This is a genomic window from Paenibacillus sp. FSL H7-0716 (assembly GCF_038002705.1).
Classification (GTDB): Bacteria; Bacillota; Bacilli; order Paenibacillales; family Paenibacillaceae; genus Paenibacillus_AQ; species Paenibacillus_AQ odorifer.
Genome location: NZ_JBBODA010000003.1, coordinates 1 through 57,671, shown reverse-complemented (window position 1 = coordinate 57,671; position 57,671 = coordinate 1). Strand labels below are relative to the sequence as shown.

The 57,671-nt window shown below is 46.3% G+C and carries 35 protein-coding genes (1 of these 35 running past the window's edge); 29 read left to right on the top strand and 6 right to left on the bottom strand.

The window, feature by feature from the left end; genetic code table 11:
* A protein-coding gene (locus MHH60_RS05030; RefSeq protein WP_038569477.1) for a class II aldolase/adducin family protein crosses the window boundary here: on the top strand, positions 1 to 446 show its 3' portion. 205 nt of this gene lie to the left of the window's left edge; the window shows 446 of its 651 coding nt (coding positions 206-651); its start codon lies beyond the left edge, outside the window; the stop codon is at positions 444 to 446.
* 11 nt (positions 447 to 457) lie between these two features.
* Positions 458 to 886 (top strand): L-fucose mutarotase, encoded by a 429-nt coding sequence (gene fucU / locus MHH60_RS05025; protein ID WP_076138304.1) that lies wholly within the window; start codon positions 458 to 460, stop codon positions 884 to 886.
* A 75-nt stretch (positions 887 to 961) separates the two neighbouring features.
* Here the strand turns inward: fucU and MHH60_RS05020 are convergent, their stop codons facing one another.
* Positions 962 to 2,953 (bottom strand): beta-galactosidase, encoded by a 1,992-nt coding sequence (locus tag MHH60_RS05020; RefSeq protein WP_076138303.1) that lies wholly within the window; start codon positions 2,951 to 2,953, stop codon positions 962 to 964.
* 264 nt (positions 2,954 to 3,217) lie between these two features.
* Between MHH60_RS05020 and MHH60_RS05015 the strand changes: the two genes are divergently transcribed.
* From MHH60_RS05015 to MHH60_RS04975, 9 genes are read left to right on the top strand one after another with little or no spacing between them, the layout of a single operon-like run.
* Complete coding sequence (locus tag MHH60_RS05015; RefSeq protein WP_036675672.1) at positions 3,218 to 4,189, top strand: ABC transporter permease; 972 nt, start codon at positions 3,218 to 3,220, stop codon at positions 4,187 to 4,189.
* A 17-nt stretch (positions 4,190 to 4,206) separates the two neighbouring features.
* Complete coding sequence (locus MHH60_RS05010) at positions 4,207 to 5,091, top strand: carbohydrate ABC transporter permease (RefSeq protein ID WP_076130713.1); 885 nt, start codon at positions 4,207 to 4,209, stop codon at positions 5,089 to 5,091.
* Positions 5,092 to 5,125: 34 nt separating this feature from the next.
* Positions 5,126 to 6,712, top strand: coding sequence for an extracellular solute-binding protein (locus MHH60_RS05005; protein ID WP_076138302.1), 1,587 nt, complete (start codon positions 5,126 to 5,128; stop codon positions 6,710 to 6,712).
* 51 nt (positions 6,713 to 6,763) lie between these two features.
* Positions 6,764 to 9,178, top strand: a complete 2,415-nt coding sequence (locus tag MHH60_RS05000; RefSeq protein ID WP_081389161.1) for a helix-turn-helix domain-containing protein — start codon at positions 6,764 to 6,766, stop codon at positions 9,176 to 9,178.
* Between the two features lie 29 nt (positions 9,179 to 9,207).
* Positions 9,208 to 11,844: an exo-rhamnogalacturonan lyase family protein gene (locus MHH60_RS04995; RefSeq protein WP_256715234.1), complete on the top strand. Its 2,637-nt coding sequence runs from the start codon at positions 9,208 to 9,210 to the stop codon at positions 11,842 to 11,844.
* Between the two features lie 27 nt (positions 11,845 to 11,871).
* Complete coding sequence (locus MHH60_RS04990) at positions 11,872 to 12,579, top strand: DUF1961 family protein (RefSeq protein ID WP_232061204.1); 708 nt, start codon at positions 11,872 to 11,874, stop codon at positions 12,577 to 12,579.
* 21 nt (positions 12,580 to 12,600) lie between these two features.
* Positions 12,601 to 13,410 (top strand): polysaccharide deacetylase family protein, encoded by an 810-nt coding sequence (locus MHH60_RS04985; protein WP_076138301.1) that lies wholly within the window; start codon positions 12,601 to 12,603, stop codon positions 13,408 to 13,410.
* 27 nt (positions 13,411 to 13,437) lie between these two features.
* Entirely contained in the window at positions 13,438 to 14,709 is a 1,272-nt protein-coding gene (locus tag MHH60_RS04980; RefSeq protein ID WP_076138300.1) for an FG-GAP repeat protein, read from the top strand.
* Between the two features lie 15 nt (positions 14,710 to 14,724).
* Entirely contained in the window at positions 14,725 to 16,944 is a 2,220-nt protein-coding gene (locus MHH60_RS04975) for a glycoside hydrolase family 88/105 protein (RefSeq protein ID WP_179088951.1), read from the top strand.
* A gap of 618 nt (positions 16,945 to 17,562) precedes the next feature.
* On the opposite strand, the gene MHH60_RS04970 is transcribed toward MHH60_RS04975, so the two are convergent.
* Positions 17,563 to 18,390, bottom strand: a complete 828-nt coding sequence (locus tag MHH60_RS04970) for an AraC family transcriptional regulator (protein ID WP_076138298.1) — start codon at positions 18,388 to 18,390, stop codon at positions 17,563 to 17,565.
* A 147-nt stretch (positions 18,391 to 18,537) separates the two neighbouring features.
* On the opposite strand from MHH60_RS04970, the gene MHH60_RS04965 reads away from it, so the two are divergent.
* Positions 18,538 to 19,827 (top strand): Gfo/Idh/MocA family oxidoreductase, encoded by a 1,290-nt coding sequence (locus MHH60_RS04965; protein WP_076138297.1) that lies wholly within the window; start codon positions 18,538 to 18,540, stop codon positions 19,825 to 19,827.
* A gap of 189 nt (positions 19,828 to 20,016) precedes the next feature.
* Here MHH60_RS04965 and MHH60_RS04960 read toward each other — a convergent pair whose 3' ends face one another.
* Entirely contained in the window at positions 20,017 to 21,279 is a 1,263-nt protein-coding gene (locus MHH60_RS04960) for a TraB/GumN family protein (RefSeq protein ID WP_076138295.1), read from the bottom strand.
* 258 nt (positions 21,280 to 21,537) lie between these two features.
* On the opposite strand from MHH60_RS04960, the gene MHH60_RS04955 reads away from it, so the two are divergent.
* From MHH60_RS04955 to MHH60_RS04895, 13 genes are all read left to right on the top strand, one after another.
* The gene (locus MHH60_RS04955; RefSeq protein WP_076138293.1) at positions 21,538 to 22,659 is read left to right on the top strand and encodes a glycoside hydrolase family 88 protein; all 1,122 of its coding nucleotides are present in this window, start codon (positions 21,538 to 21,540) and stop codon (positions 22,657 to 22,659) included.
* The gene (locus tag MHH60_RS04950) at positions 22,649 to 24,811 is read left to right on the top strand and encodes an alginate lyase family protein (RefSeq protein ID WP_076138292.1); all 2,163 of its coding nucleotides are present in this window, start codon (positions 22,649 to 22,651) and stop codon (positions 24,809 to 24,811) included. The genes MHH60_RS04955 and MHH60_RS04950 overlap by 11 nt, the downstream gene beginning before the upstream one ends.
* Before the next feature lie 67 nt (positions 24,812 to 24,878).
* The gene (locus MHH60_RS04945) at positions 24,879 to 26,600 is read left to right on the top strand and encodes a sensor histidine kinase (protein ID WP_076138291.1); all 1,722 of its coding nucleotides are present in this window, start codon (positions 24,879 to 24,881) and stop codon (positions 26,598 to 26,600) included.
* Positions 26,600 to 28,183: a response regulator transcription factor gene (locus MHH60_RS04940; RefSeq protein WP_076138290.1), complete on the top strand. Its 1,584-nt coding sequence runs from the start codon at positions 26,600 to 26,602 to the stop codon at positions 28,181 to 28,183. The genes MHH60_RS04945 and MHH60_RS04940 overlap by 1 nt, the downstream gene beginning before the upstream one ends.
* 169 nt (positions 28,184 to 28,352) lie before the next feature.
* A complete protein-coding gene (locus MHH60_RS04935; protein WP_051490863.1) occupies positions 28,353 to 29,282 on the top strand; it encodes a carbohydrate ABC transporter permease in 930 nt (309 codons plus the stop codon).
* A gap of 15 nt (positions 29,283 to 29,297) precedes the next feature.
* Positions 29,298 to 30,134: a carbohydrate ABC transporter permease gene (locus MHH60_RS04930; protein WP_036675652.1), complete on the top strand. Its 837-nt coding sequence runs from the start codon at positions 29,298 to 29,300 to the stop codon at positions 30,132 to 30,134.
* 141 nt (positions 30,135 to 30,275) lie between these two features.
* Complete coding sequence (locus MHH60_RS04925) at positions 30,276 to 31,673, top strand: ABC transporter substrate-binding protein (RefSeq protein ID WP_076138289.1); 1,398 nt, start codon at positions 30,276 to 30,278, stop codon at positions 31,671 to 31,673.
* 115 nt (positions 31,674 to 31,788) lie between these two features.
* On the top strand, positions 31,789 to 33,063 hold the full coding sequence (locus MHH60_RS04920; RefSeq protein ID WP_076138288.1) for an alpha-L-fucosidase: 1,275 nt from the start codon (positions 31,789 to 31,791) through the stop codon (positions 33,061 to 33,063).
* Positions 33,064 to 33,088: 25 nt separating this feature from the next.
* Entirely contained in the window at positions 33,089 to 34,921 is a 1,833-nt protein-coding gene (locus MHH60_RS04915) for a glycoside hydrolase family 35 protein (protein WP_076138287.1), read from the top strand.
* A gap of 155 nt (positions 34,922 to 35,076) precedes the next feature.
* Positions 35,077 to 42,930, top strand: coding sequence for a polysaccharide lyase family 8 super-sandwich domain-containing protein (locus tag MHH60_RS04910; RefSeq protein WP_341161115.1), 7,854 nt, complete (start codon positions 35,077 to 35,079; stop codon positions 42,928 to 42,930).
* A gap of 162 nt (positions 42,931 to 43,092) precedes the next feature.
* Positions 43,093 to 43,800: a DUF421 domain-containing protein gene (locus MHH60_RS04905; RefSeq protein WP_076138284.1), complete on the top strand. Its 708-nt coding sequence runs from the start codon at positions 43,093 to 43,095 to the stop codon at positions 43,798 to 43,800.
* Positions 43,801 to 43,908: 108 nt separating this feature from the next.
* Entirely contained in the window at positions 43,909 to 45,405 is a 1,497-nt protein-coding gene (locus tag MHH60_RS04900; protein ID WP_076138283.1) for an alpha-N-arabinofuranosidase, read from the top strand.
* A 12-nt stretch (positions 45,406 to 45,417) separates the two neighbouring features.
* The gene (locus MHH60_RS04895; protein WP_076100542.1) at positions 45,418 to 45,699 is read left to right on the top strand and encodes a DUF6171 family protein; all 282 of its coding nucleotides are present in this window, start codon (positions 45,418 to 45,420) and stop codon (positions 45,697 to 45,699) included.
* Between the two features lie 49 nt (positions 45,700 to 45,748).
* Here the strand turns inward: MHH60_RS04895 and MHH60_RS04890 are convergent, their stop codons facing one another.
* The 3 genes from MHH60_RS04890 to MHH60_RS04880 form a co-directional block, all read right to left on the bottom strand.
* Complete coding sequence (locus MHH60_RS04890; protein WP_076100540.1) at positions 45,749 to 46,663, bottom strand: ArsR/SmtB family transcription factor; 915 nt, start codon at positions 46,661 to 46,663, stop codon at positions 45,749 to 45,751.
* Between the two features lie 192 nt (positions 46,664 to 46,855).
* Positions 46,856 to 51,634: a LamG-like jellyroll fold domain-containing protein gene (locus MHH60_RS04885; RefSeq protein WP_076138281.1), complete on the bottom strand. Its 4,779-nt coding sequence runs from the start codon at positions 51,632 to 51,634 to the stop codon at positions 46,856 to 46,858.
* A gap of 473 nt (positions 51,635 to 52,107) precedes the next feature.
* The gene (locus tag MHH60_RS04880; RefSeq protein WP_076126270.1) at positions 52,108 to 53,013 is read right to left on the bottom strand and encodes an ArsR/SmtB family transcription factor; all 906 of its coding nucleotides are present in this window, start codon (positions 53,011 to 53,013) and stop codon (positions 52,108 to 52,110) included.
* Positions 53,014 to 53,289: 276 nt separating this feature from the next.
* Here MHH60_RS04880 and MHH60_RS04875 point away from each other — a divergent pair, with 276 nt between their 5' ends.
* From MHH60_RS04875 to MHH60_RS04860, 4 genes are all read left to right on the top strand, one after another.
* Positions 53,290 to 54,534 (top strand): extracellular solute-binding protein, encoded by a 1,245-nt coding sequence (locus tag MHH60_RS04875; RefSeq protein ID WP_076101554.1) that lies wholly within the window; start codon positions 53,290 to 53,292, stop codon positions 54,532 to 54,534.
* Between the two features lie 79 nt (positions 54,535 to 54,613).
* Positions 54,614 to 55,492 carry a carbohydrate ABC transporter permease gene (locus tag MHH60_RS04870; protein WP_076138280.1) on the top strand — a complete coding sequence of 293 codons (879 nt, stop codon included), beginning with the start codon at positions 54,614 to 54,616 and terminating at the stop codon, positions 55,490 to 55,492.
* A 53-nt stretch (positions 55,493 to 55,545) separates the two neighbouring features.
* Positions 55,546 to 56,442 (top strand): carbohydrate ABC transporter permease, encoded by an 897-nt coding sequence (locus MHH60_RS04865; protein WP_036675639.1) that lies wholly within the window; start codon positions 55,546 to 55,548, stop codon positions 56,440 to 56,442.
* A 104-nt stretch (positions 56,443 to 56,546) separates the two neighbouring features.
* Positions 56,547 to 57,506, top strand: coding sequence for a glycoside hydrolase family 43 protein (locus MHH60_RS04860; protein ID WP_179088950.1), 960 nt, complete (start codon positions 56,547 to 56,549; stop codon positions 57,504 to 57,506).
* The last annotated feature ends 165 nt before the right edge of the window (positions 57,507 to 57,671 follow it).

The window sequence follows — 57,671 nt, the reverse complement described above, 5'->3', positions numbered from 1 at the left end:
AAGCAGCTGAAGGCTACAGACCCTCAACGGAAGCGAAAATGCATCTAAGAATTTATAATGAGCTGCCAGAGATGAAGGGTGTGGTCCATGCACATCCCCCGTATGCTACTGCATTTGCCATAAAAGGTGAGGCGCTCGACAAGATGATGATGCCAGAGTCGGTGATTATGATCGGAGATATTCCGTTGGCGGAATATGGAACACCATCGACGGAAGAAATTCCAGATTCACTGATGCCTTTCTTGGGCAAAAAAACTGCGGTCCTGCTCGAGAATCATGGAGCCCTTACATGGGGAGAAGATGTTATGGAAGCGTACTTGAACATGGAGCGGCTTGAGTATACCGCCAAGCTCACCTTCATTACCCGGATGATTGGCGGGGAGAGAGAATTGCCGCAGCATCGGATTGATGAGCTGGTAGCGTTGCGATCATTTTATGGGAAGTAAAGAGGTGCCTTATGTTAAAAGGAATTCCTAAGCTGCTCTCTCCGGAGCTGGTACGCATTCTGATGGAAATGGGTCATGGGGATGAGCTTGTATTGGCTGATGCGAATTATCCCGGACATTCGTTGAATCCGAGGGTACTGAGATATGATGGCATCGGTATTCCCGAACTGCTGGATGCCATCTTAGAGTTGTTACCTCTGGATCATTACGCAGAGCAACAGGTGGCTTTTATGGCAGTAGTTGCAGGAGATCCAACTGTGCCGGTTATCTGGTCCACATATGAGACAATCATCGCCAAACATGATGCTGAAGCCACGATTAAACATGAGGAACGTTTTGATTTCTATAACCGTTCTAAGCAAAGTTATGCAGTTATAGTTACTGGTGAAGAAGCGTTGTATGGGAACGTTATTCTTAAAAAAGGCGTTATTAAAAGTTAAAATAACGGAAACGAAGCCGCTAACCGCTTGGGTGACCAAGGAGTTAGCGGCTTTTTATGCTGCAAGGATAAGTATTTATAACCGGATTACTCGGTACTCATATGCACCAAGGGAGAGGGGACCGTTGGCCACGGATTTGCCTGAGAGAACATCATGTCCGTCCCGCGGGAGTGTGAGACTTCCCCCGTGTCCATCCATATTTACAAGGGTCCAGACTTCGGCAGCTTGGTCATCGCTTCTAGGGCAGACAAGGGTTCCCTTAGTGACATCACTGCGTAGGGTAACACCAGCACGTTCTGCATAATGATCAATGAGTTTACATAACATTAGGTTGCCTTCTTCACCGGCAGGCATTGAACCCAGCATAACAATAGTGCCTTGTCCGTAAGGCTGCTCCGTCAGGAAGGACAACCCCGGCGTCACCCCCTCCGTAATCATTCCGATACTGGAAACGGACTCTGAAACAGGTTCAAAAACAGAACTCCACAAGGACAAGGGAGCAGATAGACCAAAAGCGTGTCCAATCGTGCCTGTTGATTCCAGCGGATAGGTAAACTTAGTTTTGACGCCTGCTAACCGTTCCAATTCCCCAAGTCCGGCATTCGTGTGAAGGGTATGCTCCTTCGTTCGTCCTCCGGTAAGAGGACCGACAATCCAAATCCCGCCAGCTGCTGTGAAGTCCAGGGCACTTTGCACATACTCGGGGGACAAATAATGTACGAATGGAGTGAATAACAGCTTGTATCCCGTTAAGTCTCCGCCTTCTGGCAGCAGATCCCTGTGAATGCCCATATGAAGAATTCTTTTGTAGAAATCGCCCAGCAGACTACGATAATTTAGCTTCCGATGAGGTTCAGTTGCGAGATAAGCTTTGGTTCTGTCCGAATAGGTAATCGCAACATCTGCCCGAAGGGGCCGGGTGGAGAGCATAATTTGTTCAATTTCTTGCCGTGCTTGATTGGCCTCCAGCACATTAACGTACCCTAGAGCGGGTTCTCCCCAGGCACTAAGGATCGAGCTATGCGTTTGTTCACTTCCGGAAGTATGCTGGCGCCAGAGCCAATAGCAAAATGCACCTGCACCCAGCGCATAGGCGGCAACTGCTTCTGCTTTCAGATATCCGTTCGGATGTGGCACACCAAAACTCACTAGAGATGCGGCAAACGAGGGTCCGGTCTCCATTATCCAGAAATCTTTTCCCGGCTTGAAATTTCGCCACAGATCACAGTTAAGCAGATAAGCATGCATATTTTCCTGTGAGGCATAGGTGTCGTAGGCAGCAAAGTCGAGATTTTGAAATAGCCGCTCATTATCTAGATGAAAAGCGACACTGCTGTTGTGGGTAATTGGCGCAGTGGAGTGGCGGCGGATAATATCAGCCTGCTCATCGGCGAATTCAGCGATCTTTTCCATTGAAAATAAGCGGTACATCGTCCGCAGGGATGAATTGTGGAGGAAAGGTGCGGGCCCTGGCTGTGGCACCTGATCAAAACGTTGATAAGTTTGGCTCCAGACGGCTGTTCCCCATGCCTCATTCAACCTTTCAATGGAGCTATAGCGCTGCTGCAACCAGATATGCCATAAGCCTTTACAGGTTTCACACATACACTCCGCCACATGCGCTTTGAATTCGTTATCGAGCTGCCAGGCGGTTAACCCCGGAAGTGCTCCGGTCTCCTTGGCAATATGCTCCGTAATGATGGCAGCCCGCTTACGAAAATAAGGATTGTTCGTACAGATATGCTGCCGTGCTCCATGTCCCATTACCGTTCCGCTTTCATCCACATAACAGCGCTCAGGATGTCCATGAGTAAGCCAGATGGGGGGTGTAGGTGTCGGCGTACACATTACTGTGTCAATTCCGTTTCTATGTAACCTTTCGATATATTTCGCGACGGGACCAATATCAATCTTATCTTCTTCTGGCTCCAAGGCAGACCAAATGAATTCTCCGATTCGTACGATATTAATCCCCGTTTCTTTCATTAGAAGGATGTCCTGCTCAAGCACCTCTTCACTCCATAGCTCGGGATACCAAGCAGCACCGTAGTATAGCTTGTTCTTCAATTCAGTTCCTCCTTTAAGGCAAACATTTGCTGGAAATCATCACTTGGAATCATAGGTGCTTAATGTCTTACGGACAATAGTAAACTTTTGCGCGGTTTGGACTTTTTAGATAAAATGGGATTTTTAGCTTATATAGAGCGTTCAAAAAAGTCCGATTGCTGGAAAAAATCACTAGCAGCATAATAGGAGTCGCAGTAAGGGTGATTGCAGTAATCCATGGCTACAGTAATCGCGAGCTGTACATGACAAATGGAGGTGAACAGGATGAAGCACGTAACAGTTCCGGGAACTGCAGAACAACAGCCAAAACCGCAGACCTATCGAAATATCCGGGTAAGAAGATGGAAACGTTTTAAACGTGATAAATGGTTATATATTCTGCTGCTCCCTGGAGTCCTTTATTTTCTTGTTTTCAAATATGTTCCGATGTGGGGCGTGCTGTTAGCTTTTAAGAATTACCAGCCGTTTCTTGGTTTTCAGAAAAGTGAATGGGTAGGTTTTGAGCATTTTCGTGTTTTTTTCCAGAATCCCGATTTCTTTATGCTGCTGCGCAATACGTTATTGTTATCGTTTTATAATTTGATTTTCTTTTTTCCGGCGCCGATTATTCTGGCACTGCTTCTAAATGAAATACGGCTTTCCTTCTATAAAAAGACGATACAAACGATGATTTATGTTCCGCACTTTATATCCATGGTCATTGTGGCCAGTATGAGCTATGTATTTCTAACTACGGAAGGCGGGACTGTAAATGAGTTTTTGTATACGTTTACAGGCAGGAAAATTGATTTTCTAGCTAATCCCGATTGGTTCCGTCCATTGATTATTCTCCAGACGATCTGGAAGGAGTGCGGCTGGGGGACGATTATATTCCTGGCAGCGCTGGCCGGTGTAGACGTGGAGCAATATGAGGCTGCGGTAGTAGACGGTGCGAACCGGTGGCGGCAGATTTGGCATATTACGTTGCCTGCTATCCGCAGTACAATTGTTATTTTACTTATTCTTCGGATGGGAACGATTTTGGATAACGGTTTTGAACAAATTTATTTAATGATGAATGCTCTTAATCGTGAAGTAGGTGAGGTGTTCGATACCTATGTATACGCACTGGGGATTACCCAGGGAGCTTTTAGTTACAGCACGGCTGTTGGATTATTCAAATCAATAATCGGTGTGACGCTTGTGCTCGGAACGAATTGGATCGCAAAAAAATTTGGTGAATCTGGACTTTATTGAGAAGGGAGAAGCTTGCCGTGGCCAAACAATACAAGAGTACGGGTGGAACTGCATTTGATATATTCAATTATATATTTTTAGGGATTATCGGAATCGTAGCAATTCTCCCTTTCCTCTTTGTGGTTTCGGGCTCCTTCGCTACAGATGCGGAAATTACTAAACGTGCTGTATTCCTGATCCCGACCACGATTTCATTTGACGCCTACCGATTTATCTTTTCAACAGATACGATTATGCGCAGTATAGGGGTTTCTATTTATGTTACGGTAATCGGAACTGTCGTTAATTTATTCTTCACGGTAACTATGGCTTATCCGATGGCAAAACGATATCTGATGGGCCGTAATTTGGTACTCAACCTAGTTATTTTTACGATGCTGTTCGGTGGAGGAATGATTCCAACCTATCTCGTCATTCGGGAGCTGCATCTGCTGGATACGCTCAATTCTCTTATTTTACCGGGAGCAATTAGCGCCTTTAACCTGATTATTGTCAAAAACTTTTTTCAGGAGCTGCCTATAGAAATGGAAGAAGCGGCGCGTATTGATGGTTGTTCTGAGCTGGGCTTGTTGTGGAAGATTGTCCTTCCTTTATCCAAACCGGTTCTCGCTACATTTACGTTGTTCTATGCTGTGGGACATTGGAACAATTTCTTCTCGGCACTGCTCTACATTACGGATCCGACAAAATGGCCTCTGCAGGTGATGCTGCGACAGATCGTAATGTTATCCCAATCTGCGGCTGGCGATATGAGTTCTATGGATCCGAGCTTCGTGCAGCCACCGGAGCAGTCGATTAAAATGGCGGTTATTGTAGTAGGTACTCTGCCAATTTTATGTGTGTACCCATTTCTGCAAAAACATTTCGCTAAAGGGGTGATGCTGGGTTCTGTTAAAGGATAGCAAACTTAACTTATTCCAATTTGGAGGTATAATAATGGAAGCTAATCGTTCGGTAAAAAAGAAGCGCTGGTTGTTACTTTTACTTGTGGCTATGATGGTTACCACTGTTGTTGCAGGTTGCTCAGGTAATGAATCTGCTGGTTCTAACAGCAAAAGTGAGGGGAGTAGTAATACTGGAGAAGAGAAAAGCGAGTCCCCGCTGGATCTGACCCTCATGCTGCCGATATTCAAAACAAATTATCCGAAGGATGGCAGTCCGGTTGCTGCTGAACTGGAGAAGCAGACCCACACAAAAATCCACTTTGAGTGGGTCCCGAACGCATCTTATGCAGATAAATTTAATATTACGCTAGCTTCTGGGAAGCTGCCGACTATTATCTACGTGGGGGATGTTAAGGCTTCTAGTTTTGTGAACGCTGCCAAATCGGGTGCATTCTGGGAAGTAGGGCCTTATCTTAAGGATTATCCGAATTTAAGCCAAGCGAACCCGGTTATTCTGAAAAACTCGGCTATTGATGGGAAGAATTACGGAATCTATCGGGGGCGTGTACTCGGCCGTAACGGTATGGTTTTCCGTAAGGATTGGTTAGAGAAGGTGGGGCTGCAAACACCGCAGACAGTAGATGATTTCTACAATATGCTGAAAGCGTTCAAGGAAAAAGATCCAGACGGCAATGGTAAAGAGGATACTTATGGCATGGTGCTGGTCAAATGGAGCGGCCAATGGGCCAGCGGTTTTGATACCATTAAGTTATGGTTTGGAACACCGAATAAATGGGGCGTGCAAGATGGCAAGCTGGTGCCTGAGCATGAATATCCGGAATATTTGGAAGCGCTTAAGTTCATGAAGAAGCTGTATGATGAGAAATTGATCAACTCCGACTTCGCTGTGATGGACAGTGCCAAATGGACAGATCCGATCGTGAACAATAAGGCAGGAGTAATCGTCGATGTGGTCGATACAGGCGCCCGGGTGGATGATAAAATTCACGCTGCGCTAGAAAAAGAAGGCAAAGACGAACCGGATAAACATTATGTAGATGTAAGCGGGGGCGTAACAGGTACGGATGGCAAGCTACACACATTGCCGACCTCTGGTTTCTCGGGCATGCTGGCTATTCCAAAATCATCTGTGAAGAGCGAAGAAGAACTGAAACGGGTACTGGCTTTTCTAGATCAAATCAATAATCCGGAATTACAAACGATGTTAGGTTTTGGTTTGGAAGGTACTCACTACACGATGGTGGATGGTTTTATTGAACGCTCCAAAGACACTGTACTTGTGGAGTCAGAAGTGGAAGGCCTAAATCAAATATTGGCCTATATTCCTGAGGATAAGTCCAAGACTGTAGCACAAACACCGCTGCGTCTTAAACAAACTGAAGTTCAAAAGGCAAATGAAGCTTCGATCGTAGTTAATCCGGCAGAGGCCTTTATTTCCACAGTATATTCGCAAAAGGGTGCTCAACTCGACAATGTAATTAATGATGCACGCATAAAGTATATTGTAGGACAAATTGATGAAGCTGAATTGAAATCAGCATTTGACGTATGGAGAAAAACAGGTGGAGATGATTTAGTAAAGGAAATGAACGAATTATACGCTAAGGCTGACCACTAGATCCTTCCTAGTGCTTTTATCCGGCTGGAAAGGATCTGAGGAGCAAAACGAATGTGGTTCGATTGCACTTCAAATTTATCTGATTCGGCTGGTGAGAGCATAGTGATGAGAAATGTGGCGAAATGGAAGCGTTATACAAAAGGCTGGTCAGGCTGTAAAGGCCGGTATTATCGGAAAAACCTGATCATTATGCTGGTGGTGTCATCTATTCCGGGGTTTATTATTGGTGCGCTTGTCTACTGGATGGCAGGGGGACGTCTGGAGAGCGAGCTGCTGCAGATGCATAACAGGCAGATTGAACAGCGGGCGGCTAATATTGATGATCAGCTGTCCAATCTGGAGCTGATGCTGGCACATTGGGCTTTTGATCCCAAGTTTGATTACAGCTTGAATGGCGTTGATTTTATTCAGGATCATGAGCGGGCTTGGGATATTACGAAGACACTCGTAGTGATGCAGGGCTCAAACACGATGACGAGTAACGTTGAACTCTATCTATCAGGAGATCATCCATTACTATTTAATCCCGAATATGGCACGATTGACTCCAACGCGATATCTGGTCAATATGACAGATTAATTGAAACTGAACAAAGCACCTATTGGACGCAGTGGGCATTCGATCCCAATAAACCAAATGTCAAAGAATTAACGCTTGTCCATCATATTCCGGGCGGAAGCTTGAAGCCCTTTGGGGCTCTTTTGCTCCGCATGGATACGGAGAAAGTAGCTGCGATGCTACGAACTATGACACCTTATAATAGCGGCGAGACATTTTTGCTGCAGACGACGGGGGATTTGTACGTATCTGCTGGAGACAGTGCCGAGGATTCTCCCTTACTAACCGCATTGCATAATGAGATTGTGAAACGGGGCGCGAACCAGGAGTCAAATCTTGAGTCCTCTTTTCTCTTCGACTGGGGTAAGGCTACATATGCAGTGACTTATGGTGAGTTTTCCCGACTCTCCGCAGATTGGCTCTATGTGTCCGCTTCACCGATAACCAGCATAACTTCACCTGTCGTCTTCATTTCAAGACTGATATTTTTAGTTAGCTTTAGTGCTTTGCTGCTGGCGGCGATTCTGTCTTGGTTTGCTTCCCGTAAAATCTATTCACCGATAGGACGGTTGCTGCAGACTTTGTTGCCTGACCAAGCAGCGGCTGCGAGTAGGGAGGATGAGTTCATTCTGATTGAACGGCATTGGCAGAACTTGCACGGGGAGAGCCATGCTCTGAAGTACACTCTTTCCGAGCAGCTTCCACATGTGAAGGAAAGCTTCCTGCATCAGCTGTTTCAGGGGTATTTATATTCTTATTCTGAGCAGGATCTGCAAAGCCGGATGCGGCGTTTTAAGTGGGAAGTAGAGGATTGTCATTATATTATTCTTTATATTCAGCTTACAGGCATCTCCAGCCAGGAGGGAAAGTTCCGCAACGGTGATGAAAGTCTTGTATCATTCGCCGCCGTCAATATTATCGGAGAATTGTCTGCCGAGCACTTCAACCAGGCTGATATTATCAATTTCCATGATCTCACGGCAGGATTACTTCTTATCGAACCCGTTGCGAATCCATCGCTGGAAGCGGTGCAAGCCTTTAGCGAAGAACTGACAGGAACGATTAATCGCATGTTAAAAATGAGGGTAACAGTGGCGTTTAGTGCACCGGTTGGAAGGATATCCGGTATTCCGCTAGCGTTCGAGGCTGCGAAGCAAGCCGCTAGTTATCGCCAGTTTGGTGGTGAGAACCAGATTATTAATATGGAGCTACTGGATCGTGAGGGGCAAAGTACGCCTGAACCGCAATATTCGTTCACTTTGGAGCGCGGAATGATTCAGGCCCTGCGCACAGGAGAAGCGGAAGAGGCTTACCGGCTGTTGGAGGAATTTCTGGAGGCACTGTGTGCCAATGGGGCAAAAGTGATTGATGTGCAGCAGGGCATGCTTCATTTGTTAGGCAGTATTCAGCATGCCATTATGGTCTCAGGCATTCATCCAAACCAACTGTTCAAAGGGGCTAATCTGTATGCGGCACTGTCGCAAATTCATGAGCCGAAGCTTATCCTTGCCTGGTTTCAGGAAAAAGTAGTCGCACCGTATCTGACGGAGCTGAGTGAGCGTTCGGATGCCGGAATCAAACGGACGATTGAGCATGCCATGATGTATATCAATGAGCATTATATGGATAATATTTCGCTGGATGGATGTGCGGATTATACAGGGATCAGCCCATTTTTACTGAGTAAATCATTCAAACGGGTCACCGGGAAAAATTTCATCGATTATCTGACCGAATTACGGCTTGATAAAGCCAAGGAGCTGCTGCGTGATACCTCACTGCGAATTAACGATGTAGCTGAACAGGTGGGTTATCAGCATAGCTATTTTAACCGGATTTTTAAGAAACAAGAGGGAATAACTCCAAGCCGCTATAGAGAGCTAAGCCATAATAATGAAGCTCTTTAAAAGTAAAGAGGACGTGCGGCGAAGAACGTATGAAGGAGATGGTTGTTGTGCCTACGGCTCTGCCGATTAGCCTGCTTTGGCTAAACAAGCCTGCTATTGATGTGGGTGTTACCTGGGGGGTTCCTTGGAAAAAAGGAGCGCTTGACAGGGAATCGTTAAAGAATCTCTGCTTAAGTATGCCGAAGAACGAAAAGCATATGCCGCTGCAAAGCTGGCCAGCAGCTTTTTGGCCAGACGGGAGCATCAAATGGTCCACGCACTCAGTAGTAAACAAAAATTCGGATATTCAGCAGGATTCCTTAGCGACAATGACAATAAATCAAGCGACTTCAGCTACGGAAGTGACTGAGCGACTAACTGTGCAGGAAACAGAGGAAGCTTTCATTATAGATACAGGTGTTATTATTTGCACGGTTAACAAGCAGGGGAAGGGTCTTATCCGCAGTATTGTGCGCAGAAATCCGGCGGACACGGAAGGAACCGAAGTATGCAGTAGTGGCGAGCTTGTATGTATACGTGAACAGAGGGATGAGGGTGCTGGCACCCTGAGCATACGTGAGGAGCGATTCGCAGGACGAACGTTAAGTGCCATCCTTGAACAAGACGGACCCGTTCGCGCAGTAGTGAAGCTAGAGGGACTCCACCAAGCTTCGCACAGTGCTCGTGAGTGGCTTCCCTATACGTTACGTTTATATTTTTATGCTGGGCTGGAATCTATTCGATTAGTTCATACGTTTCATTATGACGGTAATCCGCAGCAGGATTTTATTAAAGGATTAGGAATAGAATTCACAGTGCCGCTGCGTGGACCGCTACACAACCGCCATGTTCGTTTTGCCGGAGATAGCGGCTTGTTTAGCGAGTCTCCTAAGACGTTGCATACACGGCGAACCAAAGGTAAGTACCGTGATTTATTCGTCGATCAGGTAGCAGGATGTGCTGTGAAATTTGATCCAGAAGAGGATGCCTATTTTCTTAGTTTATTGGATGACTCCGCGACTTGGGGCAGCTTTCGGCTGGTTCAAGATTCTTCCGAACATTATGGGATCTGGAAGCGGACAGAGGATGGGTGCGCTTGGATCAAGGCAGCAGAAGGCCGCCGGGCAGGTGGGCTTGGTTATGTTGGGGCAGAGGGCGGAGGGCTAGCCGTCGGGATGAAGAATTTCTGGCGTAAGCATCCGGCAGGAATGGAGATTGGTTCCACTGCCACAGACGCGGCAGCTCTTACTGTCTGGTTCTGGTCACCTGATGCGGCAGCTATGGACTTACGGCATTATGATACGAAAACGCATGTGGAATCCTCGTATGAAGGTGCAGAAGAATTACGGGCCACTCCATTTGGTATCGCTAATACTAGCGAGCTAACATTCTGGTGTACGGCACAGACTCCCGGGCCTGAATTGTTGCAGCGGATGCAGGCAGAAGCTGATGAACCTTCATTGCTGGTTTGCGAACCAACTTATTATCATGAAGCGGGTGCTTTTGGTTTCTGGAGTTTGCCTGATCGGAGCACGCCAGCCAAGGCGTATCTGGAAGAGCGGCTGGACGGGATCATCTCCTTTTACAAGGAAGAGATCGAGCAGCGCAAATGGTACGGTTTTTGGGACTACGGAGATTTCATGCACAGCTACGATCCGGTCAGACATGTATGGAACTATGATCTCGGTGGCTGCGCCTGGCAGAATTCCGAGCTGGTGCCAAATATGTGGTTGTGGGTAACGTTTCTCCGGTCCGGGAGAGCGGATGTGTTCCGAATGGCTGAAGCTATGACCAGGCATACGAGTGAGGTAGATGTATATCATTTTGGCGAATACGCCGGACTAGGCTCGCGGCATAATGTCATCCACTGGGGCTGCGGCTGCAAAGAGGCTCGTATCGCCATGGCGGGTCTGCATCGCTACTATTATTATCTGACCGGAGACGAGCGGGTCGGCGATATTATGGACAGTGTAAAGGATGCTGATTATTCAACAGTTACTCTGGACCCGATGCGGGCGTATTTTCCGAAGGATGAATTCCCGACTCATGTTAGGGTGGGTCCGGACTGGGCAGCCTTTAGCTCTAATTGGATGACCCGCTGGGAGCGGTTCGAGGATACCGCTTATCGTGACAAGATTATAACAGGCATGAATTGCATCAAAAGGGCAAATTTACGGCTATTATCTGGTCCCACATATGGTTATGATCCGGCAACTGGCCTATTGTCAGGAATGGGCGACGATAACTGGGGGCGTCATTTAGCGATTAGTATGGGAGGTCCGCAGGTGTGGTTCGAGCTGGCGGCAATGCTGGAGGACCCGGACTGGGAAGATATGCTGGCTGAGTTCGGTGTATTTTATAATTTGCCACAAGAAGAGAAGGACGCATTTACAGGAGGGTTGATTTCAGGAAAACTCCGTTTTGAGCATCCTGTACTCAGCGTAGCCATTGCGGCATATGGAGCATATTACCGCAAGGATCCAGCGACGGCAGAGCGGTGCTGGTCGATTCTGCTGGAGAATCCGTTTGGTTGTGTGAATCTACAGGAGGAAGCTGATCGGGTCACTTATATGACTGAGTTAAATGAGATCGATTGGATGAATACAAATGAAGCCTCGCAGTGGTCTTTAAATACGATTATTGCCTTGGAATTAATCGGTAGTGCTTTACCGGAACGCGCGAATTAAAGGCTTCATTGTGGGGAGGAATGATTTATGGCTAGGCCGATGCAGGACACGGGTATAGGTGGTTTGATCCCTGAAGCATGGAAACCAATCTACCATAATCCCCTCGCTTCAACTAGTGATATCGCTGGATTCCAAATGGAGGGAGAGGGAGCGGTTTCCTTCCCTTTGCAACGAATGAGACTAGAGAGTACTATCCATGCCGAGGCCGGACAACAAGCAAATGTCGTTCTCTGGTGTCCAGAAGAGTTCCCGGCAGATCTCGCCGTATCTTGGAATTTCCGGCCATTGCGTGAGCCGGGGTTGGCGATTTTGTTTGTAGCGGCCAAAGGAGAGGGTGGGAAGGATTTATTTGATTCCACGCTTGCTCGCCGTACGGGTGAATATGATCAATACCATCACGGGCAGATAGACACGTATCATATCTCGTATTTTCGCAGGCGTTGGGTGGAAGAACGTGAATTTCATACCTGTAATTTGCGCAAAAGTTATGGTTTTCATCTGGTTACGCAGGCAGCCGATCCGCTTCCGGACGTCAGCGACATGACTGAGCCCTACCGGATGTTAGTGGTGAAACGTGGCCCTATGCTGTTTTTTGCAATCAATGAACTGCCGATTTTTACATGGATAGATGATGGTGAAACCTATGGGCCGCTACTGACAGGCGGGAAAATTGGGTTCCGACAGATGGCACCCCTGATTGCTGAATACTCGAATCTGACGGTTTTTGGACAGTAATGCGAAGGAGGCTTCAGATGGATGTCTATTATTTATTATTGTTACCCTGAGGGCAGACATAAGGCGCTTACAATGAGCTATGATGACGGCAGACGGGCTGACGAAAGATTGGTAGGACTATTTAACCGCCATGGGATTAGAGGAACATTTCATCTCAATTCTGGTCTGCTGGGTGAAGGTGATCGTATTACGGCAGATGAAATAACTGAGCTGTACCAGGGACATGAGGTATCTGTCCATACGCAACACCATCCGACGCTGGCCCGTTGTCCGCAGGAGCAAATCATCCATGAGATTATGGAGGATCGAAAGTATTTTGAGACGCTGCTCCAGGTGCCGATACGGGGGATGTCTTATCCTAACGGTTCCTTTAACAAGGAGATAAAGAAGCTTTTGCCTCATTTAGGCATGGAATATGCCCGTGTGGTGCAGACCACTGGCGGCGGCTTTGGGCTGCCGGAGGATTGGCTGGAATGGCGGGGGACTTGCCATCATAATGATCATTTGCTGGAGCATGCGGAGCAGTTCGTGAAACTGCATAAACGGCAGTATTTATATCTGATGTATGTGTGGGGTCATAGTTATGAATTTGATAACGATAATAACTGGGAGCTGATGGAAAGCTTCTGTGAAGTAGTGGGAGGACTAGAGGAAATCTGGTACGCGACAAATATTGAACTCGTTCATTATATGAAGGCTTGTGAAGCCCTTATTATCTCCGCTGCTCGGGATTTTGTATATAATCCGGGAGCGGTATCTGTCTGGCTGGAAATCGACGGTATGATTATAGAAGTAGCAGGCGGACAAACCGTCCGTTTCCCTGAGATCTAATCGAAGAGAGAAGACAGGAGGATTCTAATGAAAACGAAGGACACACAATTAGTCTATCAGCTGGCAAAAGTAGATATTTCCGCTGCCGGTCCACGCTGCAAAATGCTTATTGGCGATCTGAATGGGGATGGACGTGCGGAAATGCTGCTGGTTCAGCCGGATAATCGCCAGGATGTTCGTTATATTCCCCATCAGGTGCAATGCCTGACCGCTTTTGATATGGATGGCAAGCTGCTGTGGCAGGTGGGCACACCTGATCCTGACGCTGGCAGCCAAGGCTCGGACTATCCAGCGCAAATTTATGATATAGATGGTGATGGGGCGCTGGAAGTATTATGTGTAATGGATGGACGGTTTCATATTCTTGAAGGTTCAACAGGAACGGTTAAGTCGATATACGACTTACCTGCTGAACATGCACATGATTGTATTATCATCGCCAATCTAACAGGGCAAGAACATGCTTCCGACATCATTCTGAAGGACCGTTATCATCAACTGTGGGCCTTGGATAAGGATTTCAATTTATTATGGACGCATACAGGCAATGTAGGACATTATCCGTGGGTTCACGATCTTCATGGAAATGGACAGGATCAAGTGATGGCAGGTTATGATCTGCTTGATTCTAAAGGTAATTTATTATGGAGCTGCCACGATCTGGATGACCACGCGGACTGTATTTGGGTTGGCGATGTGAATGGAGATGGTTATCCTGAACTGGTTGTCGGCGGAAGCGTAACGGTGATGTATGACCGGGACGGGCAAGAGCTTTGGCGTTATGACGGTTCCATAGAGTCACAGCATCTGGCGTTAGGCCGATTCCGGCCTGAACTGCCTGGCCTTCAGGTTGCCGGTCTGGACCGAATGATCCGCGAAGATGATGGCAAAGGGCTGAAGGGCAAGGATGCGTTGTTTCTTCTAGACTGTAATGGCAAGGAACTGTGGAAAGAAGAACGTACAACCGACGGTTGGCTGACTATAGTGGAAGCCGTGAGCAACTGGCAAGAGGGTTCTCCAGATTATATTCTCGCTTACCGCCGGGGAGGCGGGGTATATCCTGCTTTGTACGATGGACATATGAGGGTTGTAGCTGAATTCAAGGAGGAAGGTTATGCCGTTCACGGCGATCTTCTGGGATGTGGCAGGGAACAGGTTGTAATTTATAATGATGAGTCAGCAACGGTATATTCAAGCGAGAGGATAGATATTAGTACCTGTGCCTCTGAGAAATCGTTACCTCACGCTAAAAGATTGTACAACTCGACGCTGTATCCTGGTGGAGAAATAACGGTGTGAAGGAGGATACGCTTAGTGAGTACTTATATTCCAGAATACTTTCCTGATCCTGATTGTATTGCCAAATCTAATGGGGGCAAAATCGAAAATGTACTGGCCACTGTGGCCAGCCGTTTTATCGGTGCCTATCCCCCGCAGCCTCCGGTTTACCGGGTACATTCACAGAGTGGTTTCAACCGGCTCCGCGACTGCCGTTACGATATGAATCTGGAAGAACGACTGCCGGAGCTAGAGGTGGGACAATTCGTATATGTATGGGGAAAGCTGTGGAGTGACAATGAGGTAGAAGCCCCTTTCTCAGTTAGTTGCTACAGTCCAGTTAAGGTTTACATAAATGGACGTCTGGTGTTTAGCTCCAATCTAAATGATGATGTGTTTCCGGACCGGAGGACGTTTTTTCGGGCGGGCATGGATAAAGGCTGGAACCATCTTGTACTGGAGTATGTTGCAACAGGTACAGGTTGCGGAGGGGTTTTTGGAACGGGCAGTGTCAAAGGTGCACCGGTACACTTTCTTACTCCAACGGCGCAGTTAAGCGGTTGTGAAGGTTGGATATATAGTGGACCCCAGCAGACGTCTTGGGCAGCTTGGCTGAAGGCTGAATTCACTGAAGAGCAAATGACTGCTCGCTGCGCTTGGTTTCCGATACAGCAATGGTCGCCACAGGAACAGGCATCTGGCAACTGTTCACGTATATTTGGGGAAAAGCTGGGAGCCAAGGCGTTTGCTTGGTGTAAGCTGGAAGTTAACAGCCTACAGAAAGACGACATTCGTCTGCAAGGTAGCTATCGTGGAATGGTTGAATTCTCTATCTATGTGAATGGGGAACTTGTAGCTGAGCACCAGAACACGACAGGCATGCTTGATATCCAACTGGAGCTTGGTTATGGACTACATGATCTCGTCGTGGAGTCCGTCTGCGGAGAGGAAAACTGGGGATTTGAATTGAACTTACGGTCTGGCGGTATTCCGTGTTGTCTCGTGCAACCTTATTCAGTCGAAGGATTAACTGATCCTTGGTTGTACCTTGGACTATTCACCTCGGGGACAGCGCCGAAAGTCTTAGAACTGCCCTCTATGGATACTTTATTTGGGGAAGCGGATGAAGTAACCTTTTGGCGGGTGGACCAACCGAATAGCTGGGTTAGGCCTTATTTGGAGAATGTTATGTTTGGGCGCTGGAATTACCCTCTAGGCGTAACCCTGTACGGATTGCTGAGAACAGGAGTAGAGCTTAAGGCTACCCATTATGCCGAATATGCACAACACCATATTGAGCAATGTACAGGGCTGCATGAATATGCCTTATGGGACCTTGGACGTTATGGCGCTCCGGGCATCAATCATCAGCTGGCGCTGATGGATTCGCTGGACGACTGCGGATCCTTCGGGGCAACGATGCTGGAAGCAAATAAGCTTCGTCCACTACAGGGCGCACCGGAAGCTGCTGCTGAAATTGCCAATTACATTACTAAAGTGCAGAGCAGGCTGCCTGACGGAGCTCTGTATCGGACCAGTGGCACAGTTGATTTCATGCAGCGGACGATGTGGTGTGATGATCTGTATATGAGCACGCCATTTCTAAGCAAATATTATGAATTGACCGGAAATGCGGCTTATCTTGATGATGCGGCGGCGCAGTTTTTACATTACAAGGAGCGGCTGTTCCAGCCGGAGCTTGGCATTATGCATCATGTATATGATTATAAGTTTAATAAACCCAATGGCGTGCCTTGGGGCAGAGGTAATGGTTGGGTGATTTTTTCGCTGACTGAGCTGCTTGAAGTTATGCCTGAGCAACATCCGTTGCGGGCTGATTTGCTTGATTATTTCCGTGAGCTTAGTAAAGGCTATCTTAAGCTGCAAGATGAGCGGGGCTTATGGCATCAAGTGTTGACGGATCCTGAGTCTTACGCGGAGGCTTCTTGTACCTCTATGTTTATTTATGCTTTTGCTAGAGGCGTACGCTGCGGCTGGCTGCTGGAACCAGAGTCATACGTAACCTCTGCAATCAACGGCTGGAGCGGCTTAACCCGTCATTGTATTGACAAACAAGGCAATGTTTACGGTGTCTGCCGCGGTTCGGGTTATTCGTTTAACAAACTGTATTATAAAGATGAATTGACCTGGCAATTAAACGATACACATGGGATTGGCATCGTGCTGCTGGCCGGAATTGAGGTTCACAGGCTCGTACGAGATTTGGAAATGAAATCACATAACGAAGCAAAATGAATGGCATGATGAGGAATGAAACGACCGTATTAATCACAAAATGCCAGCGGAGCAGCGATTCTCCATTAGTGGGGATCGCTGCTCTTGTTATGCGTTACAGTGCTGCTTAACCCCCCGAACCCCCCCGGCCCCCCTTGAAACCGCCGATTACTCCTGCTAGACAAAGTTATGCGGACTCAGATGACGTTATTTGCAGATTAATCGCTTTTTGAGGCCATTTCCGGACTCCAGTGACGTTATTCCCTCGAAAACGCTCAATATAGGTAACTTTTTATGCCAATAGCGACTATGGGGTCCGATAAAATCCCAAAATAGCGATTATGCTGCGAATAAGGTCCACTGGGTCCGATAGCCTCATGAACTTTGTTCGCGCGAAAAGATAATCTAGTGACGGGGTATTGTTGTTACTCAGGTGCTCCCGGTGCTCCCGGTGCTCCCGGTGCTCCCGGTGCTCCCATGCTCCCGATACTCCCGATACTCCCGGTGCTCCCGGTGCTCCCGGCGCTCCTGATGCTCCTGATGCCATCGATGCCCCGTATGCCCATGACAGTTCACATAAGGTACTTTTGATCGACGGAGCGGCTACATAGAGAATCGGTTGTGATTTCTAGCTGTGGATCAGCGGTTTTGCTTACGATATTGCAAAGGCGAACGTTTAACGATTTGTTTAAACACACGCCCGAAGTGGGCTATGCTGTCAAAGCCGGTATCCTCGGCGATGTTCGTAACTTTAGCGTTGGTGCTCTGCAAGAGACGTTGGGCTTCCTTGATCCGAATGTAGTTTAGATATTCTACGATGGTGAAGCCAGTCGTTTGCTTGAACACACGGCAGAGATAGGTGCTGCTGATGAAAAAAGTCTCAGATAGCCGCTCCAATGTAAGCTTTTCAGCATAATGTGCTTGTAAAAAATCGATAATTTCGTAGACTTTTAGCTGCTTCTCACTGCTCTCAGGGGCAATGGGCTCGCGGCTGATTTCCTGTATTCTGTTCATTTCAATAAATAGTTGGATGAGCAGCGTCTGAAGATAGGGGATTTGCTGTGTCCGTGGTTCTGTTTGTTCTTTTAGCATGCTGAAAAGAAGATATTCAATGGCCCCCTGTTCATGTACTCCGGGCCGCAAAAGCAAACTTTGTGTAGCCATAAATGGAAAATGCAGCTCGAAGTGCGCCAATGTCTTTTGCAGAAAGCTTTCCTCAAAGTTAATTAAGATCCGTTCATGGCTTGCAGAGCCTTTAGAGGTGGTACGATGGAGCTCGTTCTTGTTAATAAAAATCAGATCACCTTTACGCAAGGTGTAGATCAGATTGTTAATGTAATAACTGCGTTCCCCGGCGAGTAAATAATAAATTTCATAAGTATCGTGATAATGGTCGGAATCCATGCTGAATGGACCGGCTCTTTTTATTTGCTCAATCATAAAAGAAGGCTGAGGCTCCTGTTCCATGCTAAATCTGCTCCTTTCTGATCATGAGGATAATATATGCAAAGTTTTTGTTATTTCTGCTAATAATCGCTTAGATTCAGATGTATTTTATACTATACACTATAAGAAGAAAACGCTTTTAAATCAATAAGTGATGGAGTGATCCTGATGTCCAACAAGAAATATGCTTTCGTAGGAACTGGCGGCCGAGCGGAGTTTTTTTATGGTGAGATCACGACGAATTATCGTGAAACCACTGAAATTGTAGGCTTTTGTGATGTGAACGGAGCAAGAATGGATTATGCGAACCGTTTGCTGGAGGAAAAATATAATTATCAAGCGGTTCCTACCTATAAAGCTCATGAGTTTGACCGTATGATTGAGGAAACCAAACCTGACACGGTTATTGTCACGAGTATTGACCGCACGCATCATCGTTACATTATCCGGGCGATGGAGCTTGGCTGCGATGTTATTTCGGAGAAACCGATGACAGTGGATGAAGAGAAATGTCAGGAAATTCTTGAAGCGATTGAGCGGACTGGGAAAAAGCTGCGTGTGACCTTCAATTACCGCTATGCACCACACAACACCAAAATCCGTGAACTTATTATGGACGGCGCGATTGGAGAAGTGCTTTCCGTCAACTTCGAGTGGCTGCTAAATACGCAGCATGGGGCGGATTACTTCCGCAGATGGCATCGTGATAAACGGAACAGCGGTGGTCTGTTGGTTCATAAATCCACACATCATTTCGATTTGATGAATTTCTGGCTGGGTTCGCGCCCAGATACGGTTTATGCGATGGGTGATCTAAGATTTTATGGCAGAGAAAACGCGGAGAAGCGCGGGGTGACTGAGTTTTATCAGCGTGCTCATGGTAGCAGTGCGGCAGAAAATGATCCGTTTGCCCTGCATCTTAAAAATAATGAGCAGTTAAAGCAGATGTATCTGGATACGGAGCATGAGGATGGTTACCTGCGAGACCAAAGTGTGTTCGGTGATAATATCAGCATTGAGGATACGATGGCGGTTATGGTCAAATACAAAAATAAGACGATTATGAATTATTCACTTAATGCTTATCTGCCTTGGGAGGGCTTCATTGTAGTATTTAATGGAACGAAGGGGCGGATGGAAGTAAAGGTCGTCGAACAGTCTTATGTAAATGCCGGAGGAAACAAGGAAGATGAAGGGGCGTTAAAAGACAAGCGGATCACGGTCTTTCCTCATTTCGCAGCGCCTTATGAAGTGAAGATTGAAGAAGGAGTTGGGGGGCACGGGGGCGGAGATCCTGTGATGCTGCGTGATATTTTTGAACGTCCGCTAGAGGATCGCTTTAATCGTGCGGCTTCCCATGTGGACGGGGCGTTGTCTATTATGACCGGGATTGCGGCAAATCGTTCAATAGCTACTGGACTTCCAGTTAAGGTAGATCAGTTAATAAAATTGAAGTAGCCCGTTTATGAACAAACGGCTATGAGTTCGGAGGGTGCGTTTCTCCAGAATCCCGGAGGGCCCTCCGCTCTGTCCCACGTTAAGCAACTTCTACTTTTAGATTGAGCTAAAAAAAGTGAAAATAAAAGGCTGTCTTCAAAATCATCGTAGATGACTAAGAGACAGCCTTGTTTATTTTAGCTAAAACAATTATTGTTTGACGACGTTAAAGCCATCTTTTTGCAATTGGGTCACGATACCATCGTCACCGAGCATATGCAGCGCGCCAACGACGACAAGGTAAGTCGCTTTTTTATCACTATTCAAATATTCTTTTACATGCTTCACCATGTTGACGTTCCGATCGGAAACGAGGCCTTTATAATACTCTGGCTCTTGCGCGACCGCTTTTGTCATCGCTACGAGCGACTGCTCATCACCTTGCATCCACATTTGGGATAGTGCATCCAGTGAAGCTGCTGTGGAAGTATTGTCCGTTTGATTGAGGCTGCCGAGTGTGTCGACAAGAAGCTTTTCTTGCAATCCATCTGAGAACTGGTCGAACATATTCAACTGCAATTGTGTGTTTTCCAGTTCAATAATAGGTTTGTTCAGCTTGCCTGCTTTTTGTAAAAAATATAAATCAATGCCGGTATCCGCCGTATAACTTGTAACTTGCATCTGTAGACTTGAGACACCTTGGGTAACGACCCACGGTTTGAAGGAATCGAATGCATTTTCCGCCAGACCATTTGCTTTTAGCAGCTGAGTCACTTTGTTATAGGTATCTGCGGATACATGATCCTTGAGCTTGGTTCCATCTGTATAAGAGCCTTTTTCCAAAATAAACTTTTGGATCTCAGCTTGATCAATCTTAGAGATATCTACTTCGACACCTAAATATTGCGAGGCTTCAAAGGCAGCTTCAATCTCCGGACGCAGCGGGTACATTTTGTCGTTAGCCACATGGATAGAACCAAGCAGATAGACGGTGTTGCCGTTGTTCTCCACTTTCCATAAGAATCCGGTGCTGCCGGCAGCTTGAGTATTGGCCACAAAAGTGATGGTGCGCAGCGCTGGACTCCACTCCACCTTATAGCCGATCGTTTCTCCTATAAAGCGGACAGGAACATAGGTGACATTGTTGATGGTTTTAGGAGCCACCTCTAGTTTTTTCTTCTCCCCGTTTACCGTTGCTGTTGTGCTGCCGATGGTCAGTGAGAGGGCCAGTCCATTTTTGGTCCCTGTTACGGTTTGGGTTTTTTTATTCCAATTAATATTTACATTAAGCTTCTCTAGCAGGGGACGCATAGGAACTAGGGTTGTTCCTTTTTCTACAACAGGGTTAGAATTGCCTAACTTTACTTCGGTTCCATCAATCCATACACCGACAGGCTTTTCAGCAGCATGCGCAGTGGTAAAGACAGACATAACCATGAAAATGGATAAAAATAATGCACCTAGCTTTTTCATTAATAGGACACTCCGTTTCTAAAAAAGAATGAAAGATGTAAGCCACTCTCTGATTTTAACGTATTTTCCCATAAACAGTTATACCTTTTGTTACTATATTGATTTGATGCCTATGATTGGAAAGTAAACTTACAGTGCTTCACGTCATTCAAAAGTCAAAATAATGCACATCAAAGCAAAAATCGCCCCTATTAGATCCTGTTCACTCTCCTTATCATGAAACGTAAGAAACGGAGACCTGAAGGGAGCAAGGAACTTATGTGGAGCAGTGCGATTGAAGATGCGATAGAGAAGGTGCGTAAGAACATAGACCGGTTCGGGGGCAGTTTCCCTCATGTCAGCAGGAATGGAACTTATCAGCTCAATAACAACGACGACTGGACTAACGGATTTTGGAGCGGCATGTTGTGGTTGTGTTATGAATATACGCGGGATGACAGCTTCCGTATTGCGGCATCCCATACCGTAGAAGATTTCCGCCGCCGTTTCGCGGCAAAGACCGTGCTTGATCATCACGACATTGGCTTCCTGTATTCGTTATCCTCTAAAGCCCAGTGGATTATAGATAAAGACGAATCTGCGCGTCAACTGACATTGCAGGCGGCAGACCTGCTGCTGAAGCGCTGGCGTACAGCTGGCGGTTATATTCAGGCATGGGGGCCGGAGGGGGATGCTCAGGAAGGCGGGCGCATCATTATTGATTGTCTGTTAAATCTTCCCCTTTTGTATTGGGCAGAAGAACAGACCGGTGATTCCGTATACAGGGAGGTGGCGGTCATGCAGGCGGAGAAAACGAGACGGTATCTGGTACGGGGAGATGACAGCTCTTACCATACGTTTTTCTTCGACCCGAAGACCGGAGAGCCGATTGGCGGCGCCACACACCAGGGTTTTACTAACGGGTCGACCTGGACGCGCGGGCAGGCTTGGGGTGTTTACGGTTTTGCGTTATCTTACCGCTATACCAAAGATCCGTTGTATTTGGAAACGTCCAAGCGGATGGCCCGCTATTTTCTGGAGCATTTGCCGCAGGATCATGTCGCTTACTGGGATTTTAATGCTCCGGTATCTCCGGATACTTACCGGGATAGCTCGGCCTCAGCAATAGTAGCAGCCGGACTACAGGAACTGCTGGAGCTAATGGATGGGGAGGATCCGGAGCGGGCTTATTTTCAGCAGGGATTAGTGCAGTCGATGACTTCGCTTGTGCAGAACTATTCCACGCTCGGCGAAGAGGCGGAGGGGCTGCTGAAGCATGGTTCTTACCATGTGCGCGGCGATCTGTCTCCAGATGACTTCATGATCTGGGGAGATTATTTCTATCTTGAAGCATTGATGCGGCTGCAAAAAGGCAACAAGGGGTACTGGTATGAACACTGATATCAGACAAATCTCCCCCCATGCCGTCTTTGCGCTGCTCGACCTTGAGTTGCCCGCTTTAGCTCTAGTGAAGAATGCGCTTAGCCAAGCCCGGCAGGACGATGCGCTGACTGAATTGCATCGGTATTTGACCCGCCGGAGCATGCCGGGCTGGCGGATAGAGGATAACCGGAAGCAGCAGCTTATTGACTATGTACGGCTTTATTGTGCAGACGAGCTGGAAGCTGTAATGAAGACAGCGGATGAAGTTGTGGAGCAGACGTTTCTCTTTCGTTTTCCCTGGGATATGGAGCGCAGCCGCATTCCGGTTACCTTTGAGGAAGAAATTGACTGGCGTCATGTTCCGGACAAGGATGTAGAATGGGCTTATATGCTGAATCGCCACCGCTACTGGGTGGCATTAGGACAAGCGTATGCGATAACAGGTAAAGAGGATTATGCGAGAGCATTTTGCTGCCAGCTTGAAGATTGGATAGACCGTAACCCCGTTCCAGACAAGCCTACGAATGATTCGCTGACATGGCGCACAATTGAAGCGGGCCTTCGCTGTGCTAACTGGATTAAAGCGCTGTCTTATATACAGGATAGTCCGCTGCTCACACCGACGCTGCTGGCCAAAGTGATGATATCTCTGCATGAACACGGCCAATATTTAGCTTTATCGTTTACGGGCTGGAAGAAGATCAGCAACTGGGGGGTGTTAGAGACTTGTGGTTTGTTCCAAACTGCGCTCTACTTCCCTGAGTTCACTAGCGCCAATAACTGGCGACAGCTCAGTAAGGAGAGACTGGGTGAGACGGCTCGAATCCAGATCATGGCGGACGGCATCCACTGGGAGCAATCGCCCACCTATCACCATGAGGTTTTGGTATGTTTTCTCGACTGCATCCGCTTAGCCCGATTGAACGGACTGGAGCTTCAGGAAGAATTTCAGCAAAAGGTTCAGCAAATGGCTGTCGCTTCATTATATTGGGCCAAGCCGAATCACCGGCAGCCGATGCTTGGCGATAGTGATGACAGCGATATCCGTTCGCTTTTGACTTATGCGGGCTGGTTATTTCAGGATGCTGTACTCCGTTTTGGCGGATACGATCAAATGGATTATGACAATGCCTGGTTGTTTGGGATAAATGGAGTTGAGGGCTACGAGCGGCTGACTGCGGAGCTACCGCCAAACTTGTCACGCTCCTATGCACATTCAGGCCATTATGTGATGCGAACGGGCTGGGACGAGCAGGATTTGTACCTATATTTTCACTGCGGACCGCTTGGGGGTGGACATGGGCACGCGGATCTGCTACATTTCGATCTGTATGCTTATGGGAGGGATTTGCTTACCGATCTTGGCAGATACAACTATAGTGATCATACACCACTTAGAAAAGCGCTAAAAGAAAGCGCTGCCCATAATACGACCACTGTCGACGGAATTGGATTTACCGAAGTCACGGATACATGGTCCTTCTCTCAGATTGCGAAGCCAACGGGCTGCCAATGGATCAGCCATCCGGACTTTGATTATGTAGAGGGCAGCCATGACGGCTACCGTCATTGGGATGATCCGGTCTACCCGTTAAGGCGGATCCTATTTATTAAGCCTTTTTACTGGTTTCTGGTGGACAGCTTCAGTTCCCTGCAGGAGCATACATTTTCCCAGCATTTTCATTTTGCACCAGGAACGGTTCAGATGGAAGATGGAACGCTAATATGCCGTACAAAAAATGAGAGGGACGCCAATCTTTGTATCCTTCCTGTTCATGTTGATGGTCTTCAGGGCAGGGTTGATGCTGGGGTAATCTCCCGCGAATATAATCTGCTGGAACCCAATCAGTATGCTGTGTACTCCCAAAAGGGGAAAGGAACGGTCTCGATCATGCAGGTGCTGTACCCGCAGCCTGCGGGTGAGTTGTTCTGTCCGCTGGTCGAACAGGTGCCGATTTACCGCCATACAGGTGAACTGGTGGCTGCTGCACAGGCTGAGGCCTGCCGCATCATCTTCCCCGAAAGGGATGAGGAGCATATTATCGTGATCAGCCACGAGATTCCATCCAGTCATTTAGATTCCTATGTAGTGGAAGACGTACAAATTTTTGGAGAAGTAGTGCTTATTGTTTCTGCAGACGGTCAAAAGAAGGTCACGGTAATCAGATAATGTATGAATACTGGACAACGGGCTGATAGAATAAAAGAAAAGAGCATGAGAGAGGCGCGGAGAAAACATGTTCAAATTCACTTACTATAGACGTATCCAGGTTTCATTTCTTTTGCTGATTTTTATCCCGCTGATTGCAGTATCGATCATTTCCTTCGTGCTCATCCGGGATACGATGGTAGAGAAGCTGCAGCTCAGCAACGATAACTTCCTGAACGTTATGATTGACGAACTAAATAAAACTATTGATGATGTGACGTTCGCTTCCCATTTTATTGTAAACGATACCAATTTCCGCGCTAATCTGAAGTCTTTTGCGGATACCGGGCGGCTGAATAGCTATAAGGATTACGTACATTTTACGCAAATTCAAGATGTGTTTTCGCTCATCAACTCTAAGCCGTTGAATAATAATATCCGCATGTATTTGGTCAACCGGAAACACTTTGTGATCTCCTCTGGGACTGAGAATTTATCCGTGATCAATGCCAACCTGGACAAGCTGATGAGCCGTGTCAATATTCACGAACCGGAGACCTTGCAATGGCTTGGGATGGCTGACAGCGGTTCCGGTAAAAGCAGCAGCTATTATATTGCCAGAGTTATCTATGACAGCCGGGAGAAACGGCAGGTGTCCGTGCTGCTTATCTCAATTCCTGAATCCTATTTCAATAAATTGCTCGGACCTGTCGAATTTGGCAAGGTTGCGTTGTTTGATTCTGGAGGAGGCTTGATCGCTGGGAACTCAGAATTGGCTCCAGAAGGCAAGGAAGCGAGAGGAAGCGTTCGTACAGCCAGAGCTATCGACAAATCCGATTGGCAGCTGATCTATGAAGCTTCGGAGAAAGAATGGTCAGGCCAGATCTCGCGGACATTTTATAGTGGCATTGGCTTGGTACTCCTCTTATTTATTGTCTTTTCGGCTACCTCCATGCTGATTGCCAAAAGATTGCATAGTCCGATCATGAAGCTGCAGCGCGTTGTGCGCCAGTTCGGGATGGGGAATCTTGATGTCAGGCTGGAGGTTAAGGGCAAGGATGAAATCGCTGAGCTGGGGCAGACGTTGAATACTATGCTGGACCAGCTGCAAGGACTGATTCACGACATCGAGCTGGAGCAGGAACAGAAGCGGGTGATGGAGCTGGAGGCGCTGTTTATGCAGATTCGCCCCCACTTTTTGATCAACACGTTGAATTCGATTAAATGTAGTCTTATTTTGTCCAAAGATAAGCTGCATAGTGGGATCATCGATTCATTAATGAGTCTGCTCCGGGCCTATTTGAAGGTCAATGAACCGGCTACCTTGCGGGAAGAATGCAAACTGCTTGGCCATTATATCGATATAATGAAGATCCGCAACGAAATCCCTCTTGAACTGGAGGTCGATCTGGAAAAGGATACAGAGAAGCTCATCGTCCCTAAGCTAATTTTGCAGCCCCTTGTAGAAAATGCAATCGTCCACGGATTGGTTGACCACCCGGCACCGCGTATTGTCGTTCGCTCGCGAACGGTCCCTGATGGGATCATGATTGAAGTTGAAGATAATGGCTGCGGTGCAGGGGCTGAAGTTCTGGCGGGCCTGAACCGCAGGTTACTGTATAAGGACAATGAACAGGATGAAGCTTATCAAAGAGTCGGGTTAATGAACGTAGTTCAAAGGCTGAGGCTGACCTATGGGCAGGATACCCGCTTGTCGCTGCATAATCTGCCGCAGGGTGGGGTGTCCGTTTCTCTGTATTTGCCGCAAGGCAATCATCAGGTTAATCTGTCAGAGAGAGAGGGATATTGATGTATAAAGTGATGCTCATAGACGATGATGTTCCTATGCTCAAAGTGCTTCAGCAGATGATTGACTGGGAGGCACATAGCTTGCAGATTGTCGGCAGCACCTATTCCAGTGCCAAGGCGTTATTAATGTTTGAGGAAGTGCAGCCTGACATTGTGATCACGGATATTGGTTTGCCGCAAAAGAACGGGATTGAGCTAGCCGATTGTTTCACCCGCATGAAGCCGGAGGTCAGAATTATTTTCCTGACCTGTCATGAGGATTTCCATTATGCTCAGCAGGCGGTAAAGCTGAAAGTAGATGATTATTTAATCAAGGACCAGCTTACAGAAGAGCAACTGGAGAAAAGCCTTGCCAAGTCCGTACACTTGCTTAAGTCGAAGATCGGGTTGATCAGCCATGGGGAGACAGGCTACAACAGCCAGCTCTTCCGGCAGAACCTGCTGCAAAGGGTGATTGGCGGTGCTCCGCCCGAAACCACACTGGCTTATGCGGCGCAAATCGGCATATCCTGGACGTATCCGTGGTTTATGCTGGGCACGGTTAGTATTCATTTTTCCAGCTTCGACAAGCGATACAAGCAGAGTGAGTATCCACTTATTTTATATGCTATTTACAATATAGCCTTGGAACTGTCCGAAACGTGTGAAGGGATTACGCCTTTCTTGGAGCAAAAGAATATTGTGATTTTATATAATTACCGTGTGAATCTGGCGCAGAATGCCAGTCTTCATTTTCATGATTATTTACAGCGGCTGTGTTCCGAATGCTCCCATCTCCTAAAGATTCAACCGGGCATTATTGCCGTCACAGAGAAAATGGAGCTACAGGCAATCGGCCAGATCCATCGGCAGATTGTTCAGGACAAATGCGAGTTCTATGCAAGTGCGGATTACACGGTTCTGGATACTCTGCAAATCGCTTCTCCACGTTTCCAGCCTGCACCCCAAGGATTTCTGGACAGCTATATCCCGCAGATGGAACGGGCCGTGATTAAAAAAGACCTTGAAGCCATCCGTGGCACTCTACAGGAAATCGCTAGGACTGCAAAAGTTATGTCTATTCATCCTGGCGATTTCGCCCGGGATTTATCCTTTATGCTCCGCGGCATCGAGTTAATGTTTACGAGCCTGATGTTCGATGAGGATCTGTTCGTCTATCTCGTGCAGACCCGCACACTTGAAGATACGATGGAACTGGTGGAAAGAAAGCTTGTACAGATTACAGGCAGCAAGCAGCAGGTGGCAGGAGCTTCTCCGCAGGAGCCCAAGCTGCAGCTTATCCAGCAGTATATCGACCAGCATCTTGGCGATAATATCACCTCAATTGATATGGCACGTTATCTGTTTCTGGATCCAAGCTATTTTTCGCGTTATTTCAAGCGCATGACTGGCCTGACCTTTACGGACTATGTACATCAGCACAAGATGAAGGTCGCTACCAAAATGCTGAAAATCTCCAGCCAGAACCTGGAGTCGCTGGCCGTCGGCCTGGGATATTCGGACAGAACCTATTTTTCAAAAGTGTTCAAAAAATATGTAGGAACTACGCCAAGCGAATATAAATCCAAACATTCGGTACGCTGAGAAGCACAATTGTTAACGATATGAACAGACCCGCCGCCCCTCTAGGGCGGTTTTTTGTTGTCGGCGGACAAAGGTCAAAATCTTGCACATTCCGGGTCATAATCACTCCTTCTTGCGGAAGGCGGATGTATTACTATAATGACAAATCAAATTGTCGAGGTGATACAACGTGGAGGCTGCAAAACAACCTGTGCCAAAAATTCTGCAAGAGAAGCGGAAATTCTGGACTCCGCAACGGAAAGAGGCTTTAACCGGGTGGCTATTTTTGGCACCGGAAATTGTCGGGATGCTTTTTCTTAATGTATTTGCGCTTGGATTCTCACTTTATTTGAGCTTCTCGAAATGGGATCTATTGTCGGGAGTCAAAGGAATCGAGTTCATCGGATTGGATAACTATATCAAAATGTTCCATGATCCGAGTATCATTCAAGCTTTGAAGAACAATGCTTTTTATATGATTATGACCGTGCCGATACCGATTGCGATTGCGCTGGTGCTCGCGGCATTGATTCAAAACAGTGTGTTCCTCAAAAATTATTTTAAAGTGGCTTTCTTTATTCCTTATATTTCTTCGATTATTGCGATAGCTGCCGTATGGAGTGCATTGTTCCATCCGTCTCTTGGACCGATCAATCAGTTGCTGATGGAGTTTGGAATTTCCAGCCCTCCGAAATGGCTAGTTGATCCAAAGACCTCACTGTTATCTATTGCCATTATCAGTTCTTGGGCGAGTCTTGGCTACACCATTATTATCTATATGGCTGGCTTGACGAATATTTCCGATGAAATCTATGAAGCCGCCGAAATAGATGGCGCCAGCGCGCTGAAAAAATTCTTTGCCATCACAGTTCCGATGCTGCGTCCGACCACATTTTTCCTGCTTATTACCATGCTGATTGGCTCGTTTAAGGTGTTCGACATCATCGCCTTTTTGACCGAGGGTGGCCCGAATAATTCTTCTACCGTGCTTGTATTCAGGATCTATGAGGAAGGGTTCAAATACTACAACATGGGCTACGCTTCTGCAATTTCCTGGCTGCTATTCGCTGTTATCGGCTTGATTACCGCAGCCACTTGGAAAATGAGAAATGAAGAATAAAGGGGGGAGATTAACATGCAACTGATTAGAAAAAATATGTCCAGAGTGATCACAACCTGCATCATGGGGGCTTTGTCCATTGTGTTTCTTATTCCGCTGATCTGGATGATTTCCGCAGCCTTCAAATATGAAAAAGATGTAATGCGCTTCCCGATCCAATGGATTCCCGAGAAGATCAATGTAGCGTATAATTTCAAGATGGTTTGGATGGGACGGGTACCTTTCTCCCATTTTTATTTAAACTCCTTTAAAGTTGCGATTATTACAACCTGCATCACACTGATCATCTCATCTATGTCGGCGTACGCCTTGACCAAAATCAAGTTTAAAGGACGGAATATGGTCTTTCTGGCACTGCTGTCGTTCATGATTATTCCTGACCAGGCCACGCTGATTCCGCGTTTTCTGCTGATTCGTTGGTTCGGCCTCTATGATACTCATGCTGCTATCGTATTAATGAGTATGTTCTCCATCTACTTCACGTTCTTGCTGCGGCAATTTATGATTGGTATCAGCGACGAATATATTGAAGCGGCGCGAATTGATGGTGCAGGCCATTTGCGGATATTCTGGTCTATCATTGTTCCGCTCTGCAAGCCGGTGCTCGCTACTGTGGCGATCATCAAATTTATCTGGACCTGGAATGACTACCAGAATCCGCTGATCTTCTTGCTAAACAAGAATCTGTACACTATCCCACTCGGTATGACACTGTTCCGGGACGATTATTCGAACAACTATGCGATTATGATGACGGCAGCCGTTTCGGCGATCATCCCATTGGTCATCGTGTTCATTGCCCTGCAAAAGCAAGTCATTAACGGAATCTCCTTGGGGGGCGTAAAGGGCTGACTTGTGGGTATGTAAAAGAGGGTAAAAGTCAAAAATGTGATCCTACTACAGCAAAATTGTGCACTTGGCTTGTACAGCGGGTGCCTATAATAAGAAATGAACAAGGCACTATACTTAAATTTCAGTGCGGGGGGAAGTAAAATGAAAACAAAGGGCAAAAAAAGATTATCCGTTGTACTAGGCTCCATGCTGGCGGTTTCCTTAACGTTAAGCGCCTGTGGAAGTTCCGGAAATTCAGAGAAGAATGGCGGTGCTGAAGCCAGTACGAATGCCGGGAACACCAAGGTGGACAAGCAAGTCGCCATCAAATATTACAACTGGGACAATGAAGCCCAATCAGCAGGCACGGATGCCATGCTGCAGGAATTTATGGATCAGAACCCAAATATTAAGGTAGAGCATGTGACACTCGTTCCCGGTGATTCTGTGGAGATGCTGAAGAAACTCGACTTCCTGATTTCATCCGGCGAAGCGATTGACGTTGTTCAGGTACCAAGCCTTGGAGGCGTACTTGAACGGGCGACCCGGGGAGCACTTGCCCCGCTGAATGAATTCTATGAGAAGGATAACCTCGTTCCTGAGGATGAATATTATGTGAATGCTAAGGTAGACAACAACTATTATGGGATGCAATATACCAAGAGCAGTAACTATGTAATGCTGAACAAAGATGCACTGGATGAAGCTGGGCTGCCTGTACCTACTTTTGGCTGGACATGGGATGACTACCGCGACTATGCCAAAAAACTGACCAAAGGTGAAGGCGTAGACAAACGTTACGGCACATACTTCCACACCTGGGAGTTGTATATGAACGCTCCGGCCCAAACGATGATGAAAGATCCATTCGTGTATGGTGACGGGACGACCATTTTCGCGGATCCAACCTATAAATACTTCTTCCAGCTGCGTAAAGATATGGAGTCTGCTGATAAATCTGCGAAAACTTATGCAGACGCTTTAGCGGCTAAGCTCAATTACCGCACGGAATTCTTTAATGAAGAAGCTGCTATGATTCTGGCTGGTAACTGGACGATTGCTGATCCGGGCAATACTGAGCAGTATCCGCATGATTTCAAGACAGCTTTTGCTCCGGTGCCGGTGCCTCCGGCAGGATCGGAACCAAAAGAATACGAGGGCAAATATTTCACCAGCGGCAATATGCTGGCGATGGGCGCTACTTCGAAGAACAAAGAGGCGTCTTTCCAACTGATGAGATTTATGTCAACGGCTGTTAGTGATAACAGACTGGAATTCTCCGGTTATAAAAAAGCGGATAATGAAGCCTTGCTGACCAAACTGGTAGCTGGCAAAGAGGATATGTATGATATGGATTCACTCAAATATACACTCTTTGACAGTGCAATCCAGTTCCTTGATGGTGCGCAGGTGATGACGACGGCAACGTCCGAATTGACCAAAATAATCGATGACGGCTTCAGCAGATTTATGCTTGGAAATGAATCGATTGATAAGGTGCAGCAATGGATGGTTGATGAAGCAACGAAAATTATCAACGAAAAAGGTGTTATCAAATAAATAGGGAATAAGCAAGTATCACAAGTTGTGGACGGGGCTTTGGAAGGTCATCAACTGGCTTTCCAAAGCCTTATTTATATATTGGGCCTACACAAACATATGGGAGAGTGTAGAAATGATTGAAAGCAGATTTTCACAGAACAAGCCGGAAGAGCAACTGGCGCTGCCTTCTAGGGAACAGCTGGAGTGGCAGGACCTGGAGCTGGGGATGTTTTGCCATTTTGGCATCAATACGTTTTGCGATCAGGAGTGGGGAGAAGGCAATGATTCACCTGCGGTCTTCAATCCGCTTCATTTGGATGCCCACCAATGGGTTAGTACAGCCAAAGAAGCTGGATTCCGTTATTTTATACTGACAGCTAAACATCATGATGGCTTCTGCTTGTGGCCGACTGCGACAAGTACTTATTCTGTGGCTTCTAGCCCATGGAAAGAAGGTCGCGGCGATGTCGTTAAGGAATGCGCGGAGGCTTGCCGTGAACTTGGAGTTGGCTTCGGCATTTATTTGTCTCCGTGGGACAGACATGAGCCCTGTTATGCAGATCCGCAAGCGTACGATGATTTTTATGCCCTGCAATTACAGGAATTGCTTACGGGCTATGGTCCGCTTACGGAAATTTGGTTCGACGGCGCAGGGTCGGAGGGCCGCAATTACGATTGGCAGCGGATTATGGATCTGATCAAGCGCCATCAGCCAGGCGCTATGGTGTTTAATATGGGGGCACCCACGATCCGCTGGGTTGGCAATGAGGATGGCGTTGCTCCTTATCCATGCTGGAACACTGCGAATTCTGCGCGGGGTAGCATGTTCAGTGAAGCTTCATTGAACTGGCTTCCCGGAACGCCGAGCTGGGTGCCTGCGGAATGCGATGTGCCCATCCGTAAAGACCGCTGGTTCTGGCATCCTGAGGAGGAGCATCTGCTGCTGTCTCTGGAGCAGCTAATGGATATTTATTACCGTTCGGTTGGACATGGGGCAACTTTGCTGCTCAATGTAGCCCCTGACAACCGCGGGCTGTTTCCGGAGGCTGATGTGCAGCGGCTGCTGGAATTCGGCAAGGAGATAAGACGCAGATTTGACAAGGCTCTGGCGGTAACCGCAGGTACTGGAGATATTGTTGAACTGGAATTGCCAGCAGCTACTGTGATTGATCATGCTGAGATTATGGAGGATATCGCTTACGGCGAAAGAGTAGAAGGATATATGCTGGAAGCGTACAGCAACGGAGCGTGGCTGGAGTTGAAGCGTGGCAGTGCGATTGGCCATAAGAAAATCGACGTCTTCCCTCCGGTTGTCGCAGAGAAAATCCGCTTACGGGTGTCAGAAGCTGCCGCAAGCCCCAAGATCAGACGGCTTGCCGTCTACCACTGCGGGGAATCGTTAGAATAAATATTAATAAAGGAGGTTGTCGATAATGAGCCTGCTCACCTGGAACGACGGACACTATTTGCTGGACGGACAGCCTTATCGTATCGTATCGGGAGCCATTCATTATTTTCGAGTTGTGCCTGAATATTGGAAGGACCGGCTGCTGAAATTGAAAGCCTGCGGATTCAATACCGTGGAGACCTACATCGCCTGGAATATACATGAACCTAAAGAAGGGGAGTTCGTATTTGATGGCATGGCCGATGTGGTATCTTTTATCGAACTGGCTGGGGAGCTTGGGCTTCATGTTATTGTCAGACCGAGTCCATTCATCTGTGCGGAGTGGGAGTTCGGAGGCCTGCCGGGCTGGTTGCTAGCTTACGGGGAACTCCAGCTTCGCTGCTGTGACCCTCTTTATTTAAGCAAGGTAGACCGTTATTACGATGAGCTAATTCCTCTGCTGGTTCCGCTGCTCTCCACACATGGCGGACCAATTCTGGCCGTTCAGGTAGAAAATGAATATGGCAGCTATGGTAATGACAGTGGCTACCTGGGCTATATGCGTGATGGACTGGTCAGCAGAGGGATCGATGTGCTGCTCTTTACTTCCGACGGGCCAACCGATGAGATGTTGCTCGGCGGAACACTGGAGGGTGTGCATGCGACAGTCAATTTCGGCTCCAGTACAGAGGAATCCTTCCGCAAATATCGGGAATACCGCTCTGAAGAGCCGCTTATGGTGATGGAATACTGGAACGGCTGGTTTGATCACTGGATGGAGGATCATCATGTACGCGATTCCGGGGATGTAGCAGGTGTTCTGGATGAGATTCTGACACAGGGCTCCTCATTTAATATGTATATGTTCCATGGTGGAACCAATTTTGGTTTCTATAATGGTGCGAATCATATCGTCACCTACGAGCCAACGACTACAAGCTATGACTATGATGCCCCGCTCACGGAATGGGGAGATACGACGGCGAAATTTGAAGCTGTCCGGTCGGTACTCAGCAACCATGGATTTGCCCCGGCTTGTCCACTCCCTGAGCCGATTCCGAAGATTTCTTACGGGAAAGTCGCTTTGACGGAAAAAGCGGAACTATTCACGGCTTCCAATCTGGAGAAGTTATCAGAAACGGTGAACAGCGTGTGTGTACAGCCGATGGAGAAGCTCGGACAATCCTATGGTTTTATATTGTACAGCACTTATGTGAAAGGGCCACGCTCTAAACAGAAACTCTACATCGAGGGCGTGCGCGATCGGGCACAGGTCTTCTTGGATGGACAGGTGCTTGGCGTGATTGAGCGCTGGAATCCGCTGCCACTGGAACTTTCCATCCCCGCTGGGGGAGCACAGCTGGATATCCTCGTCGAGAACATGGGACGAATCAATTACGGGCCGCTCATTCGCGATCCGAAAGGGATTCTGGACGGGGTTCGGATTGATAACCAGCTGCAATATAACTGGACGATTCGTACTTTGCCGTTGGAACAGGAACAGCTGGCTTCACTTGCGTACAAGAAGCACCCGGTGGAGAAGCAGCAAGCTGCGTCCCTTTCGGGTCTGCCCGGATTCTACCGGGGGAGCTTCGAGGCGGAGGAGATTGGCGATACCTTTCTACGATTCGATGGATGGAATAAAGGGGTCGCCTGGATCAATGGTTTTAATCTGGGCCGCTACTGGAACGCAGGGCCGCAACGCGCCCTATATATCCCGGGCCCATTGCTGCGCAAGGGAAGCAATGAACTTGTTCTTTTGGAGCTGCATGGTTGTGCGGAGACTTGCGAGATTGAGCTTGTGAACCTTCCTGATCTGGGAAGAACTTCGGCCGTCGATAACGCCGTGTTGAATTTTGTGCAGGATGATAATTTGTAGATGCCTTTAGCTTTAACCAATTCTAAGATTGGGGTGAACAAATGCGTAAACCAAGTCTATTTTTAGTATTAGTTCTCATTGTTGATCTTTTTTCTTCCTGTGGGGGAGTTCTTTATCCCTCGCATAGCAGGGCATCTGCGGCTGCATCAAATCTTATGCTTAACGGAAGCTTTGAGAATACAACGACAGCCCTTGACTCAACCTGGACAGGGGTTACAGACGCTGCTCCGGTGGGCTGGAGCTTATGGGTCCCTACAGGTAGCGGGAAAGGCACGAATAAAACAGCGAATATTAAGATAGACACTGGCACTGCGCATGAAGGAACCCAGTCCATGCTGTTCGATGCCTTTGCCACAAGTAGGATTTCCATCAATCAGGGGGTAACTTCGGTTATCCCCGGTAAATCCTACAGACTTAAAGTCTGGCTAAAGACGGACAACGTCACTGGACAGGGAGCCTACTTTAGAACACAGTATTACAATACTGCAAAAGTGGGAGATGGACCTTCCTCTCCCAAAATAACAGGCACACAGGACTGGGGTATGCAGCAAGTACTTCTAACTATGCCGGCTAACGCGACGAAGCTAGTCATCGAGCCTTTTTTGGAGACTGGAAAAGGAAAGCTATGGATAGATGATATCGCATTGGAGGAATATGCGGGTCTTACAGGAATTGCGCTAGACCGTACGGCCTTTTCTATGGTCAAAGGGGACACGGTTGCACTTCTGCCGACGTTATCCCCTATAACGGCGGTGGATAAAACGGTAGTGTGGACTTCGAGCAATCCAGAAGCTGCGACTGTGGACGCACTTGGTAATGTAATGGGTACGGGGATCGGCTCTTCGATTATCAAGATCGCTACACCGGATGGTAGCCTTGCAGCCGAATGTCTGGTTACTGTCGAAGCTCCCGACACGATACAGGCCTACAATAAGCTGAGGCTGAAATGGTACGACCGATTAAGTGGTGGTCAATACGATGGGAGTGATCCTGATATAGCTGCTAGTATTAGCGCTCAGGCTGCATCGGCTGCTGCACTTTGGGAGAGTATGGATAAATCCTCCGGCCGCACCTCCTTGTGGAGTGATACCGCGAGCACTACAGATTCGCAGTTTATTACAAGCGCTTACAATCACTTGAAGACTATGGCATTGGCCTATTCTGTGGAGGGATCGGAGCTTTACGGCAACAGCGCTTTGGCGAATGATATTGTAAACGCAATCAATTGGATGTATACAAACCGCTATAATCCGAGCAAAAGCGCTTATGGAAACTGGTGGGACTGGGAGATTGGCACACCGCAGATTGTGAATGATCTTATGGTGCTCATGTACGACCATCTAACACCGCAGCAAATCAATCAGTATCTTGCGGCTATTGATGCCTTCTGTCCAGACCCCAAAGTAGGGTCGGTGCTTGGCGTTAAGGGCACGAAGATGACGGGAGCAAATCTACTAGATAAAGCGCTTGTGGTCACGGTAAGAGGCGTGATTGGCAACAACAGTGCAAAGATCATTCAGGGCCGTGATTCCATTGGCTCCGAGTATGTGTACACGACCCATGGTGACGGTGTGTATAAGGATGGTTCCCTCGTTCAGCATAATAATATTGCCTATACGGGAGGATATGGTTCGGTCTGGCTCAAAGGGACGGCGGATATGTCTTATCTGCTGACCGATTCTCCATGGCCAATAACGGACCCGAATGTTCTGAACATTTACGAATGGGTGGCTCAGACTTACGAGCCGGTGATCTACAACGGTCAATTTATGGATTCGGTAAATGGCAGAGGTATATCTAGAAAAGGAAGCGGCAGCGCAAGAGGGTTAATTGTCACCTTGCTGCGGATGGCTGAAACTGCTCCGGAGAATATTGCAGTATCCATTAAGCAAGCGGCGAAAGAATGGATCTCAGCGAATATGACATCCGGCAATTATTATGAAGGGTTGTCGCTTGCCGATATAACGATTGTGAAAAAGCTGATGAATGACGGGAAGATCAATCCAAGAGGAGCTCTCATTAAGAATCAGGTATTTGCCGGCATGGACCGGGTGGTTCATCTACGCGAAGGTTACGGCTTCAGCTTGAGTCTGTTCTCGAATCGCATCTCGGCGTTTGAGAAAGGGAACAACGAGAACCTGAAAGGATGGTATACGGGGATTGGGATGACCTATTTATACAATCAGGATCTGACCCAATACCGCAATGACTTCTGGCCTACCGTCAATTCCTACCGCTTGTCTGGCACGACAACGGATGGATCGGGGCAGGGAATGGTACCTGTGGAATGGAAAAGTTACATGAATCCGAAAACCTGGGTGGGTGGATCGTCGCTGGAAGGCCTATACGGTGCAGCAGGTATGGATTTCTCACTCTCCCAAGTGACCGGTAGCGATTTGCAAGGCAAGAAATCCTGGTTTATGTTCGATGATGAGATTGTGGCGCTTGGTTCGGGAATTTCCAAATCAACTGCCGGCCCGCAGTCTGTTGAGACGATTATCGATAACCGGATGCTAAACGAAGTGGGAAACAACAAACTTCTAATCAACGGAGCTGTAGAACCGTCACAGTCCGGATGGTCAGCGACGTTAAAGAACGTTCAATGGGCCCATCTGGAGGGTAATGTGCCAGGTTCCGACGTGGGCTACTATTTCCCTGAAGCTCCAAGTATACTGGCGCAACGTGAAGCCAGAACCGGCAGTTGGAAAGAGATTAATACCACTCAATCCGATGTTCCCATTACGCGCAACTATTTAAGCCTGGCAGTTGAGCATGGTGATACGCCTACGAATGGCTCATACTCCTATGTTCTGTTGCCTAATCGTGACATTGCCGGTACTGAAGACTATAGTGGCAACCCGGATATCGAAGTGCTGAGCAACAGCAAGGATGTGCATGCGGTCAGAGAGAAGAAGCTGGGCATAACCGCCGCTAATTTCTGGAATCCAGGAACGGTAGATTCCATCAAGGCACTCAATCCAGCTTCCGTGATGATTCGGCAGATCGATCAGGAGCTTGTCGTTTCGGTGTCTGATCCTACTCAGTCGCAAAGCCTATTGTCCCTGGAACTGGATATACCGGGGTTGACACTGCTCAGCAAAGATAGCAAGACGGATGTAGTGCAAGCTTCGGGAAATACAGTTATAACGGTGGATGTGAAGAATTCTATAGGGGCAACGCATGTATTGAAATTTAATATTACTGAAGGAGAGACTCCAAAAGACGAATATGACGAGCTTCGTGGAAGATGGGTGGAGTATTTGACCGGAGGGCAATCCTTCGACCCGAATAACCCGGACATTGCCAAGTCTATAAAGACTTTATCCGATAAGATCAGTAATCAGGAGCGAACTGGATTCTGGGATACGATGAACAAGCAAATGAACCGTACTTATTTATGGAGCGATAAGCCGGGCAGCACAGCGGATGCTTTTGATACGGCAGCCTCTTATAACCGGTTGAAGGATATGGCTATTGCCTTTTCGACATCCGGCTCACCATTGTACGAGAATATGCAGTTGAAATCAGATATTCTGGACGGTTTAGATTTCCTATACGCGAATTGGTATAACGAAACCAAACTGGAGAAAGGCAATTGGTTCGAATGGGAGATCGGCATTCCGCTTGCATTGGGAGATACGATGGCCTTAATGTTCGAGTATTTGTCAGCCGATCAGATTACCAAATATACCAAAGCCATTGATAAATTCTGCCCGGACCCAACCAAACGGACCAATCAACCCTCGTTGATGGAAACCGGCGCGAATCGGTTGGATAAAGCACTGGCAGTAGTCCTGAGGGGTATTCACAATCGTGACAGCGGGAAGATCAAACAGGGACGGGACGCCGTTAGCCAGGTATTACCCTATGTAACCCGCGGAGATGGATTCTATGAGGACGGCTCCTTTATCCAGCATAATAATATTGCTTATACCGGCAGCTACGGGGCTGTACTGCTTGGCGATATGATGAAGATGATGACCTTGCTGACAGGGTCTTCTTGGCCGCTGACTGATACCAATTTGAAGAATGTATATAACTGGGTAACGGATTCTTATGAACCTCTTGTCTACAGAAAATTAATGATGGATATGGTGTTCGGTAGATCGATAGCCCGGGGAACCCGGCAGCTCGTGCCTTGGTCGCATATTTTGCGGCTGGCTTCTTCCGCTCCACCGGAGCAAGCGGCCCGATTTAAATCGATGGTGAAGTATTGGTTCGAAGCCGATACGGTAGTAGAAAGTTATTACGACGGTCTAAGAGTAGCCGATATTGTTCTGCTCCAGACGCTTATGAATGATCCAGAGGTGCAGCCATCGGGAGACCTTACTGTGCACAAGCAATTTGCAGCTATGGATCGGATTGTCCATCACCGGCCTGGATATGCCTTTGGGCTCAGCATGTCTTCGGCCCGAATCGCCAACTATGAAGCCGGGACGGAGAACCTGAAGGGCTGGTATACAGGCGAAGGCATGACCTATCTGTATAATCAGGATCTGGATCAATATGCAGATGCATTCTGGCCGACCGTGAACGCTTATCGTCTGCCTGGGGTTACATCGGATGGGGCAAGTCGCGGTGCAGCCAAGACTACATCTAAAACATGGGTGGGAGGATCATCCATAGACGGCCTTTATGGAGCGGCCGGCATGGATCTGGATCCGGATAACAGCACATTGTCCGGTAAAAAGTCCTGGTTCATGTTCGATGATGAAATCGTAGCGCTTGGGGCAGGCATTACAAGCACAGATAACCGCAAGGTGGAGACCATCGTAGATAACCGTAAGCTCAAGGCGAGCGGAGACAATGTACTTACGGTCAACGGAGAGGCCAAGCCATCCGCGCTGGGTTGGTCTGAGTCAATGAATCAGGTGCATTGGGCACATCTGGAAGGCAATGTTCCCGGCTCGGGAATCGGTTATTATTTCCCTGATGCCCCAACGATTGACGGTCTGCGTGAGTCTCGGACTGGCGCATGGAAGGATATTAATCAAGGGGGATCAACGGAGCCGATTACGAGAAATTATGCCAGCCTGTCGATTGCTCAGGGAACGAATCCGGTGAATCAATCGTATTCGTATGTGCTTCTGCCGAATCAGGATGAAACGGCGACAGCGCGCTATAGCAGTAGTCCTGACATCGAAATTATAGCCAACACGGATAGTGTGCAAGCCGTCAAGGAACAGAAGCTGGGACTTACGGCTATGAACTTCTGGGTACCGGGAATGATCGAATCCGTGCGCGCCAATCATCCAGCCTCCATTATTATCAAGGAGTCTGGAGATGAACTGACGATAGCCATTTCGGATCCGACACAGTCTCAATCTGTGGTGAATGTGGATGTCGGCAGAACCGCGCTGGAAGAACTGATGAAAGATCCAACCGTAACGGTAATGCAGACCTCGCCGAGGATTGAACTCGCAATTCATACAAGCGGGTCCAAAGGAAAAAGCCATGTTGTCAAGTTCAGAATAGATCCGAATGCCGAACCTTCTGAGCCTTCCGATTCGGAACCAGACGAAGCGGCAATAACGAAGCTGTATGTTTCTGAAGATGCGTATGTCAATGGAGGATCGAAAGCTGCAGTCAATTATAGTTCGGTCAATTACTTGCAAATCAGAAATGGCAGCGGGGACACAGACAGAAGGGTTTATCTAAAATTCGATCTGAGTCCGTTTGTCGGCGAAGTCGGTTCTGTGAAGCTGAATGTGTTCGGAAAGACAAATGACGGGGCAGGCACTTTGTCCGATATCGGTGTATTTGGAGTGCAAGATGATGATTGGACGGAGGCAACGCTAAATTACAATAATGCTCCAAAAATCGGTACTCAAGCTGCGCTGCAGACTTTTTCCGGACCGGAGCAGTGGCGGCAGTTCGATATCACCTCATGGGTTGGCACGGAGTTCCCTTCCGATCCGGTGATAAGTCTGGCTCTTAGGCAGGTAGGCTATAATCTCGCCACAGACATAAGAAGCCGTAAGAGTGAGAATGGCAAATATGCCGCGTATCTGGAAATTTTGCCGAAAGATACAACACCTCCAGTCACGAAGGCTACCATTCTTGGAGAAACTGGAGAAGGTGGCGCATATAAGGGCAAAGTCAATATCATATTTGATGTCACCGACCAATCCAATGGGGGAGCTGTCGGCTGGGGAGTCAAGCGGACAGAATACCGGCTCAACGGTGGTGCATGGAATACGGTTACTCAGAGCGTATATATCGAGAACCCGGGAACCTTCGGGATCGATTATCGTTCGGTGGATAAGGCTGGCAATGTAGAGCCGTTCCGACAGCTTCAGGTGACGGTCATGGAGCCTACAGAAAGAGTCTCAACGGCAATTAGCGGCCCGGAAGGCCTGGGTGTCGGGGAGACCGGAACGGCGGTTACTTCGGTAGTGTACAGCGATGGCAGCCGTTATATAGTAACCGAAGGTATAGTCTATGAGAGCAGCGATCCTAACGTCGCAAGTATAGGCAAAGATGGCCATATTGAAGCTAAAGGCCCGGGCGTTTCAGTTATTTCATCCGTATATGACAACATGACCGCTTCCTATTTATTAAAGGTGTATGAACAACTGCCGGAGCTCGTCTCTATTTCGTTAAGCGGTCCGACATCCTTGGAAATAGGGCAGAGCGGTAAGGTGGTCACAACGGCGGTATATAGTGATGATAGCCACCTTACGGTAACCGAGGGTGTGATCTACGAGAGCAGTAACAGGAAGGTAGCCACAGTAACGGCAACGGGGCAGCTGCAAGCACTTGATCCGGGCATGACTGTGATTACTGCAAGTTACGGAGGACGGCAGAGCAGTCTGACGCTTCAGATTCTACAAGCGGAAGACAATACTTCAACTGTTCCGAGTCCGCAACCACAAGTGCCTTCCGTACCGGAGGTAACGGCGGGGCGGCTGCAACTAAACGCAGCTTCGTTGAACGATCTTTCGGCAGCCATTGTCTACGATGGTAAATTGAGAATGCTAGTATTGCCGGGGATGGCAGCAGACATGCTCAAACAGAAGCCGCTTCGGGTAGAGGCTTCTAACTTTAATATGACCCTTCCGGCAGCGGTGCTTCAACAATTACGGGGTTTGATTCCTGCGGAGCAATTGGCCGGTAGCCAGATCTTTCTGGAGGCTTCTGAGGTGAATGGGGAAGCGGCGCAGAGAATACTAGCTAGCGCAGAGAAAAAATCTGGTGCAGTGCTAAACCAGGCAGGAGAGTTCCTTTTCTTTAACCTGTATATTGTTGCTGGTGACGGTACAAGAAGCATACTTCACCAATTTGTTGAGCCCGTTACATTAGAGCTTAACGCCTACCCTGAGGCCAAAAGGAATTTGCTCGGCGGCTATTATTTTCCGGATTCCGGAAATATAGAGTATGCGGGCGGTTCCTGGCTGAAGGGCAAGGTGGCTTTACGCACCGAATACTTAGGCACATATGCCGTGCTGGAATACAACAAATCGTATGACGATGTTCCTTCTGGACATTGGGCGGCGGCGGTTGTACAAGAGCTATCGGCCAAACATCTGATTCAAGGAGTCGGACTTCGGAATTTCGAGCCGAACCGGTCAGCGACCCGTGCAGAATTTACAGCTATGCTGATCCGCTTGCTGGGACTTGAAGGGAAATCATCTACAGCATTTGCGGATGTATCTGCGGATGAGTGGTATGCGGAGGAAGTAGCGCAGGCTGTAGAAGCGGGGATAGTCCATGGGGTGAGTGAGACTCTCTTCGCTCCAGAAGCCCCTATATCCCGCCAAGAGATGGCGGTCATGGTGATGCGAGCCTACGAATATGTCAGCGGGAAAAAGGTGGAACCAAAGCCTGTAATCCAATTCGGTGACTTGCATGCGGCTGCCTCATGGGCCCGTGAATCGATCATTGCTGCCCAAGCCCTTGGACTTATCCAGGGTCGAAGTGACCAGCAATTCGCTCCGGGAGGCTCAGCAACTCGAGCTGAGAGTGCAATGGTTCTATACAATCTTTTAGCAATTAAGACTGAAAAGTAAGAATTTGAAGCCAGGGCTTTGGGAAGGTTCAGTAGAACCATTCCAGAGCCCTTTTGACGTTTAGAGAAATCGGCAGGTTTGGATGGGCAGAGCTTTCGTTGAGGTTTCATTTCTACTCGGTTTGTGAATAATGGAGGATTGAATAGGAAGGGAGCATTAGAGATGCAGGTGTATGTGGACATTGTGCTTCGGGCCTTTGTTGCTATGATCATGCTTTTGCTGATCGCCAAAATATTGGGAAAACAAACGTTATCTAACTTGACCTTCCACGATTTCGTGACGGGTATTATATTGGGCTCAATAGCCGCGAACTTGGCGTTTAATAAACAGCTGCATTCTTCCTACATGATCCTGGCGCTTATAGTCGTTACCGTTACCTCTTTTTTACTATCTATCATCGCTTTAAAAAGTCGTAAAATGAGAAGCTGGATTTCAGGTTCACCCACTGTACTTATTGAGGATGGGAAAATTCTTGAGCAAAATATGAAAAAGGTAAGGTATTCGTTGGACTCTTTGGATCAAGCCTTGAGAGAAAAGGAAATTTTTAATCTAGAGGTAGTAGAATACGCTGTACTGGAAGATAACGGAATGGTATCTGTATTAAAGAAACAAGAGTACCAATATGTTACCCGAAAAGATCTAAAGCTGTTGTCCGTTCCTCAGAGCTTTCCCGTTGAATTGATTATGGATGGAATAATGCTCGCAGATAATCTTAAGGATAATGGCCTAACCCAAGAATGGCTGGAGAACGAGTTAAGACGTAAGGGAAAACAAATTTCTGATGTGTTTTACGGGGTAAGAGGAACGCAGCAGCAGCTCATTTTTGACTATTATGAAGACGGGATAAAAAAACCTATTGATAAAGAATAGCTTTTGTTCATATTGGAGATTGACGGATACCTAAGCAGCGTCTTATAATGTTTATATAATTATTAATTAGTTAATAAAAACATAAACGTTGAGAGGCGGTATTTAACCATGGCAGAACGTGCGATCCTTAATACTGACATTCGCAAAGGGACGATTAACAGAAATATTTACGGACATTTTTCCGAGCATCTTGGCCGTTGTATTTATGAAGGGATTTGGGTTGGAGAAGATTCAACTATTCCTAACACCAACGGTATTCGTAATGATGTCGTGAAAGCGCTTAAGGAAATTAAAATTCCTGTACTTCGCTGGCCAGGCGGCTGTTTCGCAGATGAATATCACTGGAAAGATGGTATCGGAGCCCGTGAAGGTCGTAAACGTATGATCAACACTCACTGGGGCGGAACGGTTGAGAACAACCATTTTGGTACACATGAATTCATGGAATTATGTGAGATGCTGGAATGTGAGCCTTACATTAACGGTAATGTGGGCAGTGGTACCGTTCAAGAGATGTCCGAATGGGTGGAGTATTTAACCTTTGGAGGCGTATCTCCAATGTCCGAGCTTCGCCAGCAGAATGGCCATCAAGAGCCTTGGGCTGTGACTTATTTTGGCGTGGGGAATGAGAACTGGGGCTGCGGCGGGAATATGCGTCCAGAATATTATGCAGATCTTTATCGCCAATATCAGACGTATGTACGTAATTACGGGGACAATCGTATTCACCGGATTGCTTGTGGTCCTAACGTGGATGATTATCACTGGATGGAGGTTCTGATGCGTGAGGCAACACGCTTTATGGACTCGATTACTCTGCATTATTATACAATTCCTGGTCCAGCATGGGAGAATAAAGGTGCAGCTACAGGCTTTGAAACGAGTGAATGGTTTAGTACATTAGAGAAAGCCCTTCGCATGGATGAGCTGATCACCAGACATGGCGTTATTATGGATAAATATGATCCGGATAAAAGAGTAGGTCTTATCGTAGATGAGTGGGGAACTTGGTATGATGTAGAGCCGGGAACGAATCCAGGGTTCCTGTATCAACAAAATTCTATTCGGGATGCTCTTGTAGCAGGCGTGACCTTGAATATTTTCCATAAACATAGTGACCGGGTACGGATGGCAAATATTGCGCAGACGATTAACGTACTTCAGGCAGTTATATTGACCGAAGGGGAAAAGATGGTGCTGACTCCTACGTATCATGTGTTCAATATGTTTAAAGTTCATCAGGATGCGGAGCTGCTGGATTTGGCACTGGAAAGTGGCACTTACAGCTTTGAAGGCCGTGAGATTCCTGAAGTATCTGCTTCGGCTTCCGTAACTGCTGCTGGAATCATCCATGTCAGCCTTTGCAACTTGAACCATGCTGCTTCTGCTGCTGTTCCACTTGAGCTTCGTGGTCTTTCCGGGAAGAAGGTTGAAGTGACAGGCACAACACTTGCCGGTGATAAAATTGATGCTCACAATACCTTCAGCCAACCGGAGGCGGTAGTGCCGCAAGCCTTCACTGCCTTTACTCTGGAGGGCGATCTTCTTAATGTTGAACTGCCTCCAATGTCAGTAACTGTGCTGGAGATTACGCCGAAGGCTTAAGGTGGTGTTACCATGTCAACAACATCAACATGCAAGGGATGCAGAGAGGATTATAAAGTTACGCCAACGCAGATTAATCGTATCTTGTCTTCTTCCATGTTTAAGCCAGAGTTTTGTGTTCCAGATGAAGTTTATGCTGAACGGGTTGCCCTTTGTGGGACTTGCCCTAAGCTGCACGAAGGGGTAACTTGCGTCGCTTGCGGCTGCATCATCCCCGTAGTAGCCAAGCTTAAAGAACGTAGTTGTCCATTGCCCGGGGGTGGCTTGTGGGGTCCCTTTATCGAAAAGAATTAAGCTAAAATAAGAGCCGCATTCGACTCTCCAATGGGAGGGGAATGCGGCTTTATTCTTGGTTATCCGTATAGAACAACTCAACGATTAGATCTTCATTATAATTTCCAAAACCTTTGCCAAAAAGAGTAATCCCGCCAATATGCTCGGCATCTTCATCTACGGAAAGCTTGAAAGACCACTGTTTGTCACGGATATTCACTTGATCAAGGGTAACTTCTGAGAGCTTCAAACCATCCATAAATGTACCTTTTGCTGTAATGCGCAGCTGCTTGAGCAAGCCGTATTGGTTCGTGAGTGCTGGCCACCAGGCTGGTGTATATTTACCACGGCTATCCCCGTAGTCACCGGGACTTGTCCAGAATCCAAGCTTCACTCCGTTCAGAGTGAATGTGATATCCGAAGGCCAATTATTATTAATGGAAGGTGCTTCGGAAGCAATTTCCATGGTTATAATCAGTTCCTCAGGATGCTGGCTGGAGAGTAGGAAATTAGGGATTTTATATTCGATAAATCCTTTGCCGAACCAAAGAATCCCCGCATTCATACGCTCAAGATCCCAGAAATAGCGGGGATCATCAAAACTGCCGATCACTTTCTCAGTAGTTGCAAGACCACAGGTTGGCTCGATTAGGAAGTCGGAGTAATGTCCAACCGGAATTTCCTTGCGATAACTTTTGCGCTCATTGATTTGTCTGCCTGGGAAGGTGATTTCTGCTCCCTCAGCAGCTAGAGTACAGATCTTTTGCAGACCACTTCGACCAGGTGCCATATGCGTCTGGATCAGTCCGGCAGCTTCCAGCTTACGCACATGCATAGTCATAATGGCGCTGCTCAAATTTACTGCTGCGGCCAATTCCTTAACATTCATAGGATTTTCGGCAAGCAAACGCAACATGTGCAGGCGTACTGAGCTGGCTAAAGCTTCATAGACGGGAAGGGATTCTTCCGACAGGTCAAGTTTCATAAATGGCCTCCAATTAAAATTTATGGGCTAATCGCCAATGATTAAGAAATTTATTAATAACAATATAAAAATCGACGTTTATTTCGGATGTATAGTTAATGATTATATTAGTTAAAGACTTTTTTTACAATATGGGACTTTAAAAAAAGAACGGAGCCTGTGGCTCCGCTCTCTTTTCAAATCAAATCTTGCTTAATCTACGTTCGAGCTATACTCTGCCTGTACTTCATCTGACTTGAGTGCTCTGCTGTAAATCTTCAGTTCATCAATCATACCCTTAAATGGTGCATCCCAATAGTTGACGCCTAGAGCGAAAACGCCGTTTTTGTTCTTAAAGACATTCGGGAAGCCCTCACCAGAGAACTGCTCTACTCCGTTGAGGTAAACTTTTACGGTACCATTGCTGACCGTAAACGCAACATGTGTCCATGTATTTACTGGAATCTTCATGGCAGAAATAGCATCATACCAAGCTTCTCCGGACCATAACAACGTTTTACCGCCACCGTTCTGAGGAACGAAGCTAATCCAGCTATTTTTAGTGGCAGCGCCGAAGAAAGTAGTTGTTGCATCTGTAAGTTGTTCAGGGTTTAGCCACATAGATACGGTATAGGTATTGCTGTCAATTAATCCATCAGGCAAACGGATACCGGAGGTACCGTTGAATATTGCAGCTTGACCGAGGACACCGTTACCGTATGTGATATTGCCTACTGTTGGGCTATCTACTTTTGCTCCTGTAACTTCGCCTTTTCCGTTCAATTGGAAGGAGTCATCCAGGTCGCCATCAAAAGCATAATGAGCTACTTTTCCATCAGTTACATTTACTGTGTAGCTGGCTGAAACTTCGCTTCCATCAGTCGCTGTTGCAGTAATTACAGCTTGGCCACCGACAGTTAGTGCTGTTACTATTCCGCTCGCTGCGTCAACAGCTACTACGCTGGAATCGCTAGAGCTCCAAGTTAGCGCCTTATTTCCGGCATTGGTCGGAAGCACACTTACTTGAGGGGTGAAAGTATTTCCTACAGCTACTGATTTAACAGCTTCACTGAATGAAATATTACTTACTTTAATGTTCGTATCAGGCTCACCGTTTACAAGCCAGCCAACAGCTTCCGCAGACAATGCTCTATCATACACGCGGAATTTATCAACCAAACCTTTGTATGGTGCATCCCAGTAGTTCACACCAAGAGCAAATACACCGTTTTCTGTATCAAAAATATCTGTGAATCCTTTTCCAGAGGATTTCAATAGACCATTTACGTACATATTGACTGTTCCAGCATTGTAAGTGAAGGCGACATGCGTCCACTGGTTAACTGGAATTTGTAAGCCTGTATCAGCATCTAGCCAAGTCTCGCTACCGAACCAGAGTCTGGTGGTTGCTCCACCGTTTCCATATGGCAGCAGACTGAACCAGTTCGTTTCGGTTTTAGCACCGAAGAATACAGGAGTAAAAGCTTTTAATTCGGATGGGTTCAGCCACATCCCTACCGAGTATGCGCTACTTTGAATTAATCCGTCAGGTAGACGAACACCGGATTTGCCATCAAACTTGGCTGCCTGACCGTCTTTACCTGCTTCAAAAGTGATGTTCCCATCCGTCTTGTTGATCAGATTTCCGGTGACTATGCCGTCAGCTGTGCGATCACCATTTTCTGCAAGGTCGCCATCAAAGTCAAAGGCAGCTACTAAGCCGTCTTCCAGTTGCGTGCTCTTTTTTTCCATAACAATGGCGGTGAAGGTTTTAGTTACTGCGACTTCGCCTAGCTTAATTGTAGCAGTCAGTTCAACTGTAGCGTTTCCAAGTCCAAGTTCAGGACGAGTAACCTTACCATTGTTAGCAATTACAGCCTCATTGGAAGAGGACCATGAAATTTCTGCTCCGCGCAAGCCTTCCGTAGGAAGGGTGATATCATCGTATATTTTTCTTGTGTCACCAATACTCAAGCCTGCAGCAATATTGTTCAAAATCTGCTCAGCGCTCATCGATTCCATCTGGCTGCCCCAGATAGTGATCCCTTGATCTGACATTGCGGTGAACGTCATAACATGCTGTTGGCGTGAGGAATCCCATTGCTTCACAAATACACCTTTGTAGAGATGTTGTACGGTGTTTCCATTTTCCGTTTCGTTAATGAGCAAATGAGCGAAGTACTCATCCTTCAATTCCCAAGTTCCGGTTAACGATCCAGCGATCGTTCCGTCACTTTTTAGCTCGATATCTACTGTAGGTTTGATAATGCCTGAAACATCCTTGCCGTGGTTAACGAACTGATAAGAGCCGACAACATTATCCCGTGCTACAGCCCCAATAGTTTCACCCGTGTAACGATGTACGGCAGTTACTGGCCAGCCATCTTCGTTAGTGAACATTTGATGCACACGAAGTTCATGTGTTTCACCACGGAGTGGGAAACGAGTGTGGAAGAAGTTAAATATTTTACCCGTTTCATCATCATATTGTACCGAGTTATGTCCTGAGGACACATAACCATACGTTTGGAAATTCGGGTCTGCATTTTGATTTGTAAACATGAAGTTTCCTAATAGCTTATTACCATATGGTGTGTTGTCACCATCGGTAGTTAGAACAGCATTCTGTCCTGCTGCATCCGTATAAGGGCCGTCCGGATTTGTTGAACGGAACTGCCGCATGCTGTAACCGCCTTTGGAGTCCAGTCCACCGTAAGTTACATACAAGAAGTAGTAACCAGTATCCTTGTCGTAAACGATATACGGACCTTCACCCGATTTGGTCATTCCGCCAGAAATATGGGTTCCGAAATAGCGGTCGATAAGACGTCCATCAGCGGTCTTTCCATCTTTGCCAGGATATTTAGGTTCTCCTGTCGCTGGGTCAATCTCCAGAATGAATATACCACCTGACCATGAACCATAAGTCATCCAAAGCTTGTTGTCTTTGTCGTAGAAAATAGTTGGGTCAATTGCATTTGTATAGGTTTTGTTTTGATACAAACCACCTGCATTAAACCAATCTGGATTGACACCTTCCAGCGTTCCATTGCCGATAAGGTCCTTGATATTTGTATTGTCCCATTTCTTATTTACTTTACTGTCACTGTCATAAGCCTCTTCCTTGGTGAACCCGGAATAAATCACGGTATTTCCATAAGTATAAGGCCCTTCGATATTTTGCGAAGTGGCGTAGCCAATCGCCGAACGGATATAAGTAGAAGAAGCGCTGTAATACATCATATAAGCGCCAGTTGTTCCATCAGCGTTCTTATAATCGTTATTCCAGAATACGTCCGGTGCCCAGATGGAAAATCCGCCTTTACTGTCCGAATCGTTCTCGCCAGCCCATTTGAAGGATTCTGCCAGATTCTTGGACAGATCACCAAAAATCACGTTGCCCGGTGTTGTATAACCATTAGTGAACTGTGTCCAGTTCATCAGATCATCTGATTTGGCCGCATCGATATGTGAGCCGAATACATAATAAGTTCCTTTATCCACAACCACAGATGGATCATGTACCGAGACATTGGTGAGTGCTGGTGCAGTTGCTCCAGGACTAGGTGTAGCCGTCGGACTAGGTGTAGCCGTCGGATTTGGTGTAGCTGTCGGATCTGGTGTAGCCGTTGGAGCCGGAGTAGCTGTAACTTCCGGAGCCGAAGTAGCAACAGAACCGCCGTTAGATCCACCGGTACCAGTGGTTGCCGTAGCCGTTGGAGTTGGTGTTTCAAAATGGATTAGCTGACTGTACTTGCTATCAAAGATAACCTTACCCGTGCCTTGAATGGTTAGGATATCGTTGAAACCAAGGATTAAATTCTTGATTTCTGTACCTGCCTCTACACGCAGCTTGGCTTTTTGCTTCAGTGTAACTTCAGCAATACTGCCTGCTGTCAGATGGAGTGTAGGCTCTCCCAACGCTTGAAGCTCAACGGAATCAAAGCTTCCTTTCAGCTTGAGGATGGAATCCTTAGGCAGCGTATTCTCAACAATAACCCGGCTGAAACCTGCCCCTGTTAATGCATCTTCCTCTAGTATTGCACTGGAATGTACGCGTACGTTTGGTACGGCACTTGTGCCTCTAGTAACGACGCGCAGCTTGCCGTTATGCTTATCTACTACCATTTCAGCAGCATTGGAGTCGCTTAGTACGACACTGTTCTCACCGCCACCAGAAACGAATACTTTTCCCTTAACAGTGACATTATTCAGCGTGACATCGCCCTCAGCAATACCTTCGGTAAGGTAGAGATTCCCTGAAATTGTGGAGTTTTTCAACTCTACGCCTGGGCTGCTGATAACCATATTCCGAGTGTTAATCCCTGAATAGCTTCCGCTCTTAGGCGTGATTTCTCCGCCAAGCTTCTCAATCATGCGCAGTGCTTCCGCTCTTGTTACAGCCTGAGTTCCTTTAAAGCTGCCGTCAGTGTAGCCTTGCAGATAACCTTCACCAAGTAAAGACAATACTGCTTCTTGGCTCCATTCTGGCAAATCAGCAGCATCCTTTGGTGCAGAAGTGCCAACAGATGAGTTGAGTTGGAACAGTCTGTATAACATTACTGCAGCTTCTTGCCGACTTACTTGCTGTGCAGGTCGGAAGGTGCCATCGCTGTAACCTGTTACATATCCTGCAGCGGTTGCTTTTTGGATATCGCTGTAGTAACCACCTGTCGTGGAAACATCCGTGAAGCCTATTTCGGCTTTTTCCTGCAAATTAAAGACCCGATTAACTAGAGTAACCCACTCTGCACGGTTGATTTCTTGATTTGGCTTATATATTCCGTTTCCGTAACCCTGAATCAAGCCCTTATCTACCCAGGTTTGAAAATCTTTTTGTGCCCAGTGGCCGGAATAATCGGCGGTTTGTTGCTGAGTGGATAATGCGAATGATTTGGAATCGCTTGCAGAAGCTGCAGAAATTAATGGAGCAGGCACTAATAGAGTGAGTGCAAGCAGGGAAGCGGTTAGTTTACCAGTAGTTTTTCTCAAATGTATGATCCTCCGATTCTAGTGATGTAGAGCTTGTACACGCGTATTTTTCCAATTCCTCCCTTCTTTACTGAAAAAAATGTAAAACGCTTACAAAATTAGCTACTAAAAAAACGCTTTCGAATATGAAAATGGTTTTAATTTATCTATTACTAAACCATAACACGGAAAACGTTTTATAATGCTCTCATTTTAAGCATGATATCAGCAAATAGTCAAACAGAAATTTAATAATCTATGAATCTTTTTATATTTATATAAATTATAAATTCAAAATAGAGGCACATGATTTAACTACTGGTGATTACTGCTGAAATGGGTAAGAGTGAAATGTGGTGAATGGATGACTAGGCGGGATATATCAGCAAGATAAAGAGAGGGCATAACAGGTGGGGGGGAGCTAAGGAAGAATAGCTAATTAGTTGTTCACCCCCGCAAAAGAACCAGTTTTGCTTAGATCATAAATGAAAAATTTACAGATAGTACAATTTGAAAATGATATCTTGATCATGGTTTCCGAATTTTTTTCCGAAAATCGTTGCTCCTCCTACGTGTTTTGCATCTTCCTTCACTTCGATCCGAAAGGTCCAACGATCACAATTCGTATCTAAATCCTCTATCGAAACCTGAGACAGCGGGTCACCGTCAATGTAAGTTCCATTGTGGTTTGTAATTCTAATCGTTTTTAGCAATCCGTATTGATTGATATTGTGTGGCCACCATTCCGGTGTGAATTTACCTCTAGCATCAGCGAAATCTCCGGGGCTCGTCCAAGTCCCTAATTCCAAGCCATTCAAAGAAAAGGTGATGTCTGAAGGCCATACGTCATTAGCAAAGGGGAATTCGGAAGAAAGCTCTAAGCTAATCTCAAATTGCTGTAGGGTTTCCTCTTTTTTTAGGAAATTAGCGATATTATATTGCACATAACCTTGCGTGAACCAGAGAATCTCTGCGTCCACTCTTTTAGAATCCATGAAATACTTAGGTTCGTCTACTCTGCCGATAAACTCCTTATCTGTAGCAAGTCCGCAAGTAGGTTTCAGATCATAATCGGTATAATGACCAATCGGCACTGATGTCTCGTAGGAGGCAAAGGAGTGAAAGATTTTTTTCGGGAAGTTAATCTCAATATGATCCACCCTAAGGATTGAGATTTTTTGCATTCCGGATTTACCAGGCACCTTTTCAGTTTTTATGAGCCCTGCATCTTCTAGTTTTTTAATGTGTTTGGTAACGATAGGACTGCTTATTTTAAGTTCTTCTGCCAAATCTTTGATGTTCATCTTATTTTTGGAGAGCAACTGAATAATTTTGATGCGTACTTCACTCGCTAAAGCTTCGTAAACAACAAGAGAGGATTTGTCGATTTCCAACTGCATTTTACCCACTTCTTTCAAAGTTATTTCATATACTGTAAAGTTTATTAATCTATATATAAAGTAACATGAAAGGTAACCGAAGTAAATATAATATCGCTTTCATCTCCGAGAGATGAATCAAAAGGTTAATTAAACGAAAAAAAATTCTGTTAAGTTTATTTAAATGTTATTGACTACGCTTTCACAATGAATGTATACTAATCTCAAGTTAATCGTTTTCAAAGAAAGTGAACATGAATGGTTATCTTAACATTACAGCTGCAGGGGGAGAGAGTAATGAAAAAGAAATTTGGAGTTTTATTAGCAACGGTTCTAACATTATCGACAGTTTTGGCAGGATGCGGTGGTAAAGATGATAGTAAGACGATTACGTTCTGGACACCGCTGACCGGTGATGACGGTGCTTATATGGATCAAATTGTTAAAAACTACAATGCAACGAATCCCGAAATTAAAGTAAAACATGTTATTACGGCTGATATGTACACAAAAATTTCTACAGTTTTGGCATCTAGCAAAGGTGTTCCTGATTTAGCAATTATCCACGCTGACCGTGTTCCTGGGTTTGTTAAACAAGGTGTACTGGAATCCATGCAAGATACCGTATTGCCAGCACAACCTGAACTGAAAGCTGAAAATTACTTACCACAAGCTTGGAACACTGGTAATATCGATGGAACTCAATACACAGTTCCGCTTGATATTCATAGTAACGTAATGTATTACAATAAAGATTTGCTGAAAAAATATAACGCTGAATCCTTCTTGGATGATAACGTTGTTACTATTGATGAAATGCTTTCCTTACAAGGTAAATTGGATGAAGGCGATTACGTAGTTAATGATGCCTTGCTGGGCTGGGTTATCTTGGCTCAAATTCAAGATTTGGGCGGGGATATCCAAGTCGATGGAAAACCGGCTGTTAACACCCCTGTATTTAAACAAGCGTTTGAAAATGTTAAGAAAATTGCCGATGCTGGCCTGATGACTCCATTTGGTGAAGACGGTTACTTGATGTTCCAATCTCAAAATGTACTTTTCTCGACAGACGGAACTTGGAGTTCTACAGCACATGCTGGGGTTGAAGGCTTGAACTTTGGCGTGACCAATGTTTATTCTCCTACTCCTGATAAATTCACCAACAGATCTTCTTCTCACTTGTTCGCTATGTTGAAAAATGATAAGAGAACAGATGAAAAAGAAGTGGGTATTGCTAACTTCTTGGAATATGTTCGTACGAATTCGATGGAATGGGCAAAAGCTGGACAAAACGTAGCAAGTAACGTAGTTAACCAAAGCCCTGAGTACAAAGACTTTATGCAATCCTTCTTTACATCTGATGAAAAAGAAATCGAATCCCTATACATTTACACCTATGAATACTACCCATACATTGCGGAAGCTGTAGATACTTACTGTGCGGATATTGTGCGTGGCAACGTTGATATTGATGAGACTTTGGCAACGATGCAAAAATTTGTTGAAGATAAAATTGCGGAAAGCAGCAGTGCAGCAAAATAAAGCAAAATAGAATAGATTGTACGAAGTAATGTGCCATGTTATGGTGCATTACTTTGTGCAAAAGGAGAAATGAATTCCTATGAAAAAGAAAATCAATTGGGCACCTGCTTTCTTTGTAGGTCCGCATGTTATTTTGTTTGCTGTCTTCATTTTATTGCCAACGATTTATGGGATTTATGCTTCATTTACAAAATGGAATTTAATGAGTGATCCGGTATGGGTAGGCTTTGATAACTATAAAGCTATTCTTTTTGACAACAGTTCAACCTTTCATACTCAATTTTTCAGAGGCCTAAAAAACACATTGATTTTCGTTGCTATGTCTGTTCCGTTGCTGATTATTATTCCATTAATGGTCGCGGTGGCGTTGGAACATAAAAAAGTTAAAATGAAGAGCTTAATTCAATCTATTCTTTATATTCCTGGCTTGATTTCAATTTCTGCAGCCGCACTAATTTGGCTTTTGATCTTTAATAAGCAACTTGGGATCACTGGTAATCTATTTGGATCACAAATTGCTTGGCCTGCAAATCAACCCTATGCGTGGATTATTATCATTGTAATTACTTTATGGGGTGGTATTGGGGGCAACATGATTATCTATCGTGCTTCCTTAAGTGGCGTTTCTCAAGAGTTATATGAATCGGCTGAGCTCGATGGTGCGGGTTCTATTAAAAAGTTCACTAGTATTACCTTGCCATCTATTCGTTTTCCATTAATTTATACCTTTGTTATGACAACTGCGGGTGCCTTTAATGTATTCGGCCAACCGTTAATGATGACCGATGGCGGACCTCGACAAAGTACACACGTTCTAATGATGTATATTCGTCAATTAGCTTTCGGTAACGGTGAGTCCATCGCCGGGATGGCATCAGCTATGGCAGTTTTACTGGGATTAGTTATTTTGGTGATCTCAGCGCTGCAATATTTTGTAATGAACCGAAATGCTTCATAGGTTCGCAGAAACTAATTGACTAACAAGGAAATGGAAAAGGTAGGTGTACTAAAATGTCAAACCAGGCAGTAAATCCAGTTGTAAATACAACAGGCAAAATAAAAGGCTCTTCCAGTGTAAGTATTTCAAAATATATTTCCTATATATTTCTAGGTATCCTATGTGTGATTTGGATCATTCCTGTTATATTCGGGATTTCCACCTCATTTAGATCACAAACGGAAGTAGTATCCTCGGGCTTTAGACTATTTCCTAAAGAGTGGGTCTTTGAGAACTACGTTACAATCCTAAACAATACCTCTACAGCTCCAATTCTACGTTGGTTAGGTAACTCATTGTTTATTGCTACATCTCACACCATTCTGGTTGTTATTGTTATTTCGATTACAGGTTTTGGATACACCCGTATTAAGTTTAAAGGAAGAGACACATTGTTCTTTACTTTGCTGGGGATCTCCTTCTTCCCGGGCGTTGTTAACTTGATTCCTTCGTATAAAATCATTGACTCCTTTGGTTGGGTGAACACTTCCTGGGCTATGATTATCCCTGGTCTTGCGGGTATGGGTAATATCTTCTTGGTCAGACAGTTTATGAACGGTATCCCAAAAGAATTAGATGAATCAGCTAAAGTTGATGGTGCAAGTGACTTTAGAATTTTCGCACAAATTATATTGCCGTTAGTTAAACCAATATTGATTGTTTGCGGACTGTTCTCCTTTACTGGATCGTGGAATGACTTCCTCTGGCCGGTTATCGTGTACACAGATGTAGACAAAATGCCAATTACCGCTGGTTTGCTCTTATTGCAAGACATCTACGGAAACTATCGTATGATCGGACAATTAATGGGCTCGGCAATCATGGCGATTATTCCAACATTGCTGCTATTCGTTTTTGCACAAAAATACTTCGTTCAATCCATCAACCTGAATTCGGGTATCAAAGGTTAGATCGAATGAACTTAAACTTAAATACACCTTGACTTCTTATAAGGAAGGGTGTGTTTTGGTGACCTGCAAATATAAAAAAAGAGATAAATATAGGAGTTGTCATTGTGAGAGAATTTAATGTAAAAAATCCACTAGTTGAGCAACGAGCAGATCCTTGGATCTATAAACATACTGACGGGTACTACTATTTCATAGCTTCAGTTCCAGAGTTCGATAGAATTGAGCTTCGCCGTTCTGAATCCATTCAAGGATTGGCTGAGGCTGTAGGAAAGACCATTTGGGTTAAGCATGAAACAGGTTTGATGAGTGCTAATATTTGGGCGCCAGAGATTCATTATATTGATGGAAAATGGTACGTGTATTATGCAGCTGCACATACCTCTGATACGAAAGATGGTTTATTTGATCATCGCATGTTTGCATTAGAAAACCCATCCGTAAATCCTTTAGAGGGTGAATGGGTGGAAAAGGGTCAAATAAAAACAAAATGGGAATCTTTTGCCTTGGATGCAACAACTTTTGAGCATAAAGGAGTTAGATATTACGTTTGGGCACAAAAAGATCCTGCTATCCCTGGCAATTCAAATATTTATATTTCCGAAATGGAGAACCCTTGGACACTAAAAGGTGAGCAGGTGTGCATCACCACTCCAGAATACGAATGGGAAAAAATCGGGTTTTTGGTGAATGAAGGCGCGGCAATCCTTAAGCGTAATGGACGCATTTTCATGACTTTCTCAGCTAGTGCAACAGATCACAACTACTGTATGGGATTGTTGACTGCTGATGAAAATAGTGATTTAATGGATCCAAAATCATGGTTCAAGACACCTGAACCTGTGTTTACGACTTCTGAGGAAAACGGCCAATATGGTCCAGGACATAATAGCTTTACTGTCTCTGAGGATGGCACACAGGATATCCTGGTTTTCCATGCTAGAAGCTATAAGGAAATTGTCGGTGATCCGCTTTACGATCCGAATCGTCACGCACGTGTGCAAGTAATCCAGTGGAATGAAGACGGAACGCCAAACTTTGGTGTACCTAGACCGGATACGAAATAAAAAGGGATTTGTCGCATAAAACAACAGAGCAATGATTCTCCCAGTGGAGAAACACTGCTCTGTTGTTTTTTATAAGAGTCATAGTTATAACCCTCCTGAGGCTTAAGGACTCAGCTGACGCTATTTGCAAATTTTTGGACATTTGAGCAAGGTTGCGGACCCCAG

Excerpts from the sequence above, each read along its gene's own strand:
- MHH60_RS04985 (WP_076138301.1), top strand. The coding sequence starts at position 12,601 with ATGTCTATTATTTATTATTGTTACCCTGAGGGCAGACATAAGGCGCTT.
- MHH60_RS04925 (WP_076138289.1), top strand. The coding sequence starts at position 30,276 with ATGAAAACAAAGGGCAAAAAAAGATTATCCGTTGTACTAGGCTCCATG.
- MHH60_RS04910 (WP_341161115.1), top strand. The coding sequence starts at position 35,077 with ATGCTTAACGGAAGCTTTGAGAATACAACGACAGCCCTTGACTCAACC.
- MHH60_RS04930 (WP_036675652.1), top strand. The coding sequence starts at position 29,298 with ATGCAACTGATTAGAAAAAATATGTCCAGAGTGATCACAACCTGCATC.
- MHH60_RS04920 (WP_076138288.1), top strand. The coding sequence starts at position 31,789 with ATGATTGAAAGCAGATTTTCACAGAACAAGCCGGAAGAGCAACTGGCG.
- MHH60_RS04970 (WP_076138298.1), bottom strand. The coding sequence starts at position 18,390 with ATGGAACAGGAGCCTCAGCCTTCTTTTATGATTGAGCAAATAAAAAGA.
- MHH60_RS04955 (WP_076138293.1), top strand. The coding sequence starts at position 21,538 with ATGTGGAGCAGTGCGATTGAAGATGCGATAGAGAAGGTGCGTAAGAAC.
- MHH60_RS04940 (WP_076138290.1), top strand. The coding sequence starts at position 26,600 with ATGTATAAAGTGATGCTCATAGACGATGATGTTCCTATGCTCAAAGTG.
- MHH60_RS04980 (WP_076138300.1), top strand. The coding sequence starts at position 13,438 with ATGAAAACGAAGGACACACAATTAGTCTATCAGCTGGCAAAAGTAGAT.
- fucU (WP_076138304.1), top strand. The coding sequence starts at position 458 with ATGTTAAAAGGAATTCCTAAGCTGCTCTCTCCGGAGCTGGTACGCATT.
- MHH60_RS04865 (WP_036675639.1), top strand. The coding sequence starts at position 55,546 with ATGTCAAACCAGGCAGTAAATCCAGTTGTAAATACAACAGGCAAAATA.
- MHH60_RS04965 (WP_076138297.1), top strand. The coding sequence starts at position 18,538 with ATGTCCAACAAGAAATATGCTTTCGTAGGAACTGGCGGCCGAGCGGAG.
- MHH60_RS04990 (WP_232061204.1), top strand. The coding sequence starts at position 11,872 with ATGGCTAGGCCGATGCAGGACACGGGTATAGGTGGTTTGATCCCTGAA.
- MHH60_RS04950 (WP_076138292.1), top strand. The coding sequence starts at position 22,649 with ATGAACACTGATATCAGACAAATCTCCCCCCATGCCGTCTTTGCGCTG.
- MHH60_RS05015 (WP_036675672.1), top strand. The coding sequence starts at position 3,218 with ATGAAGCACGTAACAGTTCCGGGAACTGCAGAACAACAGCCAAAACCG.
- MHH60_RS04960 (WP_076138295.1), bottom strand. The coding sequence starts at position 21,279 with ATGAAAAAGCTAGGTGCATTATTTTTATCCATTTTCATGGTTATGTCT.
- MHH60_RS04895 (WP_076100542.1), top strand. The coding sequence starts at position 45,418 with ATGTCAACAACATCAACATGCAAGGGATGCAGAGAGGATTATAAAGTT.
- MHH60_RS05005 (WP_076138302.1), top strand. The coding sequence starts at position 5,126 with ATGGAAGCTAATCGTTCGGTAAAAAAGAAGCGCTGGTTGTTACTTTTA.
- MHH60_RS04875 (WP_076101554.1), top strand. The coding sequence starts at position 53,290 with ATGAAAAAGAAATTTGGAGTTTTATTAGCAACGGTTCTAACATTATCG.
- MHH60_RS04880 (WP_076126270.1), bottom strand. The coding sequence starts at position 53,013 with ATGCAGTTGGAAATCGACAAATCCTCTCTTGTTGTTTACGAAGCTTTA.
- MHH60_RS05000 (WP_081389161.1), top strand. The coding sequence starts at position 6,764 with ATGTGGTTCGATTGCACTTCAAATTTATCTGATTCGGCTGGTGAGAGC.
- MHH60_RS04905 (WP_076138284.1), top strand. The coding sequence starts at position 43,093 with ATGCAGGTGTATGTGGACATTGTGCTTCGGGCCTTTGTTGCTATGATC.
- MHH60_RS04900 (WP_076138283.1), top strand. The coding sequence starts at position 43,909 with ATGGCAGAACGTGCGATCCTTAATACTGACATTCGCAAAGGGACGATT.
- MHH60_RS04915 (WP_076138287.1), top strand. The coding sequence starts at position 33,089 with ATGAGCCTGCTCACCTGGAACGACGGACACTATTTGCTGGACGGACAG.
- MHH60_RS04870 (WP_076138280.1), top strand. The coding sequence starts at position 54,614 with ATGAAAAAGAAAATCAATTGGGCACCTGCTTTCTTTGTAGGTCCGCAT.
- MHH60_RS04890 (WP_076100540.1), bottom strand. The coding sequence starts at position 46,663 with ATGAAACTTGACCTGTCGGAAGAATCCCTTCCCGTCTATGAAGCTTTA.
- MHH60_RS04995 (WP_256715234.1), top strand. The coding sequence starts at position 9,208 with ATGAAGGAGATGGTTGTTGTGCCTACGGCTCTGCCGATTAGCCTGCTT.
- MHH60_RS04945 (WP_076138291.1), top strand. The coding sequence starts at position 24,879 with ATGTTCAAATTCACTTACTATAGACGTATCCAGGTTTCATTTCTTTTG.